General features: G+C 73.3%; 46 protein-coding genes (1 of these 46 running past the window's edge). 29 read left to right on the top strand and 17 right to left on the bottom strand.

Annotated features, from left to right (window positions below; all coding sequences use genetic code 11):
• Positions 1–159: 159 nt before the first annotated feature.
• Positions 160–660 (bottom strand): transcriptional regulator BldD, encoded by a 501-nt coding sequence (gene bldD / locus ACZ6KO_RS22655; RefSeq protein ID WP_093801867.1) that lies wholly within the window; start codon positions 658–660, stop codon positions 160–162.
• A gap of 233 nt (positions 661–893) precedes the next feature.
• Here bldD and pyrR point away from each other — a divergent pair, with 233 nt between their 5' ends.
• The 14 genes from pyrR (at position 894) to ACZ6KO_RS22585 (ending at position 17583) form a co-directional block, all read left to right on the top strand.
• Positions 894–1484: a bifunctional pyr operon transcriptional regulator/uracil phosphoribosyltransferase PyrR gene (pyrR, locus tag ACZ6KO_RS22650; RefSeq protein ID WP_469305821.1), complete on the top strand. Its 591-nt coding sequence runs from the start codon at positions 894–896 to the stop codon at positions 1482–1484.
• A gap of 141 nt (positions 1485–1625) precedes the next feature.
• Positions 1626–2615: an aspartate carbamoyltransferase catalytic subunit gene (locus ACZ6KO_RS22645; protein ID WP_469305820.1), complete on the top strand. Its 990-nt coding sequence runs from the start codon at positions 1626–1628 to the stop codon at positions 2613–2615.
• A 2-nt stretch (positions 2616–2617) separates the two neighbouring features.
• On the top strand, positions 2618–3904 hold the full coding sequence (locus tag ACZ6KO_RS22640; RefSeq protein WP_469305819.1) for a dihydroorotase: 1287 nt from the start codon (positions 2618–2620) through the stop codon (positions 3902–3904).
• Positions 3901–4488 (top strand): PH-like domain-containing protein, encoded by a 588-nt coding sequence (locus ACZ6KO_RS22635; protein WP_469305818.1) that lies wholly within the window; start codon positions 3901–3903, stop codon positions 4486–4488. Before ACZ6KO_RS22640 ends, ACZ6KO_RS22635 begins: the two co-directional genes overlap by 4 nt.
• Positions 4485–5633 carry a glutamine-hydrolyzing carbamoyl-phosphate synthase small subunit gene (carA, locus tag ACZ6KO_RS22630; protein WP_401449335.1) on the top strand — a complete coding sequence of 383 codons (1149 nt, stop codon included), beginning with the start codon at positions 4485–4487 and terminating at the stop codon, positions 5631–5633. The genes ACZ6KO_RS22635 and carA overlap by 4 nt, the downstream gene beginning before the upstream one ends.
• Positions 5626–8934 carry a carbamoyl-phosphate synthase large subunit gene (gene carB, locus ACZ6KO_RS22625; protein WP_469305817.1) on the top strand — a complete coding sequence of 1103 codons (3309 nt, stop codon included), beginning with the start codon at positions 5626–5628 and terminating at the stop codon, positions 8932–8934. The genes carA and carB overlap by 8 nt, the downstream gene beginning before the upstream one ends.
• Positions 8935–9013: 79 nt before the next feature.
• On the top strand, positions 9014–10123 hold the full coding sequence (locus ACZ6KO_RS22620; RefSeq protein WP_469305816.1) for a quinone-dependent dihydroorotate dehydrogenase: 1110 nt from the start codon (positions 9014–9016) through the stop codon (positions 10121–10123).
• Positions 10120–10959 (top strand): orotidine-5'-phosphate decarboxylase, encoded by an 840-nt coding sequence (gene pyrF / locus ACZ6KO_RS22615; protein WP_469305815.1) that lies wholly within the window; start codon positions 10120–10122, stop codon positions 10957–10959. Before ACZ6KO_RS22620 ends, pyrF begins: the two co-directional genes overlap by 4 nt.
• Positions 10960–11318: 359 nt before the next feature.
• The gene (locus tag ACZ6KO_RS22610; RefSeq protein ID WP_366002949.1) at positions 11319–11642 is read left to right on the top strand and encodes an integration host factor; all 324 of its coding nucleotides are present in this window, start codon (positions 11319–11321) and stop codon (positions 11640–11642) included.
• 61 nt (positions 11643–11703) lie between these two features.
• Positions 11704–12267 (top strand): guanylate kinase, encoded by a 564-nt coding sequence (gene gmk / locus ACZ6KO_RS22605; RefSeq protein WP_469305814.1) that lies wholly within the window; start codon positions 11704–11706, stop codon positions 12265–12267.
• A 28-nt stretch (positions 12268–12295) separates the two neighbouring features.
• Entirely contained in the window at positions 12296–12568 is a 273-nt protein-coding gene (rpoZ, locus tag ACZ6KO_RS22600; RefSeq protein WP_004948662.1) for a DNA-directed RNA polymerase subunit omega, read from the top strand.
• A gap of 119 nt (positions 12569–12687) precedes the next feature.
• Positions 12688–13905 carry a bifunctional phosphopantothenoylcysteine decarboxylase/phosphopantothenate--cysteine ligase CoaBC gene (coaBC, locus tag ACZ6KO_RS22595; protein ID WP_469305813.1) on the top strand — a complete coding sequence of 406 codons (1218 nt, stop codon included), beginning with the start codon at positions 12688–12690 and terminating at the stop codon, positions 13903–13905.
• A 196-nt stretch (positions 13906–14101) separates the two neighbouring features.
• Positions 14102–15310 (top strand): methionine adenosyltransferase, encoded by a 1209-nt coding sequence (metK, locus tag ACZ6KO_RS22590; protein WP_469305812.1) that lies wholly within the window; start codon positions 14102–14104, stop codon positions 15308–15310.
• A gap of 140 nt (positions 15311–15450) precedes the next feature.
• Positions 15451–17583 (top strand): primosomal protein N', encoded by a 2133-nt coding sequence (locus ACZ6KO_RS22585; RefSeq protein WP_469305811.1) that lies wholly within the window; start codon positions 15451–15453, stop codon positions 17581–17583.
• Between the two features lie 118 nt (positions 17584–17701).
• Here the strand turns inward: ACZ6KO_RS22585 and ACZ6KO_RS22580 are convergent, their stop codons facing one another.
• Entirely contained in the window at positions 17702–18205 is a 504-nt protein-coding gene (locus ACZ6KO_RS22580) for a hypothetical protein (protein ID WP_469305810.1), read from the bottom strand.
• A 228-nt stretch (positions 18206–18433) separates the two neighbouring features.
• Here ACZ6KO_RS22580 and fmt point away from each other — a divergent pair, with 228 nt between their 5' ends.
• On the top strand, positions 18434–19378 hold the full coding sequence (gene fmt / locus ACZ6KO_RS22575) for a methionyl-tRNA formyltransferase (protein WP_469305809.1): 945 nt from the start codon (positions 18434–18436) through the stop codon (positions 19376–19378).
• 106 nt (positions 19379–19484) lie between these two features.
• Positions 19485–20933, top strand: a complete 1449-nt coding sequence (locus tag ACZ6KO_RS22570) for an RsmB/NOP family class I SAM-dependent RNA methyltransferase (protein WP_469305808.1) — start codon at positions 19485–19487, stop codon at positions 20931–20933.
• Between the two features lie 80 nt (positions 20934–21013).
• Here the strand turns inward: ACZ6KO_RS22570 and ACZ6KO_RS22565 are convergent, their stop codons facing one another.
• Together ACZ6KO_RS22565 and ACZ6KO_RS22560 are read right to left on the bottom strand one after the other, a co-directional pair.
• Positions 21014–21478, bottom strand: a complete 465-nt coding sequence (locus ACZ6KO_RS22565) for a hypothetical protein (RefSeq protein WP_469305807.1) — start codon at positions 21476–21478, stop codon at positions 21014–21016.
• A gap of 4 nt (positions 21479–21482) precedes the next feature.
• Positions 21483–24353, bottom strand: a complete 2871-nt coding sequence (locus ACZ6KO_RS22560; RefSeq protein ID WP_469305806.1) for a phosphotransferase — start codon at positions 24351–24353, stop codon at positions 21483–21485.
• Between the two features lie 306 nt (positions 24354–24659).
• Here ACZ6KO_RS22560 and rpe point away from each other — a divergent pair, with 306 nt between their 5' ends.
• From rpe to ACZ6KO_RS22540, 4 genes are all read left to right on the top strand, one after another.
• The gene (gene rpe, locus ACZ6KO_RS22555) at positions 24660–25346 is read left to right on the top strand and encodes a ribulose-phosphate 3-epimerase (protein WP_469305805.1); all 687 of its coding nucleotides are present in this window, start codon (positions 24660–24662) and stop codon (positions 25344–25346) included.
• Between the two features lie 143 nt (positions 25347–25489).
• On the top strand, positions 25490–26503 hold the full coding sequence (locus tag ACZ6KO_RS22550) for a sugar-binding transcriptional regulator (RefSeq protein ID WP_401449624.1): 1014 nt from the start codon (positions 25490–25492) through the stop codon (positions 26501–26503).
• A 92-nt stretch (positions 26504–26595) separates the two neighbouring features.
• Positions 26596–27057 carry a guanyl-specific ribonuclease gene (locus ACZ6KO_RS22545; RefSeq protein ID WP_469305804.1) on the top strand — a complete coding sequence of 154 codons (462 nt, stop codon included), beginning with the start codon at positions 26596–26598 and terminating at the stop codon, positions 27055–27057.
• Positions 27054–27446 carry a barstar family protein gene (locus tag ACZ6KO_RS22540; RefSeq protein ID WP_469305803.1) on the top strand — a complete coding sequence of 131 codons (393 nt, stop codon included), beginning with the start codon at positions 27054–27056 and terminating at the stop codon, positions 27444–27446. The genes ACZ6KO_RS22545 and ACZ6KO_RS22540 overlap by 4 nt, the downstream gene beginning before the upstream one ends.
• Before the next feature lie 85 nt (positions 27447–27531).
• Here ACZ6KO_RS22540 and ACZ6KO_RS22535 read toward each other — a convergent pair whose 3' ends face one another.
• The 3 genes from ACZ6KO_RS22535 to ACZ6KO_RS22525 form a co-directional block, all read right to left on the bottom strand.
• Positions 27532–28008 (bottom strand): group II truncated hemoglobin, encoded by a 477-nt coding sequence (locus ACZ6KO_RS22535; RefSeq protein WP_469305802.1) that lies wholly within the window; start codon positions 28006–28008, stop codon positions 27532–27534.
• A 2-nt stretch (positions 28009–28010) separates the two neighbouring features.
• Positions 28011–28343, bottom strand: a complete 333-nt coding sequence (locus ACZ6KO_RS22530; RefSeq protein ID WP_469305801.1) for a putative quinol monooxygenase — start codon at positions 28341–28343, stop codon at positions 28011–28013.
• Positions 28344–28423: 80 nt separating this feature from the next.
• Complete coding sequence (locus ACZ6KO_RS22525; protein ID WP_469305800.1) at positions 28424–29017, bottom strand: hypothetical protein; 594 nt, start codon at positions 29015–29017, stop codon at positions 28424–28426.
• Positions 29018–29198: 181 nt separating this feature from the next.
• Between ACZ6KO_RS22525 and ACZ6KO_RS22520 the strand changes: the two genes are divergently transcribed.
• From ACZ6KO_RS22520 to ACZ6KO_RS22505, 4 genes are all read left to right on the top strand, one after another.
• Positions 29199–29423 (top strand): hypothetical protein, encoded by a 225-nt coding sequence (locus ACZ6KO_RS22520; RefSeq protein WP_469305799.1) that lies wholly within the window; start codon positions 29199–29201, stop codon positions 29421–29423.
• Positions 29424–29826: 403 nt separating this feature from the next.
• A complete protein-coding gene (locus tag ACZ6KO_RS22515; protein ID WP_469305798.1) occupies positions 29827–31104 on the top strand; it encodes an IS701 family transposase in 1278 nt (425 codons plus the stop codon).
• 201 nt (positions 31105–31305) lie between these two features.
• The gene (locus tag ACZ6KO_RS22510; RefSeq protein WP_469305797.1) at positions 31306–32748 is read left to right on the top strand and encodes a GuaB1 family IMP dehydrogenase-related protein; all 1443 of its coding nucleotides are present in this window, start codon (positions 31306–31308) and stop codon (positions 32746–32748) included.
• Positions 32749–33371: 623 nt separating this feature from the next.
• A complete protein-coding gene (locus tag ACZ6KO_RS22505; RefSeq protein WP_469305796.1) occupies positions 33372–33971 on the top strand; it encodes a sigma-70 family RNA polymerase sigma factor in 600 nt (199 codons plus the stop codon).
• Here the strand turns inward: ACZ6KO_RS22505 and ACZ6KO_RS22500 are convergent.
• The 7 genes from ACZ6KO_RS22500 to ACZ6KO_RS22470 form a co-directional block, all read right to left on the bottom strand.
• The gene (locus ACZ6KO_RS22500; RefSeq protein WP_469305795.1) at positions 33884–37783 is read right to left on the bottom strand and encodes a helix-turn-helix transcriptional regulator; all 3900 of its coding nucleotides are present in this window, start codon (positions 37781–37783) and stop codon (positions 33884–33886) included. The two genes, ACZ6KO_RS22505 and ACZ6KO_RS22500, sit on opposite strands and share 88 nt — an antisense overlap.
• Before the next feature lie 78 nt (positions 37784–37861).
• A complete protein-coding gene (locus ACZ6KO_RS22495) occupies positions 37862–39088 on the bottom strand; it encodes a histidine kinase (RefSeq protein WP_469305794.1) in 1227 nt (408 codons plus the stop codon).
• On the bottom strand, positions 39085–40824 hold the full coding sequence (locus tag ACZ6KO_RS22490; protein WP_469305793.1) for a sodium/solute symporter: 1740 nt from the start codon (positions 40822–40824) through the stop codon (positions 39085–39087). The genes ACZ6KO_RS22495 and ACZ6KO_RS22490 overlap by 4 nt, the downstream gene beginning before the upstream one ends.
• Before the next feature lie 658 nt (positions 40825–41482).
• Positions 41483–41758 carry a hypothetical protein gene (locus ACZ6KO_RS22485; protein ID WP_469305792.1) on the bottom strand — a complete coding sequence of 92 codons (276 nt, stop codon included), beginning with the start codon at positions 41756–41758 and terminating at the stop codon, positions 41483–41485.
• A 557-nt stretch (positions 41759–42315) separates the two neighbouring features.
• Positions 42316–43143: a LytR/AlgR family response regulator transcription factor gene (locus tag ACZ6KO_RS22480; protein ID WP_469305791.1), complete on the bottom strand. Its 828-nt coding sequence runs from the start codon at positions 43141–43143 to the stop codon at positions 42316–42318.
• A gap of 161 nt (positions 43144–43304) precedes the next feature.
• Positions 43305–44243, bottom strand: a complete 939-nt coding sequence (locus ACZ6KO_RS22475; RefSeq protein ID WP_469305790.1) for an SCO0930 family lipoprotein — start codon at positions 44241–44243, stop codon at positions 43305–43307.
• A gap of 115 nt (positions 44244–44358) precedes the next feature.
• Positions 44359–45369, bottom strand: a complete 1011-nt coding sequence (locus tag ACZ6KO_RS22470) for a GDSL-type esterase/lipase family protein (protein WP_469305789.1) — start codon at positions 45367–45369, stop codon at positions 44359–44361.
• 383 nt (positions 45370–45752) lie between these two features.
• On the opposite strand from ACZ6KO_RS22470, the gene ACZ6KO_RS22465 reads away from it, so the two are divergent.
• The 5 genes from ACZ6KO_RS22465 to ACZ6KO_RS22445 all read left to right on the top strand — a co-directional run bounded on the left by ACZ6KO_RS22465 (position 45753) and on the right by ACZ6KO_RS22445 (position 51351).
• The gene (locus ACZ6KO_RS22465; protein WP_469305788.1) at positions 45753–47225 is read left to right on the top strand and encodes an amino acid permease; all 1473 of its coding nucleotides are present in this window, start codon (positions 45753–45755) and stop codon (positions 47223–47225) included.
• A gap of 10 nt (positions 47226–47235) precedes the next feature.
• The gene (locus ACZ6KO_RS22460) at positions 47236–47691 is read left to right on the top strand and encodes an Lrp/AsnC family transcriptional regulator (protein WP_007262967.1); all 456 of its coding nucleotides are present in this window, start codon (positions 47236–47238) and stop codon (positions 47689–47691) included.
• A gap of 183 nt (positions 47692–47874) precedes the next feature.
• Entirely contained in the window at positions 47875–48618 is a 744-nt protein-coding gene (locus tag ACZ6KO_RS22455) for an SAM-dependent methyltransferase (protein WP_469305787.1), read from the top strand.
• A 143-nt stretch (positions 48619–48761) separates the two neighbouring features.
• A complete protein-coding gene (locus tag ACZ6KO_RS22450; RefSeq protein WP_469305786.1) occupies positions 48762–49562 on the top strand; it encodes a carbon-nitrogen hydrolase family protein in 801 nt (266 codons plus the stop codon).
• A gap of 91 nt (positions 49563–49653) precedes the next feature.
• A complete protein-coding gene (locus tag ACZ6KO_RS22445; RefSeq protein ID WP_469305785.1) occupies positions 49654–51351 on the top strand; it encodes a flavin monoamine oxidase family protein in 1698 nt (565 codons plus the stop codon).
• A 108-nt stretch (positions 51352–51459) separates the two neighbouring features.
• Here ACZ6KO_RS22445 and ACZ6KO_RS22440 read toward each other — a convergent pair whose 3' ends face one another.
• From ACZ6KO_RS22440 to ACZ6KO_RS22430, 3 genes are all read right to left on the bottom strand, one after another.
• Positions 51460–52113: a DUF5995 family protein gene (locus ACZ6KO_RS22440; RefSeq protein WP_469305784.1), complete on the bottom strand. Its 654-nt coding sequence runs from the start codon at positions 52111–52113 to the stop codon at positions 51460–51462.
• Positions 52114–52188: 75 nt separating this feature from the next.
• Positions 52189–53688 carry a uracil-xanthine permease family protein gene (locus ACZ6KO_RS22435; RefSeq protein ID WP_469305783.1) on the bottom strand — a complete coding sequence of 500 codons (1500 nt, stop codon included), beginning with the start codon at positions 53686–53688 and terminating at the stop codon, positions 52189–52191.
• Between the two features lie 69 nt (positions 53689–53757).
• Positions 53758–54134: the 3' end of an MFS transporter gene (locus ACZ6KO_RS22430; protein WP_469305782.1), read on the bottom strand. It continues 877 nt past the right edge of the window; 377 of the gene's 1254 nt are visible here — the last part of the coding sequence; the start codon falls outside the window, past its right edge; it ends in the stop codon at positions 53758–53760.

Here is a 54134-nt window from a genome sequence, read left to right as displayed (position 1 = left end):
GATGCGCGGGCGCGGCGCCCCCCCCGCGCGGGGCCCCCCTCGCGGGTTGCTGGGGCCGGGGGGGGGGGTGGGGGCCGGGGGCCCCCCCCCCCCGGGGGGGGCGGGCCCCCCCCCGGGCCCGGGCCCCCGCCGGTAACGTTTCTGCTGGAGCCGGTCGGCTCAGGCGTCCTCGTGCGCCACCGCGCGACGCGCGTCGGCGTCCAGCACGCCCCAGCTGATCAGCTGCTCGGTGAGGACCGAGGGGGACTGGTCGTAGATGACGGCCAGGGTGCGCAGGTCGTCCTGGCGGATCGACAGCACCTTGCCGTTGTAGTCGCCACGCTGGCTCTGGATGGTGGCCGCGTAGCGCTGGAGCGGGCCGGCCTTCTCGGCGGGCACGTGGGCCAGGCGCTCGAGGTCCAGGCGCAGCTTCGGCGGCGGCTCGGCGGCCCCGCCCGGAGTCGTGCCCGGCAGGAGCTCCTGGACCGGCACCCCGTAGAAGTCCGCCAGCTCGGCGAGGCGCTGGACGGTCACGGCGCGGTCCCCGCGCTCGTAGGAACCGACCACCACGGCCTTCCAACGGCCCTGGGACTTCTCCTCGACACCGTGGAGGGAAAGGCCCTGCTGGGTGCGGATGGCGCGGAGCTTGGCCCCGAGCTGTTTGGCGTATTCGCTGGACATAAGGCTCCCGGACGCAGTGACGACGTGCGGCTCCGCCGCGCGGCTGGTAACTCACTGTGAGGTTACGCAGCGTTACTTGGATGCGTCAAGCCGAATGGTCTTCGTCAGCCCCCCGCGAGGGGTCGGGCGGGGGAGCGGTGTGCGCTCGCCCGGGCGGTCCTGGTAACGTTGCAGCCGTACATCAGACGTCCTTTAAGGTCCGTCCCGTGAGGCGGAGAAGGAGGTCCTTTTTCATGGACTCGCAGGCCGTAAACCTTCGAAGCGGCGATGGCGCCCGCCCCGTACTGGAGGCGCAGGACATCGCGCGGGTGCTGACCCGCATCGCTCACGAGATCGTCGAGCGCGCCAAGGGCGCGGACGACGTGGTTCTCCTCGGCATCCCGACGCGTGGCGTCTTCCTCGCCCGTCGGCTGGCCGCCAAGCTCCAGGAGATCACCGGGACCAAGATCCCGGTCGGCTCCCTCGACATCACCATGTACCGCGACGACCTGCGGATGAAGCCCGCCCGCGCGATCGGGCGCACCGAGATCCCCGGCGACGACCTCGACGGCCGCCTGGTCGTCCTCGTCGACGACGTGCTCTTCTCCGGCCGCACCATCCGCGCCGCCCTGGACGCCCTCGGCGACCTCGGCCGCCCCCGCGCCGTCCAGCTCGCGGTCCTCGTCGACCGGGGCCACCGCGAGCTGCCCATCCGCGCCGACTACGTCGGCAAGAACCTCCCCACGTCGCTGCGGGAGACCGTCAAGGTCCAGCTCCAGGAGGAGGACGGCCGCGACGCCGTGCTGCTCGGCCAGCGGACCGACGGGGCGGCCGGCGGCCAGTAGGCCATTCGGGTGAGGGGCCGGTGTACGCCGGGCCCGCGCCGAAGCCTGCCCGCCCGCCCGGACCGCCCCCTGCCGCACCCCCCTGCCGCACCTCTCCGCCGCACCCCCTCCGCCGCTCTCCACGACTTACGGAGCACCCAGATGAAGCGCCACCTCATCTCGGCCGCCGACCTCTCGCGCGACGACGCCGTCCTCATCCTCGACACCGCCGAGGAGATGGCCCGGGTCGCCGACCGGCCGATCAAGAAGCTGCCCACCCTGCGCGGCCGCACGATCTGCAACCTCTTCTTCGAGGACTCCACCCGTACCCGGATCTCCTTCGAGGCCGCCGAGAAGCGCCTGTCGGCCGACGTCATCAACTTCGCCGCCAAGGGCTCCAGCGTCTCCAAGGGCGAGTCCCTCAAGGACACCGCCCAGACCCTGGAGGCGATGGGCGTCGACGCCGTCGTCATCCGCCACCACGCCTCCGGCGCGCCCTACCGGCTCGCCACCTCCGGCTGGATCGACGCCCCCGTGATCAACGCGGGCGACGGCACCCACGAGCACCCCACCCAGGCGCTGCTCGACGCCTTCACCATGCGCCGCCGCCTGGTCGGCCGGGACGCGGGCCTGGGCAAGGGCCTCGACGGCCGCCGCATCACCATCGTCGGCGACGTCCTGCACAGCCGGGTGGCCCGCTCCAACGTCCACCTGCTGCACACGCTCGGCGCCGAGGTCACCCTGGTGGCCCCGCCCACCCTGGTGCCCGTCGGCGTGGAGAACTGGCCCTGCGAGATCTCGTACAGCCTCGACGACGTGCTGCCGAAGTCCGACGCGGTGATGATGCTGCGTGTGCAGCGCGAACGTATGAACGCCGCGTTCTTCCCGACCGAGCGCGAGTACTCGCGGCGGTACGGGCTGGATGCCAGCCGGATGGCCCGCATGCCCGAGGACGCCATCGTGATGCACCCCGGACCGATGGTCCGCGGCATGGAGATCACCGCCGAGGTCGCCGACTCCGACCGCTGCACGGTCGTCGAGCAGGTCGCCAACGGCGTCTCCATCCGGATGGCCGTCCTGTACCTGCTGCTCGGCGGTTCCGAGCCCGCCGTCACCACCACCAGCACGCCCCGCACCGAGGAGAGCAAGTAACCATGAGCAAGATCCTTATCCGTGGCGCGCAGGTCCTCGGCGGCGAGGCGCAGGACGTCCTGATCGACGGCGAGACCATCGCCGCCGTCGGCAGCGGCATCGACGCCGGTGACGCGACCGTGATCGAGGCCGCCGGCCAGGTCCTCCTCCCCGGCCTGGTCGACCTCCACACCCACCTGCGCGAGCCGGGCCGCGAGGACTCCGAGACGGTCCTGACCGGCACCCGCGCCGCGGCCTCCGGCGGCTACACCGCGGTGTTCGCCATGGCGAACACCTTCCCCGTCGCCGACACCGCCGGCGTCGTGGAGCAGGTGTGGCGCCTGGGCAAGGAATCCGGCTACTGCGACGTCCAGCCCATCGGCGCCGTCACCGTCGGCCTGGAGGGCAAGAAGCTCTCCGAGCTGGGCGCCATGCACGAATCCGCCGCCCGCGTCACCGTCTTCTCCGACGACGGCAAGTGCGTCGACGACGCCGTGATCATGCGCCGGGCCCTGGAGTACGTGAAGGCCTTCGGCGGCGTCGTCGCCCAGCACGCCCAGGAGCCGCGCCTGACCGAGGGCGCCCAGATGAACGAGGGCGTCGTCTCCGCGGAGCTGGGCCTGGGCGGCTGGCCGGCCGTCGCCGAGGAGTCGGTCATCGCCCGCGACGTGCTGCTCGCCGAGCACGTCGGCTCCCGCGTGCACATCTGCCACCTCTCCACCGCCGGCTCGGTCGAGATCGTCCGCTGGGCCAAGTCCCGCGGCATCGACGTCACCGCCGAGGTCACCCCGCACCATCTGCTGCTCACCGACGAGCTGGTCCGCTCGTACAACCCGGTCTACAAGGTCAACCCGCCGCTGCGCACCGAGGCCGACGTCCTGGCCCTGCGCGAGGCCCTGGCCGACGGCACGATCGACATCGTCGCCACCGACCACGCCCCGCACCCGCACGAGGACAAGGACTGCGAGTGGGCCGCCGCCGCCATGGGCATGGTCGGCCTGGAGACCGCGCTCTCCGTCGTCCAGCAGACGATGGTGGAGACCGGCCTGCTCGACTGGGCGGGGGTCGCCGAGCGCATGTCCTTCGCCCCGGCGCGCATCGGCAGCCTCCCGCACCACGGACGTCCCGTCTCGGTGGGTGAACCCGCGAACCTGACGCTGGTCGATACCTCGTACCGTGGTGTCGTGGACCCCGCACACTTCGCTTCCCGCAGCCGCAACACGCCCTACGAGGGCCGTGAGCTGCCGGGCCGCGTCACTCACACCTTCCTGCGGGGCCGGGCAACGGTCGTGGACGGGAAGCTGGCGTGACACCTGCAGTAATCCAACTGGCCGCGGAGGCCGCCGAACGACGGTCGGCGGAGGTGACCGACTGGGGCCCGCGCATCGCGTGGGTGATCGGTCTGGTCGTCTTCATCGCGTTCGTCTACTGGCTGATGCGGCAGGGCTGGAAATGGCGCGGCGCTCTGCAGGACGACCTGCCCGAGCTGCCCGCCGCCCCCGGCGGTCTCCCCGCGCACCGGCTGGCCCTGACCGGCCGGTACCACGGGTCCACCACCGCCGGGCAGTGGCTCGACCGGATCGTCGCCCACGGCCTGGGCGTGCGCAGCAGGGTCGAGCTGACCCTCACCGACGCGGGCCTGGACGTGGTCCGTCCGGGGGCCACCGATTTCTTCGTACCGGTCGCGCAGCTGCGCGGCGCCCGCCTCGACAAGGGAATCGCGGGCAAGGTACTCACCGAGGGCGGTCTGCTCGTCGTCACCTGGGCGCACGGCGACAAGCTGATCGACTCCGGATTCCGCTCCGACCGCGCGGCCGAGCACGCCGCCTGGGTCGAGGCCATCAACTCCATGATCCAGTTCATCACCACCACGACGGAAGGCGCCGAACGATGACGACCTCCACCAGGGGAGCGAAAGCTCCCGCCGTACTCGTCCTGGAGGACGGGCGGGTCTTCCGCGGCCGTGCCTACGGTGCCGTGGGGGAGACCTTCGGCGAGGCCGTGTTCTCCACCGGCATGACCGGCTACCAGGAGACCCTCACCGACCCGTCGTACCACCGGCAGGTCGTCGTGATGACCGCCCCGCACGTGGGCAACACCGGCGTCAACGACGAGGACCCCGAGTCCTCGCGCATCTGGGTCTCCGGCTACGTCGTCCGCGACCCCGCCCGCATCCCCTCCAACTGGCGCTCCCGCCGCTCGCTGGACGAGGAGCTCCAGCGGCAGGACGTCGTCGGCATCTCCGGCGTCGACACCCGCGCCCTGACCCGCCACCTGCGCGAGCGCGGCGCCATGCGCGTCGGCATCTTCTCGGGCGAGGCACTCGCGGGCGGCGCGACCGACGCGCAGCTGCTGGCGAAGGTCCAGGCGCAGCCCCAGATGAAGGGCGCGAACCTCTCCGCCGAGGTCGCCACCAAGGAGGCGTACGTCGTCCCCGCGATCGGCGAGAAGCGCTTCACCGTGGCCGCGGTCGACCTGGGCATCAAGGGTATGACCCCGCACCGGATGGCCGAGCGCGGCATCGAGGTCCACGTGCTGCCCGCCACCGCCACCGTCGAGGACCTCTACGCGGTCTCCCCGGACGGCGTGTTCTTTTCCAACGGCCCCGGCGACCCGGCCACCGCCGACCACGCGGTCTCCGTGATGCAGGGCGTCCTGGAGCGCAAGACCCCGCTCTTCGGCATCTGCTTCGGCAACCAGATCCTCGGCCGCGCGCTCGGCTTCGGCACCTACAAGCTGAAGTACGGCCACCGCGGCATCAACCAGCCGGTCCAGGACCGCACCACCGGCAAGGTCGAGGTCACCGCGCACAACCACGGCTTCGCCGTCGACGCGCCCCTCGACAAGGTCTCCGAGACCCCCTTCGGCCGCGCCGAGGTCTCCCACGTCTGCCTCAACGACAACGTGGTGGAGGGCCTCCAGCTGCTCGACCAGCCGGCCTTCTCCGTCCAGTACCACCCCGAGGCGGCCGCGGGCCCGCACGACGCCGCGTACCTCTTCGACCGCTTCGTTTCTCTGATGGAGGCCGAGCGTGCCTAAGCGCACCGATATCCAGTCCGTCCTGGTCATCGGCTCCGGCCCGATCGTCATCGGCCAGGCCGCCGAGTTCGACTACTCCGGCACCCAGGCCTGCCGCATCCTCAAGGCCGAGGGCCTGCGGGTCATCCTGGTCAACTCCAACCCCGCGACGATCATGACCGACCCGGAGATCGCCGACGCCACGTACGTCGAGCCGATCACCCCCGAGTTCGTCGAGAAGATCATCGCCAAGGAGCGTCCCGACGCCCTCCTGCCCACCCTCGGCGGCCAGACCGCGCTGAACACCGCCATCTCCATGCACGAGCAGGGGGTGCTGGAGAAGTACGGCGTGGAGCTCATCGGCGCCAACGTCGAGGCCATCCACAAGGGCGAGGACCGCGACCTCTTCAAGGGCGTCGTCGAGGCCGTCAAGGCCAAGATCGGCTACGGCGAGTCCGCCCGCTCGGTCATCTGCCACTCCATGGACGACGTCCTCGCCGGCGTCGACACCCTCGGCGGCTACCCGGTCGTCGTCCGCCCCTCCTTCACCATGGGCGGCGCCGGCTCCGGCTTCGCCCACGACGAGGAGGAGCTGCGCCGCATCGCCGGCCAGGGCCTGACGCTCTCCCCGACCACCGAGGTGCTCCTGGAGGAGTCCATCCTCGGCTGGAAGGAGTACGAGCTGGAGCTGATGCGCGACAAGGCCGACAACGTCGTGGTCGTCTGCTCCATCGAGAACTTCGACCCGATGGGCGTGCACACCGGTGACTCGATCACCGTCGCCCCGGCGATGACGCTGACCGACCGCGAGTACCAGCGGCTGCGCGACATCGGCATCGCGATCATCCGCGAGGTCGGCGTCGACACCGGCGGCTGCAACATCCAGTTCGCGATCGACCCGGTCGACGGCCGCGTCATCGTCATCGAGATGAACCCGCGCGTCTCGCGCTCCTCGGCGCTCGCGTCGAAGGCCACCGGCTTCCCGATCGCCAAGATCGCCGCCAAGCTGGCCATCGGCTACACGCTGGACGAGGTCCCCAACGACATCACCGAGAAGACGCCGGCCTCCTTCGAGCCGACCCTCGACTACGTCGTCGTCAAGGCCCCGCGCTTCGCGTTCGAGAAGTTCCCGGCCGCCGACGCCACCCTCACCACCACCATGAAGTCGGTGGGCGAGGCCATGGCCATCGGCCGCAACTTCACCGAGGCCCTGCAGAAGGCGCTGCGCTCCCTGGAGAAGAAGGGCTCCCAGTTCACCTTCGTCGGCGAGAGCGGCGACAAGGACGAGCTGCTGCGCCTGGCCGTACGCCCCACCGACGGCCGCATCAACACCGTGATGCAGGCCATCCGCGCCGGCGCCACCCAGGAGGAGGTCTTCGAGTCCACGAAGATCGACCCCTGGTTCGTCGACCAGCTCTTCCTGATCAAGGAGATCGCCGACGAGCTCGCCGCCGCCGAGAAGCTCGACCCCGAGCTGCTCGCCGAGGCCAAGCGGCACGGCTTCTCCGACGCCCAGATCGCCGAGATCCGCGGCCTGCGCGAGGACGTCGTCCGCGAGGTCCGGCACGCCCTGGGGGTCCGCCCGGTCTACAAGACGGTCGACACCTGCGCCGCCGAGTTCGCCGCCAAGACCCCGTACTTCTACTCGTCCTACGACGAGGAGAGCGAGGTCGCGCCCCGCGAGAAGCCCGCGGTGATCATCCTGGGCTCCGGCCCGAACCGCATCGGCCAGGGCATCGAGTTCGACTACTCCTGCGTCCACGCCTCCTTCGCGCTGCACGACGCCGGCTACGAGACCGTGATGGTCAACTGCAACCCCGAGACCGTCTCGACCGACTACGACACCTCCGACCGCCTGTACTTCGAGCCGCTGACGCTGGAGGACGTGCTGGAGATCGTCCACGCCGAGTCCCTCGCGGGCCCGATCGCGGGCGTCGTCGTCCAGCTCGGCGGCCAGACCCCGCTGGGCCTGGCCCAGGCGCTCAAGAACAACGGCGTGCCGGTCGTGGGCACCTCGCCCGAGGCCATCCACGCCGCCGAGGACCGCGGCGCCTTCGGCCAGGTCCTCGCCGACGCCGGCCTGCCGGCCCCCAAGCACGGCACGGCCACCACGTTCGCGGGTGCCAAGGCCATCGCCGACGAGATCGGCTACCCGGTCCTGGTCCGCCCCAGCTACGTGCTCGGCGGCCGCGGCATGGAGATCGTCTACGACGAGGCCCGGCTGGAGTCGTACATCGCCGAGTCCACCGAGATCTCCCCGACCCGCCCCGTGCTGGTCGACCGCTTCCTCGACGACGCCATCGAGATCGACGTCGACGCCCTCTACGACGGCACCGAGCTCTACCTCGGCGGCGTCATGGAGCACATCGAGGAGGCCGGCATCCACTCCGGCGACTCCGCCTGCGCGCTGCCCCCGATCACCCTCGGCGGCTTCGACATCAAGCGGCTGCGGGCCTCCACCGAGGCCATCGCCAAGGGCGTCGGCGTGCGCGGCCTGATCAACATCCAGTTCGCGATGGCCGGCGACATCCTCTACGTCCTGGAGGCCAACCCGCGCGCCTCCCGGACCGTCCCCTTCACCTCGAAGGCGACCGCCGTCCCGCTGGCGAAGGCCGCCGCCCGCATCTCGCTCGGCGCCACCATCGCCGAGCTGCGCGAGGAGGGCCTGCTGCCGAAGACCGGCGACGGCGGCACCCTGCCGCTCGACGCGCCGATCTCGGTCAAGGAGGCCGTGATGCCGTGGAGCCGCTTCCGCGACATCCACGGCCGCGGCGTGGACACCGTCCTCGGCCCGGAGATGCGCTCCACCGGCGAGGTCATGGGCATCGACTCGGTCTTCGGCACGGCGTACGCCAAGTCGCAGGCGGGCGCGTACGGCCCGCTGCCGACCAAGGGCCGGGCGTTCATCTCCGTCGCCAACCGGGACAAGCGCTCGATGATCTTCCCGGCCCGCGAGCTGGTCGCCCACGGCTTCGAGCTGCTGGCCACCTCCGGCACCGCCGAGGTGCTGCGCCGCAACGGCATCAACGCCACCGTGGTGCGCAAGCTCAGCGAGGGCGAGGGCCCGAACGGTGAGAAGACGATCGTCCAGCTCATCCACGACGGCCAGGTCGACCTGATCGTCAACACCCCGTACGGCACCGGCGGCCGCCTCGACGGCTACGAGATCCGTACGGCGGCGGTGGCGCGCGGCGTCCCGTGCCTGACCACGGTCCAGGCGCTCGCCGCGGCCGTCCAGGGCATCGACGCACTCAACCACGGCGACGTGGGCGTCCGTTCGCTCCAGGAGCACGCGGAGCACCTGACCGCGGCCCGCGACTAGCAGCCCGTCCGAGCAGGGGGACACCGGTTTCACGACGGGTGTCCCCCTTCTCATGAGCGCACAAGGGATATTCCGGACGATGTACAAGCTCTTCTTCCACCTGGTCTTCAAGCGGATGGACCCGGAGGCGGCCCACCACCTGGCCTTCCGCTGGATCCGCCTGGCCGCCCGCACACCGGTCCTGCGCACCTTCGTGGCCGCGGTCCTCGCCCCGCGCCACAAGGAGCTGCGCACGGAGGCGCTGGGCCTGCGCATGCACGGCCCCTTCGGCCTCGCCGCCGGCTTCGACAAGAACGCCGTCGCCATCGACGGCATGTCCATGCTCGGCTTCGACCACGTCGAGATCGGCACCGTCACCGGCCAGGCCCAGCCCGGCAACCCCAGGAAGCGCCTCTTCCGGCTCGTCCCGGACCGGGCGCTGATCAACCGCATGGGCTTCAACAACGAGGGCTCCGCCGCCGTCGCGGAGCGCCTGGCCGCCCGCCGCCCGGTCTTCAGGACCGTCGTCGGCGTCAACATCGGCAAGACCAAGGTGGTCCCGGAGGCCGAGGCCGCGGGCGACTACGTGCTCTCCACCGAGCGCCTCGCGCCGTACGCCGACTACCTGGTCGTCAACGTCTCCTCGCCCAACACCCCGGGCCTGCGCAACCTCCAGGCGACCGAGTCCCTGCGCCCGCTGCTGACCGCCGTGCGCGAGGCCGCCGACCGCACGGTCACCGACCGCCGGGTCCCGCTGCTGGTCAAGATCGCCCCCGACCTCGCGGACGAGGACGTCGACGCGGTCGCCGACCTCGCCCTGGAACTGGGCCTGGACGGCATCATCGCCACCAACACCACCATCGCCCGCGAGGGCCTGGGCCTGACGTCCGACCCGTCCCTGGTCCAGGAGACCGGCGGGCTCTCCGGAGCCCCGGTCAAGGAGCGCTCCCTGGCGGTCCTGCGCCGCCTGTACGCCCGCGTGGGCGACCGGATGGTGCTGATCGGCGTCGGCGGCATCGAGAACGCCGAGGACGCCTGGCAGCGCATCCTGGCCGGCGCCACCCTCATCCAGGGCTACAGCGCCTTCATCTACGAGGGCCCGTGCTATGCGCGGGCGATTCACAAGGGCCTCGCCGCGCGCCTGGCCGCGAGCCCGTACGCCACGCTGGCCGAAGCGGTCGGCGCCGAGACCCGAAAGGCCGCGAAGTGACGACCCTGGAACCGTTCGGCAGCCGCCTGCGCTCCGCCATGGACTCCCGAGGCCCGCTCTGCGTCGGGATCGACCCGCACGCGGCCCTGCTCGCCTCCTGGGGCCTGAACGACGACGTCGCGGGCCTGGAGACGTTCTCGCGCACCGTGGTCGAGGCGCTGGCCGACTCCGTCGCGGTCTTCAAGCCGCAGGCCGCCTTCTTCGAGCGCTTCGGCTCCCGGGGCATCGCGGTCCTGGAGCGGACGGTGGCCGACGCCCGCGCCGCCGGCACGCTCGTGGTCATGGACGCCAAGCGCGGCGACATCGGCTCCACCATGGCCGCGTACGCCGAGACCTTCCTGCGCCCGGACGCGCCGCTGTTCTCCGACGCGCTCACCGTCTCGCCCTACCTCGGTTACGGCTCGCTGCGGCCGGCCGTCGACCTGGCGCGCGCCTCCGGGGCGGGCCTGTTCGTGCTCGCGCTGACCTCCAACCCGGAGGGCGCCGAGGTCCAGCGGGCCGTACGCGACGACGGCCGGACGATCGGCGCGACGATGCTGGCCCACCTGGCGGCGGAGAACGCCGGCGACACGCCGATGGGCTCCTTCGGCGCGGTCGTGGGCGCCACTCTGGGCGATCTGTCCTCCTTCGACCTGGACATCAACGGGCCGCTGCTGGCCCCCGGCATCGGGGCGCAGGGGGCGGCCGCCGCCGACCTGCCGAAGGTCTTCGGCGCGGCGGTGCGCAACGTGGTCCCGAACGTCTCGCGCGGCGTGCTGCGGCACGGTCCGGACGTCGCCGCCCTGCGCGCGAGCGCCGCGGCCTTCGCCGAGGAGATCCGCGCGGCGGTCGCCTGACGGCGGTCGCCTGACGACGTCGTCTGACGGCCGCCGACCGGCCGCGGGCCGCTCGCGGCGCACGGATTTCCGTACCGCCGGAGCGTCCGCGGCACCCGCGGACCGAACGGGCTGGCGAAAATCGGAGGGTCGAGACCGGACAAAACCCGGGTACTTTGTCCGTGATGTACGGTTCAGTGGAGGCTGACCAGGACTTTTCGTCCGTTCTCGCTGACTGGAGCGGCCATGGCCGCTAGTCTCCGACCAGAGCGAACGAGCAGAACTGCTGCACAACCGCTGTTCGCGCGCTCACCAGGTGTGGCGCCATGGGTTGCCCACCGGTCCGTATCCGACAGTTCGACATCCGAGGTGACGTAGGCGTGGCTCTTCCGCCCCTTACCCCTGAACAGCGCGCAGCCGCGCTCGAAAAGGCCGCCGCGGCTCGCCGGGAGCGGGCCGAGGTGAAGAATCGACTCAAGCACTCCGGTGCCTCCCTGCACGACGTCATCGAGCAGGGCCAGAAGAACGAGGTCATCGGCAAGATGAAGGTCTCCGCTCTCCTGGAGTCCCTGCCGGGCGTGGGCAAGGTCCGCGCCAAGCAGATCATGGAGCGCCTCGGCATCTCCGAGTCCCGGCGTGTCAGGGGTCTCGGCTCCAACCAGATCGCTTCCCTGGAGCGCGAGTTCGGCGGCAAGGCCGCCTGAGGCGTCGCCCGAAGTTCGTCCGGCGTTCTCAGGCAGTCCCTGGAACCTGGATAATCGCTTCATGGCAGCAGAGGTTCGTCCGCGGCTGACCGTGCTCTCCGGCCCCTCCGGGGTCGGCAAGAGCACGGTCGTCGCGCATATGCGCAAGGCCCACCCCGAGGTATGGCTCTCGGTGTCGGCCACCACCCGTAAACCGCGACCCGGTGAGCGGCACGGTGTCCACTACTTCTTCGTCACCGACGACGAATTCGACAAGCTGATCGCCAACGGCGAGCTGCTGGAGTGGGCGGAGTTCGCGGGCAACCGTTACGGCACCCCCCGTGCGGCCGTCCACGAGCGTCTCGACAGCGGCGAGCCCGTGCTGCTGGAGATCGACCTCCAGGGCGCCCGGCAGGTCCGGGAGTCCATGCCGGAGGCCCTCCTGGTCTTCCTCGCCCCGCCGAGCTGGGAGGAGCTGGTCCGCCGGCTCACCGGCCGGGGCACGGAGTCCCCGGAGGTCATCGAGCGCCGACTGGGCGCCGCCAAGGTCGAGCTCGCTGCCGAATCGGAGTTCGACACCACCCTGGTCAACACCTCCGTCGAGGACGTGGCGCGTGAGCTGCTAGCCTTGATGGAAGTTGTTTGATCTTTTACCCATCTTCGGAAGGTAGAGCGTGTCCTCTTCCATCACCGCGCCCGAGGGCATCATCAACCCGCCGATCGACGAGCTGCTCGAGGCCACGGACTCGAAGTACAGCCTCGTGATCTACGCGGCCAAGCGCGCGCGTCAGATCAACGCGTACTACTCGCAGCTCGGTGAGGGCCTGCTCGAGTACGTCGGCCCGCTGGTGGACACCCACGTCCACGAGAAGCCGCTTTCGATCGCACTGCGCGAGATCAACGCGGGTCTGCTGACCTCCGAGGCCATCGAGGCCCCGGCCCAGTAAGGCACGACATCCTTCATCACAGGCCCGGCAGCACCGCTGCCGGGCCTGTGGTGTGTCATAGGTACTTCACAGGTACGCACACGTACGACGACAACCGACGAGCGGGAGCGGGAGACGCAGTGGACAAGCCGAAGGTCGTGCTGGGGGTCAGCGGTGGCATCGCCGCCTACAAGGCGTGCGAGCTGCTGCGCCGGCTGACCGAGTCCGGTCACGACGTACGGGTGGTGCCGACCGACTCCTCGCTGCACTTCGTCGGGGAGGCCACGTGGGCCGCGCTCTCCGGCAACCCCGCCTCGACCGAGGTCTGGGAGAGCGTCCACGAGGTCCCGCACGTGCGGATCGGCCAGGGCGCCGACCTCGTCGTCGTCGCCCCCGCGACCGCCGACCTGCTGGCCAGGGCGGCCCACGGCCTCGCCGACGACCTGCTGACCAACACCCTGCTCACGGCCCGCTGCCCGGTGGTCTTCGCGCCCGCCATGCACACCGAGATGTGGGAGCACCCGGCCACCCAGGAGAACGTCGCCACGCTGCGCCGCCGCGGCGCCGTCGTCATCGAGCCCGCCGTCGGCCGGCTGACCGGCAAGGACACCGGCAAGGGCCGGCTGCCCGAGCCGGAGGAGATCTACGAGGTCTGCCGCCACGTCCTGCGCCGGGGTCACGCCGCCCGGCCCGACCTGGCCGGACACCACGTCGTCGTCAGCGCGGGCGGCACCCGCGAGCCGCTGGACCCGGTGCGGTTCCTGGGCAACCGTTCCTCCGGCAAGCAGGGGTACGCCCTGGCCCGTACCGCGGCCGCGCGCGGCGCCCGGGTCACCCTGGTCGCGGCCAACACCGCGCTGCCCGACCCCGCCGGGGTGGACGTCGTCCGCGTGGGCACGGCCGTCCAGCTGCGGGAGGCCGTGCTGAAGGCCGCCGCGGACGCCGACGCGGTGGTCATGGCGGCGGCCGTGGCGGACTTCCGGCCCGCCGAGTACGCCGAGGGGAAGATCAAGAAGAAGGACGGGCAGGAGCCGGCACCCGTCGCCCTCGTACGCAATCCGGACATCCTCGCCGAGATCTCGGCCGACCGGCCCCGGACCGGCCAGGTCGTGGTCGGGTTCGCCGCCGAGACCGACGACGTCCTGGCCAACGGCCGGGCCAAGCTGGCGCGCAAGGGCTGTGACCTGCTCGTCGTCAATGAGGTCGGCGAGCTGAAGACCTTCGGATCGGAGGAGAACGAGGCTGTGATCCTCACCTCCGACGGAGCCGAAACGCCCGTACCCCATGGCCCGAAGGAAGCCCTGGCCGATGCGATCTGGGACCAGGTCGCGCCCCGGCTGGCGGCGCGACGCGCCTGAGGAAACGGCTCTTTCCGGCGGACCCCGTGTGCGTCAGAATGGAGTGCCGCAGGTCACAAGGCTCCCAGAAGGCGAGACGGGTGGTCCCGTGGCCGGTCCTGACCGATAAACTGCATTCGGAATGTGACCGGGCGCAGCCCCCGGTACTGTTCCGCCAAATGATCAGCCAGCAGCCGCTGCAACCCCAGGGAGCGATGTGTCCCGCCGCCTGTTCACCTCGGAGTCCGTCACCGAGGGCCACCCCGACAAGATCGCTGACCAGATCAGCGACACGATCCTCGACGCCCTGCTGCGCGAGGACCCGACCTCCCGCGTCGCCGTCGAGACCCTGATCACCACCGGTCTCGTGCACATCGCGGGCGAGGTGACCACGAAGGCCTACGCGCCGATCGCGCAGCTCGTCCGCGAGAAGATCCTGGAGATCGGCTACGACTCCTCGAAGAAGGGCTTCGACGGCGCCTCCTGCGGCGTCTCGACGTCCATCGGCGCGCAGTCGCCCGACATCGCCCAGGGTGTCGACACGGCGTACGAGACCCGCGTCGAGGGCGACGAGGACGAGCTCGACCGTCAGGGTGCCGGTGACCAGGGCCTGATGTTCGGGTACGCCACCGACGAGACCCCGAACTTCATGCCGCTCCCGATCGAGCTGGCGCACCGTCTGTCGCGCCGGCTCTCCGAGGTGCGCAAGAACGGGACCATCCCGTACCTGCGCCCCGACGGCAAGACCCAGGTCACCATCGAGTACGACGGTGACAAGCCGGTCCGCCTCGACACGGTCGTCGTCTCCTCGCAGCACGCCTCGGACATCGACCTCGACTCGCTGCTCGCGCCCGACATCCGCGAGTTCGTCGTCGAGCACGTCCTCAAGCAGCTCGTCGAGGACGGCATCAAGCTGGACACCGACGGCTACCGCCTGCTGGTCAACCCGACCGGCCGCTTCGAGATCGGCGGCCCGATGGGCGACGCCGGCCTCACCGGTCGCAAGATCATCATCGACACCTACGGCGGCATGGCCCGGCACGGCGGCGGCGCCTTCTCCGGCAAGGACCCGTCCAAGGTCGACCGCTCGGCCGCCTACGCCATGCGCTGGGTCGCCAAGAACGTCGTGGCCGCCGGTCTCGCCGGCCGCTGCGAGGTCCAGGTCGCCTACGCGATCGGCAAGGCCGAGCCGGTGGGCCTGTTCGTCGAGACCTTCGGCACCGCCAAGGTGGACGTCGCCAAGATCGAGCACGCCATCGCCGAGGTCTTCGACCTCCGCCCGGCCGCGATCATCCGCGACCTCGACCTGCTGCGCCCGATCTACGCCCAGACCGCCGCGTACGGCCACTTCGGCCGTGAGCTGCCGGACTTCACCTGGGAGCGCACCGACCGCGTGGACGCGCTGCGCGCGGCCGCCGGCCTCTAAGCATTACCGCGCCCGCCCCGGCGCACCCGTACGGCCCCGGACCTGCTGGTCCGGGGCCGTACGGCGTTCCCGGCCCCGGCCCCGCCGCCGGGCGGCCGGGAGGGGACCGGCTGTCGGTGCCGTTTGGTAAGAATGCAGCTGTGAGCAGTGCGAACGATTCCGAACAGCGGGCCGGGGACGAGGGTCCGGGCGGTCCGCCGGAGCAGCTCGCGCTCATGCGGGAGATGGTCGCCGAGGCCAAGGCCAGGGCGCCCAGGGCCAAGCCGCGCACCTGGCGCGGGGCCGCGCTCGCCAAGGAGCTGCCGGTCGCGCGGATCCTGGTCAACAAGGGCGTGCTCCACCTGGACCAGCTGTGGGACTACGCCGTCCCCGAGGAGCTCTCCGAGGCCGCCCGGCCCGGCGTCCGGGTCCGGGTCCGGTTCGGCGCCGGGGCCCACCAGGTGCACGGCGGCCGCCGCGAGGGCGGCGGGCTGATCGACGGGTTCGTCGTCGAGCGCCGCGCCGACACCGACTACAACGGCCCGCTGGCCGCCCTCGCCCACGTCGTCTCGCCCGAGGTCGTCCTCACCCCCGGGATGCTGGCCCTGGCCCGGGCCGTCGCCGACCGCTACGCCGGCTCCCTGGCCGACGTCCTCCAGCTGGCCCTGCCCCCGCGCAACGCCCGCGCCGAGGCCAAGCCCTCCCCGGAGCCGCTGCCCGCGCCCGCCGTGCCCGGACCGGGTGGCTGGTCGCGCTATCCGGCCGGGCCCGCCTTCCTGCGGGCCCTGGCCACCGGCGCCGCCCCGCGCGCGGTGTGGACCGCCCTGCCGGGACCCGGCTGGGCCGACGAACTGGCCCGTGCCATGGCGGCCACCCTCGCCTCCGGGCGCGGCGCCCTGGCCGTGCTGCCCGACGGCCGCACCGCCGCCCGGGTCGACGCCGCCCTGACCGCGCTGGCCGGCGAGGGCCGGCACGCCCTGCTGACGGCCGAGTCCGGACCCGAGAAGCGCTACCGGCAGTGGCTCGCGGTCCACCGCGGCTCGGTCGGAGCCGTCATCGGCACCCGTGCGGCGATGTTCGCCCCCGTGCGGAACCTCGGCCTGGTCGCCGTCTGGGACGACGGGGACTCCAGCCACAGCGACGACAACGCGCCCTTCCCGCACGTGCGCGAGGTGCTGGAGCTGCGGGCGGTCAGCGAGGGCTGCGCCTTCCTGGCCGGCGGCACCAGCTGCACGGTGGAGGCCGCCCAGCTGGTCGAGTCCGGCTGGGCCCGGCCCGTCACCGCCGACCGCGAGACCGTACGGGCGGCCGCCCCGCGCATCCGCACCGTCGGCGACGAGCTGCTGGCCCGGGACGGGGCCGCCCGCGCCGCCCGGCTGCCGAGCCTGGCCTGGGAGACCGTACGCGAAGGACTCAAGGACGGACCGGTGCTGGTCCAGGTGCCCCGGCGCGGGTACGCGCCCCGGCTGGCCTGCGAGCGCTGCCGCACCCCCGCCCGCTGCCGGACCTGCGCCGGCCCGCTGGAGGCACCCGACGAGCGGGACCTGCGGTGCGGGTGGTGCGGGAGCGGCGAGCCGTCCTGGCACTGCGAGGAGTGCGGCTCCTTCCGGCTGCGCGCCCAGGTCGTCGGAGCCCGCCGTACCGCCGAGGAACTGGGCCGGGCCTTCCCGGCGGTGCCGGTGCGCACCTCGGGCCGTGACCACGTCCTCGACACCGTCCCGGACCGGCCCGCCCTGATCGTGTGCACCCCCGGCGCCGAACCGGTCGCCGAGGGCGCGGGCTACGCGGCCGGGCTGCTGCTCGACGGCTGGGCGATGCTCGGCCGCCCCGATCTGCGGGCCGGCGAGGACGCGCTGCGCCGCTGGATCGCCGCGGCCTCCTTGGTGCGCGGCGACGGGCAGGTCGTGGTGGTCGCCGAGCCGACGCTGCGGCCGGTGCAGGCCCTGGTGCGCTGGGACCCGGTCGGGCACGCGGTGCGCGAGCTCGCCGAGCGCGCGCAGCTCGGCTTCCCGCCGGTCTCGCGGATGGCGTCGGTCGCCGGCCGGCCCGAGGCGCTCGCCTCGTTCCTGGCCGCCGTCGAACTGCCGCCGGACGCCGAGGTGCTGGGCCCCGTGCCGGTGCCGGGCCGGCGCGGCGAGCCCTCCCCGGGCGAGCGGGCCCTGGTCCGGGTCCCGCCGGGCAGCGGCGCCGCGCTGGCGGCCGCCCTCAAGTCCGCCCAGGCCGCCCGCCTGGCCCGCGGGGTCCCGGCCGCCGAGGCGGTCCGGGTCCGTATCGATCCGCTGGAGATCGGCTGACGGCACGGGCGGCGCACGGGCCGACGCCCGGGCTGGAAGTACCGCGACGGCATGAAGGAGCCGCCCGGTGCCGGGGGAGGGCGCCGGGCGGCGTGGGAGCAGCGGTGGCCGGAGCGGGTCAGCCGTTGCGGGGCCCGGGGAAGACCGCCGGGCGGGACGTGGCCTCCTCGCGCAGCGGCTGCGGCGGCATCGCGCGGGCGGCCGGCACCGTGGACATCGGCAGCGGGCGGGTCGGGGTGCCCTCGGCCAGCGGTTCCGTGCTCTCCGCGGCCTGCGCGCGGCGCGCGCCGTACCGGCGGTGCACGGCCTGCTTGGTGACCCCGAGCGCGGAGCCGACGGCGTCCCACGAGAAGCCGAGCGAGCGGTCGAAGTCCACCGCGGCGGTGACCAGGGTCTCGACGCTGTCCCGCAGCTCCTGGGCGAGGCGGACGGTGGGGGCGGGCGCGCGGCCGTAGACGACGAACCCCGTGGAGGGACCGGAGCGGCGCGGACGGTACACGTTGCCGAGCTGGGCGGTGAGCGTACGCAGAGCATCCACCTGTCGGCGGACCCGCTCGATGTCCCGCACCAGGAGGTGCAGGCTGGCCCGCGCTTGGGCGTCGTGGGTGGCGTGGTCGGCCATGAAGAAGCCTCTCGAACCGGTGCTGAAGAGCGGATCGGGCCGCACACACCGTTCAATCGCGGCCCGTTTCGGTCAATCTCTCTTGACCAACGCTCCATGCGGCAAGGAAGTCACGCACCGGGGGCGTGTCGGCATATGCGAGAGGCGCGCATACGTGCGTACGCCCCCTGCGCGGCCGCCCCATAGACTGGTGCGCTGCTGACCGCCGAGATAGCGAGGTAGACCCCAGTGAAGCTCGTCTTCGCCGGCACCCCCGAGGTCGCCGTGCCCGCCCTGGACGCCCTCATCGCCTCCGGGCGGCACGAGGTCGCCGCCGTCGTCACCCGGCCCGACGCCCCCGCCGGCCGCGGCCGGCGGCTGGTCGCCAGCCCGGTCGCCGAGCGCGCCCTGGAGGCTGGCATCGAGGTCCTCAGGCCCGCCCGGCCGCGCGACCCCGAATTCCAGGAGCGGCTGCGCGAGATCGCCCCGGACTGCTGCCCGGTCGTCGCCTACGGCGCCCTGATCCCCAAGAGCGCCCTGGACATCCCGCGCCTGGGCTGGGTCAACCTGCACTTCTCGCTGCTGCCCGCCTGGCGCGGCGCCGCGCCCGTGCAGCACTCGATCATGGCGGGCGACGCCGTGACCGGCGCGTCCACCTTCCTCATCGAGGAGGGCCTGGACTCCGGGCCCGTCTACGGGGTGCTGACGGAGGACGTCCGCCCCACCGACACCAGCGGCGACCTGCTGACCCGGCTCGCCTTCGCGGGCGCCGGGCTGCTGTCCGCCACCATGGACGGCATCGAGGACGGCACGCTGCGCGCCGTCGAGCAGCCCGCCGACGGCGTCTCGCTCGCCCCGAAGATCACCGTCGAGGACGCCCGGGTGGACTGGACCGCTCCGGCGCTGCGCGCCGACCGGGTCGTACGCGGCTGCACCCCGGCGCCCGGCGCCTGGACCGTCTTCCGCGGCGAGCGCCTGAAGCTGATCTCCGTGGGCCTGGTGCCCGACCGCACGGACCTGGCGCCCGGCGAGCTGGCCCCGGCCAAGAACCACGTCCACGTCGGCACCGGCTCGCACGCCGTCGAGCTGCTGTGGGTGCAGCCGCAGGGCAAGAAGCCGATGGCCGGGGCGGACTGGGCGCGCGGGGTCCGGATCGCTCCCGGTGAGCGGCTGGGCGGGACGGACGTAGGCTGACCGTAGCGGTATCCCCGCCCACCCGACCGCACCCCACCTCCCGTACGTCCCTCGCATTCCAGCGCACTCGGGCTTGAGCAGCCCATACTCCCGGAGCACCTTTCACGTGAGCGAACAGCCCCGTCGCAGCGGCCCGCCGAAGCAGGCCAAGCCGCACCGCAGGCCCAAGAAGGACCCCGTACGGATCCTCGCCTTCGAGGTCCTGCGGGCCGTGGACGAGCGTGACGCGTACGCGAACCTGGTCCTCCCGCCGCTGCTGCGCAAGGCCCGCCAGGACGAGAACTTCCAGGCGCGCGACGCCGCACTGGCGACCGAGCTCGTGTACGGGACGCTGCGCCGCCAGGGCACCTACGACGCGATCATCGCCGCCTGCATCGACCGGCCGCTGCGCGAGGTGGACCCGCCGGTGCTGGACGTGCTCTCGCTGGGCGCGCACCAGCTGCTGGGCACCCGGATCCCGCCGCACGCGGCCGTGTCGGCGAGCGTCGAGCTCGCCCGGGTGGTGCTCGGCGACGGGCGCGCGAAGTTCGTCAACGCCGTCCTGCGCAAGATCGCGGCTCAGGACCTGGACGCCTGGGTGGCGCAGGTCGCGCCGCCGTACGAGGACGACGCCGAGGACCACCTCGCGGTCGTCCACTCGCATCCGCGGTGGGTCGTCTCCGCGCTGTGGGATTCCCTGGGCGGCGGCCGGGCCGGCATCGAGGACCTGCTGGAGGCCGACAACGAGCGGCCGGAGGTCACGCTGGTGGCCCGCCCCGGCCGGTCCACCCCGCAGGAGCTGCTGGCCGCCGTCGGCGAGGAGTCGGGCCTGACCGGCCGCTGGTCGCCGTACGCCGTCCGGCTCGCCGAGGGCGGTGAGCCGGGCGCCCTGGAGGCGGTCCGCGAGGGCCGCGCGGGCGTCCAGGACGAGGGCAGCCAGCTGGTCGCCATCGCCCTGGCGAACGTACCGGTGGAGGGCCGCGACGCGCGCTGGCTGGACGGGTGCGCGGGGCCGGGCGGCAAGGCGGCCCTGCTGGGCGCGCTGGCCGCCGAGCGGGGCGCGTTCCTGCTCGCCTCGGAGAAGCAGCCGCACCGGGCCCGCCTCGTCGGGCGGGCGCTGGCCGGCAACCCCGGCCCGTACCAGGTCATCACGGCGGACGGCACCCGTCCGCCGTGGCTGCCGGGCTCCTTCGACCGGGTCCTGATGGACGTGCCGTGCACGGGCCTTGGCGCCCTGCGCCGGCGCCCCGAGGCCCGCTGGCGCCGCCGGCCCGAGGACCTGGACGGCTTCTCGCCGCTCCAGCGCGCCCTGCTGCGCGAGGCGCTGTCCGCGGTGCGCGTGGGCGGCGTGGTCGGCTACGCGACCTGTTCCCCGCACCTGGCGGAGACCCGGGTCGTCGTCGAGGACGTCCTCAAGGGCCGCGGCGGCCAGGAGCCGGTGGCCGCCGAACTCGTCGACGCCCGGCCGTACCTGCCCGGGGTCCCGGCGCTGGGCGACGGCCCGGACATCCAGCTGTGGCCGCACCTGCACGGCACGGACGCGATGTACCTGGCGCTGCTGCGCCGTACCGCCTGAGCACCGCCTGAGCACCGCCCGGACACGACCGTGGCGCGGTCCCGCCAACCGGCGGGACCGCGCCACGGTCGCGGGCGGGGTCAGAGGTTGGTCTGGCCGCGCCGCAGCGGGAGCAGCCGTTCCTGCTCCCCGTTGCCGTCGTGCCAGCTGAGGCGGACCGTGAACCGGCGCGCGCCGCGGTGGGCGGAGGCGACGGGGAGCCACGGGACCGGGTAGCGGCCGTCCTTGTCGAGGCGCGCGATCGGGAACTCCTCGGGCGGGCTGTCCGCGAGCTCCACGACGCTCCCGCCCTCGGTGTCCTCGACCACGATCCCGACCCGCTCGGCGGGCGCCGGGCCGTGGTTCCAGATCACCAGGTGGTAGCCGGCCTGGCGGATCGAGCCGTCCGGCAGTTTGATCTTGGCGAAGTCGGAGGTGCGGTGGAAGTACGCGGTCACCTGCGCCCCCAGGACCTCCCGTTTGCGGTTGCGGTGCTGGACGTAGGCGGTGATCCCCGACAGGACGAGCGCGGCGAGCGCGATCACCGTGCCTATCCACGCGTTCATACGGTCATGAGCCTTCCGTGACGAGGGCGCTCCAACGGTGCCAGAGGGCGGACGTCACCACCGTACTCAGCGTGAGCGCGAACTGGCGCTGGGATACCTCCATCGTCGAGTAGCGCACCATCGGGATCAGCGCGCCGGCGAGCGCCAGGTGGTACTCCGCCACGTCGATCGGCCAGTGGCCCTGCCCGCAGCCGACCGCCACCTCCCGGATCTTGCGGGTGGCGTCGAGGACGAGCCGCTCGTTCTTGCTCAGCTCCCCCTCCTTGGGCACCTGCGGCAGCAGGTCCGGGGCCTCGGGCGGCGCGGGCTCGGTCCGCGCGAGGGGCTCGGCGACCCAGGACGCGACCCGGGCCGCGGCGGCCGCGTCCCAGGTGAACACCTGGCACAGCAGGCTCGCCTCCAGCCGGGCGAAGTCCTTGCACACGTGGCCGTAGTGCGCGCTCTCGAAGTCGATGAGCACCGGCTTGGGCAGTTCGCCGCCCAGGGTGCACAGCACGTTGTCCAGGTGCAGGTCACCGTGGGACAGCGCCAGGGTGGTGTCGAAGTCGAGCAGGCCGATCCGGAAGGAGTTGATGATGTCCTCGAAGGCGCCGCCGCCGCGCTCGGCCAGTTCGGAGGCGAACCACAGCGGATTGACCGTCTCGACCCCGGGCAGGCACCGCATGGCCTCCTTCAGGCCGGGCGCCGACGGGGCCCAGGTGGCCTTCCGCTCGCCGGAGCCGAGCGCCATGCCGAGCGCGGCGCGTACGTCGTCGTTGGCCAGCGCGGCCAGTTCCGTCTCGGCCCAGCTGGACGGCGACTGCTTGTTCGGCGCGGGGGCCGGGCGGAAGACGGGGTACTCGGCGCGCAGGTCGATGCGGTCGCGGCGGCTGTGGGCGAGCCAGGGCCGCATGTTGGTCAGCAGCAGCCGGTCGATGACCTTGACGGCGCGTTCGGGGGAGGCGGTCCGGATCCAGCCGCTGAGCGTGTGCGGTACCTCGCCCTCCTCGAACGCGTACGCCGTCTCGATGGCGCGCATCGGTTCGCCGTTGTCGCCGAGGTACATCTCCATCGCGTGCGATTCGCACTTGCTGGGACGGTTGTTCGGGTGGAGCCGCTCCGCGTACTCCGTGAAGTTGCGCACCTCCCGCAGGACCTTGTCGCGCTGGTCGACCTTGAGGACGGACTGCGGGCCGTAGCGGTTGGTGAGCAGGTACGTGGGCATCCGGCGGCCCTCGAAGAGCTTGCCGTGCACGGTGACGACCTGGCCGGGGGACAGGCCCTGGGCGACCGCCGCCTGCAGGACGGGGGAGGGGATCCGCAGCCGGCCGGCGCTGTCGCTGGTGATGGCGGTGGAGCGGAAGTCGGCCGTCTTCTCGTACGCCCAGGGGTTGTTCGCGATACGGACCTTGCCGGCCGCTGCCATCAGCGCGCTCACGTCGCGCGTCCAGGCCTCCCGGTCGGTGTCCCTGAGCGGGTCGGTGGAGCGGTCGAAGATCGTGTCGATGAGCCAGTGCGCGCAGGTCTCGTCCCAGCCGGCGACGGAGGCCAGCGCGAAGCAGGCGCCGTTGCGCGCGCCGGCGCTCTGCCAGTGCCGCAGCAGGATCTCGGGCCAGGTGTGGCGCGGGGCGGGGGAGAGCCGGCCGTCGTAGCCGCGGACGTTCACGCGCGGATCGCGGTCGCTGTCCTGGGGCAGGACCGGGTTGGGGCCGGACTGGCTCAGCCAGGTACCGACGGATTCGAGGGCGAACTCCCGCAGCTTGGCGTACTGGTCGAGGAAGACCGGCGGGACCTCGTGGGCGACGCGGACCTGGATCTCCACGCAGTCGAGGATGAGGTCGCGGGCCGAGTCCAGGTACTTCAGGTCGCTGTTGATGAAGGAGCGCAGGTAGCCGACGAGGTCGTTGAGGACCTGGGGCCGGTTGGTGGGGAAGCCGTTGGGCATCCGCCACATCCAGTGGTTGGCGGTGGCCGAGACCAGCCAGCGCCGGCGGCGCTCCTCCAGGGCCTTCATCCGGCCGGCGGCGCCCCGCATGTCCTGGGCGAAGTTGTGCAGCTCCTGGCGCTCGGAGGGCAGCCCCCGCGGCAGCAGCTCCGCCACCGCCCGCACGTCCTCGCGGTAGAGCTTGCCCAGTTCCCGGCCGAAGCCGCCGTGCTTGCCGCTGACCTCGTTGAAGTAGGTGAAGAGGGCCTTGCTGCGCTCCTCCATCGGTGCCCGTTCGGAGGTCCAGCGCGCCGACAGCCGGCGCACCAGGTCCTCGGTGGACTCCGGGGCGCTGTCGTCCGGAGCGGCGACGGGGACGCGGATGACGAGCTCGGCGACCTCCTCGCTCCCGTCGGCGCCGAGCGGGCCGGCTGAGCCGGGGCCCGTGGTGTCGGGGCCGGCGGGGGCGAGGCCGGGGGCGTCGAGGCCGGTGGGCCCGGTGGGCCCGGCCGCGCCGGCGGGTGCGTCCACCGGGTCGTCCAGGACGAGGATCTCGGTGAGGTCCCAGATGGGACCCACCAACTGCGGGGGCAGCTCCCGCAAGAAGGTGCCTCCGTTGGTGAGCAGGTGGTACTGGCCGAACTTCAGGGCCTTCTCGAACTTCTCGTGGTCCTGGACGGTGGCGCCGTCGCCGGCGCCGGACAGGATCAGCTGCGCGACCTGGAGCACCAGGACGGCCTCCTTCACCCGGTCCGTCGCCGCCAGCTCCACCGCCATGCCGTTGAGGCCGACGCCCAGCAGGTAGCGGCCGTGTTCGTCGTGGCCGTCCTTCAGGTGGATCTCGTAGGCGCGGGCCAGATTCCGGGCGGCCTGCCGGACGCCCGCCGAACAGGACTGCGCGCTCGGGTACCTCGCCCCCTCGGGGAACGGGAACATCGCGCGGGACCAGGCGAGATGTAAAGAAATGTCCAACTCGCCGTACCTCCATGACCGTTGTGACGTGGATCTCAGGAGGGGCAACGCTAGTGCCGGACCGGTCGCGGAGTGACGGGTTCACGCCATGAGCCCCCCGGCGCACCAGGCGCACGGGTCGTATCGCGGGGGCGCGCAGGGGGCGTACGGCCGCAGTCGCGCACCCGGCCGCCCCGCCGGGATCCATGCATTAGCGCGACTGAATGGTCGACGTTGCTCGATTCATCATTGCTACGATGTCACCGTTCGGTTCCGGACACCCGGGGTCTGGTCGGGAACCGGCTCGGGGCATGGCACGCTTGGGGCATGGCCGTTCAGATCAATCCCAGCATCCTGTCCGCGGATTTCGCGCGACTCGCCGACGAGGCGAAGGCAGTCGAGGGCGCCGACTGGCTGCACGTCGACGTCATGGACAACCACTTCGTCCCGAACCTCACGCTCGGCATGCCGATCGTGGAGTCGCTCAGCCGCGCCACGGACATCCCGCTGGACCTGCATCTGATGATCGCGGACCCGGACCGCTGGGCCCCGCAGTACGTGGAGGCGGGCGCCGGCTCGGTCACCTTCCACGCCGAGGCCGCGGGCGCGCCCGTACGGCTGGCGCGCGAGATCCGCGCCATGGGGGCCCGGGCGTCCATGGCCCTCAAGCCCGCCACGCCGATCGAGCAGTACGAGGACATCCTCCCCGAGCTCGACATGCTGCTCATCATGACCGTGGAACCCGGCTTCGGCGGCCAGCCGTTCCTGGACGTGATGCTGCCCAAGATCCGCCGCACCCGCGAGCTGATCTCCAAGCACGGACTGGAGCTGTGGCTCCAGGTCGACGGCGGGGTCTCGGCCTCGACGATCGAGCGCTGCGCCGAGGCCGGTGCCGACGTCTTCGTCGCCGGCAGCGCGGTCTACGGGGCGGTCGACCCGGCCGCCGCGGTGCGCACGCTGCGCGAGCAGGCGGGCGCGGCGATCGCCGCCGCACCGTGGGCCTGCGACCACTGAGGCGCAGGAGGCGCCCTTGCGCGAAACCTCGGTGAACAGCTCGGAGAACGGACCTGTCCGGGCTGATCAACGGCCGCCGGATCTGACAGGATGAACGGCGAGTCGAGAGTGTGAACAGCAGTGAGGAGAACGCGGTGTCTGCAATGTCGGCGGGACGGTCAGCCCTGCGGATGGGACCCGCGGAGCTGGTGCAGGCGGCGGCCATGGCCCGCCGCTTCTACCTCGAGGGCAAGTCCAAGATCCAGATCGCCGAGGAGTTCGGCGTGAGCCGCTTCAAGGTGGCCCGGGTCCTGGAGACCGCGCTCGAGCGGGATCTCGTACGCATCGAGATCCGGGTGCCGGCCGAGCTCGACGCGGAGCGTTCCGACGCGCTGCGCGCCCGGTACGGGCTGCGCCACGCGGTCGTCGTGGAGTCCCCGGCCGACGCGACCGATGACGCGCCGGACCCGGAGAACCTCGGCGCGGTCGCCGCGGACCTGCTGGGCGAGCTGGTCAACGAGGGCGATGTGCTGGGCCTGGCGTGGGGCCGGTCGACCATCCACATGGCCGCCGCCCTGCACCGGCTGCCGCCGTGCACGGTGGTCCAGCTGACCGGCGTCTACGACGCGGGGACGGCGGAGCGCGGGTCGGTGGAGGCCGTACGCCGCGCCGCGCAGGTCTCGGGCGGCGACGCGCACCCGATCTACGCCCCGATGCTGCTGCCGGACCCGGCGACGGCCGCGGCGCTGCGCAGCCAGACGGGGATCGCGCGGGCCTTCGAGTACTTCGACAAGGTCACCGTCGCGGCGGTCTCGATCGGCTCCTGGGAACCGGGCATCTCCACCGTGCACGACATGCTGACCGACGAGGAGCGCGGCCACTACGCCTCGCTGGGCGTCGCCGCCGAGATGTCCGCGCACCTCTTCGACGCGCAGGGCCGCCGGGTCGGCCGGGACCTCGGCGAGCGCTGCATCACGGTCGAGGCGGACCGGCTGCGCCGGATCCCCGAGGTCGTGGCGATCGCGGGCGGGCTGCGCAAGGCGTCGGCGATCGGCGCGGTGCTGCGGTCGGGCCTGGTGACGAGCCTGGTGACGGACACCGCGGCGGCGGACTACCTGCTGACCGAGTCCGAGCCGGGCCTGCGGCCGGCGCTGGAGCGGGCCGACCCCGACGAGTAGCCGCCGGCGCGCCGGACCGCGCGCCCGGTTTGTATGGTCTGTCCGGGTAAGGGTGATTCGCGTACCGGGTTGATGTTTGGCACGATCGGCGCATGATCGTGCGGAGCGTGCCCCGGTTCGTGTCGCGTGTGCTGGGCGCGCTGTTCCTGTGTGCCGCCCTGGTGGGCGTCGCGGGGTGCGGCGCCGGCGGCGGGCAGCCGGCCGCCACGGTCCCGACAACCGCCGCGACCGCCGCTGCCTCCGCACCCGCCGCCGCCACGCCCGGCTGGGCCGCGGGGATGGCCACCGTGCGGGAGGCGCAGCTGCCGCCGCAGGCCCGGGACACGCTGGCGCTCATCGACAAGGGCGGGCCGTACCCGTACCGGCAGGACGGGACGGTGTTCGGCAACTTCGAGAAGGCGCTGCCGCGGCAGCAGCGCGGCTACTACCACGAGTTCACCGTGAAGACCCCGGGATCGCGCGACCGGGGGGCGCGGCGGATCGTGACCGGGTCGGGCGGGGAGTTCTACTACACGGACGACCACTACAAGACCTTCGAGGCGGTTCTGCGATGACCCTGGACCCGCAGCCGCTCGCCCCGGCCCTGGCGGCCGCCGAGGAGGCGGGCTGGACGACGGTGCGGCTGGACCTGGACGGCGTACGGAGCAAGGCGGAGCTGATGACGCGGTGCGCGGCGGCGCTGCGGCTGCCGCCGTGGTTCGGGCGGAACTGGGACGCGCTGGCGGACTGCCTGATCGACCTGTCCTGGCTGCCGGCGGCCCAGGGCCGGCTGATCGCGGTGACCGCGTGGCGCGGATACGCGCGGGCGCGGCCGGCGGACTGGGAGACCTTCGAGGAGATCCTTGAGGAGGCGGTGGAGTTCTGGCGCGAGCAGGAGGACGGCGGCCCGCTGGAGGTGCTGCTCGCCGACCCCCCGCGCCGCCGCCCGGACACCACCCCGTAGGCGTCGTACGGCGCCGCGGCGCACGTGGGCGCGCCGGCGCCGGACGGGCCGCGCGGGCGGCCCGTCCGGCGGGGCGGGCGGGGTGTCAGTCCGCCTTCGGGATCCAGGGCGGGGTCTGGCCCCAGGACCACACGGGGACATCGGCCGCGCCGACCGGCGGCGGATCCTCGCCCGAGTAGATCAGGGCCATGCGGGTGCCCCACTCGATGTAGTAGACGAAGACGGCGCGGAACTCCGGGTCCGTCGGGAGCCCGACCTCGTCCGCCGTGTCGAGCAGCAGGTCCACCCAGCGGCGGCGCTGCTCCTCGGTGATGCGGCGGCCCAGGTGCTGGCTGGCCATGTGCCGGTGGCCGCCGTGGTGGGCCGTGTAATCGGCCGGGCCGCCGAAGACCTCGCCGAGCCAGGCGGCCACGTGCCGGGGGTGTCCCGGGTCCATGCCCGCGAAGACCGGGGCCAGGACCGGGTCCGCCAGCGCGTGGCCGTAGAAGGCGTCGGTGAGGCGGTTCAGCGCCTCCGCGCCGCCCATCCACGCGTAGATGGTGGGAGTGGTGCCGTCGTTCATGATCAGCGGGAAGCCTTTCCGGTGCCGGCGATGCCGGTACCGAGGTAGTGCTGCATCTCCTCGATGGCCGTCACGTACGGACGGATCGCGCTGAAGAACGCCGGGAAGTGCTCGCCCTTGCGGAAGCCCTGCAGGTGGTCCTCGATCGAGGTCCAGCGGATCCGCAGGACGTAGCGCTCGCGCTCCTCCTCGCAGCGGGTCAGCTCGTAGTCGAGGCACTCCGGCGAGGCCGCGAGGGACTCGGCGGCCCGCCGGTACGCCTCCTCGAAGGCCTGCTGGTCGTCTAACGCGATCCGGTAGCGGATGTACTCGACGGTCGTCGCGCTGGTGGTCATGGTCTTTGTACCTTTCCCTGGAGACGGGGCGTTCGCGGCTACCCTTTCCGCGCACCGCCCGTGGACGCACCCGAATTCCCTTACTCTGCCCCGGACTTCGTGGAGTCGGGGCCGGGTTCCGGCGACGGGCCCGGATCCGTCGGCTCGGCGCCAGCGCTGGTGCCGGTGCCGGTGCCGGTGCCGGTGCCGGTGCCGGTGTCGGCCAGGTCCGGGCCCTGGGCGCGCACCTGCTGGACCTGTTCCAGTGAGGAGCGCAGGTCGGCCAGCCAGGTGTCGGCGTTCTGCGACACCAGGCGGACGCACCAGGCCAGGGCGTCGGCCCGGCTGCGCGCGACGCCGCCCGCGACCAGGGTGTCGAGGACCTGGCGCTCGGACTGGCGCAGCCGGGTCATGACCGGCACGGCGAGGTGCGTGAAGAGGGTGCGCCCGCCCTCGTTCTGCACGCCCCACGCGACCTTGCGGCGGTAGAGGCCCTCGGCCTCGCGCGCCACCTCGATGCGCTGCTCGCGGGTGCGTTCCCGGAACTCCTCGGCGGACTCGGCCGCGGGGATCCGGCCGACGACGGTGATCTCCTCGCGGTCGACCACCACCTCGACCAGTTCCTCGTAGACGTCCACCGGCAGGCGTTCGGCGAACCAGCCGCGGAGCTGCTCACGCTGTTCGGCTGTAATCATGTAATCAACGTTGCATCCGTGCACCCCTTGATCGCAAGGGGTGCACCGCCCCTGCTCACCGAGGGCGGTCACGTCGCCACGGCCGCCGCGCGCGGCGGGTCCCCGCATCTCCCCGCTCGTCGCGGCCGCCCGGGATTGCGCCAATCTCGACCGGGCGCCCGAGCAGCGCTCCGCCAGGGTCGTGGAGATCGCCGACACCTACGGCATCGCCGAGCTGCACCCGGTGTTCGTCCGCCGGATGGCCGCCCTCGCCGCGCTCGTCGAGCTCCAGGAGTACATCGAGACCGAGGACACGACCTTCTACCGGGCCGTCATGAACCTGGGCGGCCGGCCGGAGCACGCGTTCGGGACACGCGTCGTCCGCGATGGCCGGATCTGGCGCCGGACCGCGGGATTCGGCGGCTGACGGCCCGTATCTGGGTAGCGTGTGCGGGGAGGGCGGGCAGAGCCCGCGCCCTCCCCGCCGCGCCGGAACCGGCGCGTCCGGCCCTCAGTCGAACACTGGGCGGTAACCCCGAGGCGAAGGGGAGGTCATGGGATCGGAAACCGGCCGGACAGAGGCTTTCGGCGACGGCGTCTTCGCCATCGTGATCACCTTTCTCGTGCCGGAGATCAAGACTCGTCGCACACTTCCTGATCGCCCTCTCCTACGCCTACGCCTACGCCGCGAACCGGATACCGATCCCCCTCGTGATGGAGGAAGAGGGCTCGAGACCGCCGGCGACCTCAGGAAGCAGCCGCCGGGACCTACGGCCGTTCCGGCCGCTCAAGCAGGGTATGGGATCTAGCTGGTCGCGGGGGAGGCGCAGATGACTCGCGTAGTCCTGCCGGAGGAATCCGCCAAGGAAATCTCCGAATTGATCGACGTACTGATGTCCCTGTTCTTCGAGTCCTTACCCCGGCGGGACCAGCGAAACTGGGCCCGCGTATACCTCAACGGCCTCGTGCACACCGCGGGGAAGAAGACCATCCGCAACATCGCCGGAACCGGGGCCAGTTCCGTCGAGCAGAGCCTCCAGCAGTTCATCAGCAAATCCCCCTGGGACTGGACCCCCGTCCGCCGCTCCCTCGCCCAGCACCTCGAACGCACCGCCCAGCGCCCCCTGGCCTGGGTCGTCCAGCCCATGGTCATCGAGAAGGCCGGCGACCGCTCCGTCGGCGTCGGCCGCCAGTTCGTACCCCAGCTCGGCCGCACCGCCAACTGCCAGCAGGCCGGCGGGATCTGGCTCGCCTCCAGCGAGGCCAGCTTCCCCGTCGAATGGACGCTGACCCTCCCCGGGCCCTGGACCAGCGAACTCCTGCGCCGCCGGCGGGCCGGCATCCCCGACACCGTCCGCTCCCTGACCCCCGCCCAGGACGCCGTGCACGCCGTCCTGCGGATGGCCGCCGGCTGGCGGCTCCAGCGCCGGCCCGTGGTGATGGAGGCCGGCAACACCGACCTCCCCGCCTGCGTCGAATCCCTCTCCCTCCAGGAGATCCCCTTCGTCCTCAAGGTCGACGGCTCCCTGCCCGTCGCCTTCGGCGGGGCCGGCCGCCACAAGCCCGGCCCCCACACCGCGCCCGCCCGCGAACTGATCGACTCGCTGCGCTCCCAGCGCCGCGCCGTCGAATGGACCCGGCACGGGCGCGGCGAGGACGCCGTCACCCTGCTGACCGCCGCCCCCATCCTCGCCACCCCCTGCGAGGAGCGCCCCGACCGGGCCCCGCTCACCCCGCTGCTCCTGGTCGGCGCCTGGACGGAGGCCGCCGTGCTGCCCTCCGAGTTCTGGGTCACCAACATCGGCGACCGGCCGCTCGCCCAGCTCTTCCTGCTCGCCAAGCTCACCGACCGGGTCGCGCTGGACTTCACCGAAGTGTGCGAACCGGCCGGCATCCGCGACTTCGAGGGCCGTTCCTTCCGCGGCTGGCACCACCACGTCACCCTCGCCAGCGTCGCCCACGCCGCCACCCTGCTCGGCGCCCGCGGCCGCGGCGTACCCCACCCGTACGGAGCGGCCGCCCGGCCCACCCCCGCCCGGCCCGCCCCCGTCCTGCCGCCCCGGCCGCTCGTACCCGGCCAGAGCACCCGCCGCGCCGCCATCCGCTGATCCTCGACATCGCGCCGGCCGCAGGGCCGTCCGGCGTACGCGACGTCGACCAAGGTCATGGAGGAAAGGACCATCCGGGCCGATCTGTCCTGGACGATCGTCCCGGGCTGTGTAAACGCCCGGGCATGGGAGAATGAAGTACGTGCGTTTTCCTCGGCTGCCCTGTCCGAGGGTCACCATCGATCGACTGGGATTTAGCACGTGCGTTTCCTCAATGACCTGAAGCCGCCGTACGACCTGACGTACGACGACGTATTCATGGTGCCGAGCCGCTCGGCGGTGGGTTCCCGCCAGGGCGTCGACCTCTCCTCCCCCGACGGGACGGGGACCACCATCCCGCTCGTCGTCGCGAACATGACCGCGATCGCGGGCCGCCGGATGGCCGAGACAGTCGCCCGCCGCGGCGGCATCGTCGTCATCCCGCAGGACATCCCGATCGAGGTCGTCACCGACGTCATCGCCTGGGTGAAGTCCCGCCACCGCGTGCTCGACACGCCGATCACGCTGGCGCCCACCCAGACCGTCGCCGACGCGCTGTCCCTGCTGCCCAAGCGGGCCCACGGCGCCGGCGTCGTCGTCGACGCCGACAACCGCCCGATCGGCGTGATCACCGACCACGACCTGACCGGTGTCGACCGCTTCACCCAGCTCTCCGAGGTCATGTCGAAGGAGCTGCTGCTCATCGACGCCGACATCGACCCGCGCGAGGCCTTCATCCAGCTCGACGCCGGCCACCGCAAGCTGGCCCCGGCCGTCGACAAGGACGGCAGGCTCGTCGGCATCCTGACCCGCAAGGGCGCGCTGCGCGCGACCCTGTACAGCCCGGCGGTCGACGCGGACGGCAAGCTGCGCATCGCCGCCGCCGTCGGCATCAACGGCGACTTCGTGGGCAAGGCCAAGCAGCTGCTCGACGCGGGCGTGGACACGCTCGTCATCGACACCGCGCACGGCCACCAGGAGTCGATGATCAGCGCGATCAAGGCCGTGCGGGCACTCGACCCGAAGGTCCCGCTCGTGGCGGGCAACATCGTCGCCGCCGAGGGCGTCAAGGACCTCATCGACGCCGGCGCGGACATCATCAAGGTCGGTGTGGGCCCCGGCGCCATGTGCACCACCCGCATGATGACCGGCGTGGGCCGCCCGCAGTTCTCCGCGGTGCTGGAGTGCGCGGCCGAGGCCAAGAAGTACGGCAAGCACGTCTGGGCCGACGGCGGTGTCCGCCACCCGCGCGACGTTGCGATGGCGCTGGCCGCCGGCGCGTCGAACGTGATGATCGGCTCCTGGTTCGCCGGGACCTACGAGTCCCCGGGCGACCTCCAGCAGACCGCCGACGGCCGTCTGTACAAGGAGTCCTTCGGCATGGCCTCGGCGCGTGCCGTGCGCAACCGCACGTCGGACGAGTCGGCGTACGACCGCGCCCGCAAGGCGCTGTTCGAGGAGGGCATCTCCACCTCGCGCATGTTCCTGGACCCGCAGCGTCCGGGCGTCGAGGACCTGATCGACTCGATCATCGCCGGTGTCCGTTCCTCCTGCACCTATGCCGGTGCGGGCTCGCTGGCCGAGTTCGAGGAGCGGGCCGTCGTCGGCATCCAGAGCGCGGCGGGCTACGCCGAGGGCAAGCCGCTGCACGCCAGCTGGTCCTGACCCCGTCCGGCCCGCCGTCCGAGCGAGCCGACCCCGCACCGAAGCGGCCCGGGCCATACGGCCCGGGCCGCTTCCCGCACCTGCGGCTCCGCCCGCGGCGCGCTGGCCGGCGCTGCGCCCGGTATCCCATGGCCCGGGCCGTTTCCCGCGCCGGCGGCCCGGCCCGCGGCACCCTCGCCAGCGTTGCGCCCGGCGGCCCCGGTGCCTCGCGGCCCGGGCTGCTTCCTGCACCTGCGGCTCGGCCCGTGGCGCGCTGGCTGGCGTCGTGCCCGGCGGCCCCGGTGCCTCGCGGCCCGGGGAGGGGCTCCACCCGTCGGGCCGGGCAGCCCCGGCCCCGCCGGCGTTCGCGGCGCGGGAGCGGGGCACAGCCCGCGCGGCCCCCGGCGCCGGTTGGGCCGTGGCTCCGGTCGGCCCAGCCGTGGCCGTGGCCGTGGTCGCCCGGTCGGCCCGGTCCCGTCGGGAGGCTGCGGCGGGCGGCCGACGGCGACCGTCCGACCGTTCGTCGTACCGTTCGGCCGCCGGTCGCCGACGGCCAGTTATCCGCCTGCTGGCGGATAACTCCGCGCGTTCCCTCGGCCACGCTCTGGTCAACGGCACCCCACGGCCAGCGAAGGAGCGATCCGGTGACCACCACCCTGACGCGCCGCACCGACGAGCGGGCCCTCGCCCGGCTCCAGAGGGAACACGGCAAGGCCCTCTACGGCTTCCTGCTCGGCCTCACCTACGGCGACCGCCAGCGCGCCGAGGACCTCGTCCAGGAGACCCTCGTACGGGCCTGGAAGCATCCCGAGGCCCTGGAGAGCGATCACGCCTCCATGCGCCCCTGGTTATGGACCGTGGGCCGGCGCCTGGCCATCGACGCCCGACGGGCCCGCCTGGTCCGTCCCGCCGAGGTCACCCCCGAGGCCCTGGAACAGGCGCCGCCCGCCGAGGACGGCATGGACCAGGCGGTCGCCGCCCTCGACGTCCGCGAGGCCCTGCGCTCGCTCAGCCGTGAACACCGCGCCGTCCTCGTCGAGATCTACTTCCGCGGTGCCTCCGTCGGTGAGGCGGCCCGCACGCTCGGCATACCGCCGGGCACGGTCAAGTCCCGTACGTACTACGCCCTGCGCGCGCTGCGGGGCCGTATGCACGGCTACGGCCACGGCGGCCCCGCGCCGGGCTCCGCGCCGGGCTCCGTGGCGGTCCGGGCCCGCGTCCCCGCCCCGCCGCGGGCCGCCTGAGCGGCCACCTGCGCGCGCGAGCGGACCTGCAACTTGCCCAGGATGTGCGACACATGGGTCTGTACCGTCCGCCGCGACAGGAACAGGGCCGTGGCGATCTCCGGGTTCGTACGGCCCTCGGCGACCAGCAGCGCCACCTTCAGTTCGGCCGGAGTGAGCGCGTCCCAGCCGTTGGCGACCCGGCGCCGGGCGCTGCGGCTGCCCCGCCGCACCCCCAGCCGCCGCAGCCGCGCCTCCGCCCGCACGATGTCCCAGGACGCGCCCCGCTCCCCGTACCCGGCCACCGCGCGCGCCAGCGCTCCCCGGGCCCCGGCCAGGTCGCCCCGCCAGGCCAGGGCGACCGCCAGGTCCTCCAGGAGCTGCCCGTGCCGCAGCGGACGCGCCCCACCCTCGGCGCGCGCCACCGCCCGCGCCAGCAGGGCCGGGTCCTGCGTGAACAGGCCGCGCGAACGCAGCGCCGCCGTGGCCGGATCCGGGCACTCCGGGCAGTCCGCGGCCGCGGCGTGGCACGCGGCCACCGCGGCCCGCGCCGCCTGCGTGTCCCCGGCCTCCAGCGCCAGCCGGACGATCTCCGACAGCAGCCAGTGCCGGTCGGCGGCGGCCGCCTCCGCGTGGGCGCCCGTGAGTGACGGCAGCAGCTCCCGCAGGGCCTGCCCCGGATCGCCGTCCCGCTCGGCCAGCTGCGCGCGGGCCAGCAGGACGTACGCGGAGTACCGGCAGGCGTTGGGCACCGCGAAGGGGTCCGCGGGCAGCTGGGCCAGCTCCGCCCCGGCCGCCGCCCGCTCGTCGCGGTGGCCCAGGATCAGCGCGCGCACCCCGTGCGCCACCACCGGCAGCCAGGGCTCCGACGTGGGTCCGGCCGCGGCGCGGGCGCCCGCCTCCAGCGCCGTGTCCCACTGGCCGTAGCGGTAGTGGAACTCCGCGATCCGCGCCTCGGTACCGGCGATCCGGCCCGTGGAACGGATCCGCCGGGCCAGCTCACCGGCCTCCTCCAGGGCCGCGGCCACGCCCTGCGGCTCGTCGAGCCTGGTGTGGCCCTCGGCCTGGTTGGACAGCAGCAGCAGCCGGATGTCGTTGGCCCTCGGGCTCTGCCGGGCGCAGTCGACGCCCTCGGTGATGTGCCGCAGCGACGCGGTCTGGCGGCCCAGGTGGAACAGCGCGTAGGCCATGGCGTGGTGGGCCTCCGCCCCGCACACCGGATCGCCCAGCGCCGTCGCGTCCGCGACCACCGTGCGCGCCAGGGCGTACGCCTGCGGCGCACGGCGCAGATCGGCCAGGGCCAGCACCCGGCAGGCCTCCAGACGTATCCGCAGGGCCGGGTCGGGGAACTCCTCCGCGAGGGCCTGCTCGGACACCGTCAGCGACTGCGCCATGTCACCTTGCACCATCAGCGCGGAGACCAGCTTGAAGGCCAGTCCCGCCCGCCTGCCCGGATCCTGTGCCCGCTCGCGCAGGCCCGCCAGCAGCGCCACCGACTCGGGCCGCCGCAGCATCAGCGCCGCCTCGGCGAGGTGCTCCTCCAGCAGGGCCGGGCCACCCTGGGCGACGGCCCGCTCCAGCAGCTCGGCGGCCGGGCCCGGCGCGTCCGCGATCAGTTCCGGCGCGGACCGGGCCAGCCAGCGCACCGCCCACGGCTCCAACGGCCCGGCGCCCAGCAGCTGTTCCGCGGTCCGGGCCGGCCGCCCGTCCGCCTCGGCCAGGGCCCGCGCGGCCTCCTGGTGCAGCGCCGCCCGCAGCGCGCCGGGCACCTGCGCGTACAGGGCGTGCCGCAGCGCCGGGTGGCGGAAGCGCAGCACGCTGCCGTCGTCGTGCAGCAGCCCGGCGGCCAGGGGCTCCTCCAGTTCGGCCCACAACTCCCGGGCCGGCCGCGCCCGTACGACGACCAGCTCGCCCACCGTGAACTCCTCGCCCAGCAGAGCGGCGTGCCGCAGCGCCCCGTACGCGTCGGGGGAGAGGAACCCCAGCGCCCGCGTCAGCGAAGGGGGCGGCCCGGGCAACTCCGCAACCCCCACGGCAAGCTCGACGAACCCCCGGCCCACGAACCCGTCCGCGCCAGCCGCCCCGACGGCCCCGACCGCCCCGCGCCCTGCCGCCCCGGCGGTCCCTGCCGTTCCGGCTGTCCCGTGCTCCGCTGTCGCGGCGGTCCCGGCCGTTGCGGCCGTCCCGCGCCCGGCCGTTCCGGCTGTCCCGCGCACTGCCGTCGCGGCGGTCCCGGCTGTCCCCGCCGTCCCGGCCGCCCGGGGCGCTACCCCTGGAGCCCCGGCCGAGGCCGGTCGTCCCCGCGCGCCGGGCGCTGCGCCCCGGGCCGGTGCGGCCGCCGCGCTCGCGGCCGACCTACGTTCCGCCGCCGCGTCTCCGGCCCGCGTGTCGGCCGCCGTGCCCCCGGTCGGCCCGGCGGCCGCCATGCCTCCGGCAGGGCCGGTGGCAGCCTCGCTGCTTCCCGGCGCCGCGTCTGCGGTCCGTGTGCCGGGCGCTGTGTCCCGGGACCGTGCGTATGCCGTCGTGCCTCCGGCAGGCCCGGTGGCAGCCGCGCTGCTGCCCGATGCCCCGTCTTCGGCTCGCGTGCCAGCCCTCGTGCTTCCTGCACGCGGGTCGGCCGTCGTGCCTCCGGCGGGTCCGGCGGCGTCCGTCCTGCCTCCCGACGCCGCGTCTGCGGTCCGTGTGCCGGGCGTTGTGTCCCGGGCCCACGCGTATGCCGTCGTGCCTCCGGCCGGTCCGGCGGCAGCCGCCCTGCCTCCCGACGCCGCACCTCCGGCCCGGGCCCCTGCCGCCGTGCCCCCGGCCAGCCCGGCGCCGGGCGGGGTGGTGAGGGCGCCCGGGGGCAGGGTCAGGGCACCGTTCGCCGCCCAGTGCAGGGCCAGTTCGCGTAGGTAGCGCGGGTTGCCGCCGGCCTGGGCGGCCGCCTCGCGCAGGCGGGGGCCGGGTTCGGCCCCCAGGATCTGGCGCAGCATCTCCGCCGTCTGCTCCGGGTCCAGCGGCTCCAGGGCGAACGTCCGGCCGCCGAGTTCACCGAGCGCGTGGCACAGCCGCCCCACATCCGGGCGGCGGCTGTCCGCCCGCCGCGCCGCGGCCAGCAGCAGCGGCAGCCGCCCGGTCGCGCGCGCGAGCCGTTGCCAGAGCAGCAGCGTGGCCCGGTCGGCCAGGTGCAGGTCGTCCAGGATCAGCACCAGCGGCCGCTCGGCGCACCACTGCTCGACCTCGGTGACCAGGTGGTCCATGGCCGCCAGCAGCCCGCCCGGCCCGCCGCCGTCACCACCGTCACCGTCACCGTCACCGTCACCGTCGCTGTCACCGGTGCTGGTCCCGTCACCGCGGCCCGTCCAGGCCTCGGCAGCCGCACCGGCACCGGCACCGGCAGCGGCCGCACCCGCACCGGTAGCCGCACCCGCCTCGGCCGCCGTACCGGCAACGGCCCCGGCCGCCGTATCGGCCCCGGCCGCCGTACCGGCAACGGCCCCGGCAGCCGTATCGGCCCCGGCCGCCGTACCGGCAACGGCCCCGGCAGCCGTGCGGGCCCCGGCCAGGGCCAGCAGGGCCGTCGCCGCCCGCCGCCGCGCCGGCGGGCCGATCCCGTCCGGGTACAGGCAGTCCAGCGCGGCCCGTAGCGGCAGGCGCGTCGACAGGCCGTCCGCCGACCCCTGCCGCACCCGGCACCCCAGTGCGGCCGCCTCCGCCGCCAGCGCCCGCAGCACGGTCGACTTCCCGGCGCCCGGCTCCCCCTCGACGAGCAGACAGCCACCGCCGTCCCCGCTCGCCGTACCGCGCACCGTCTCGCGGAACGCGTCATGAAGCTGTTCACGCCCGACCCCCACGTCGGCGATCCCCTCAGCCAGCTGCCCACCGGGCAGTCCGATGGTTTCCCGCCCACACGGCCGGGCGGCCGCCGTGGTTCACTTCCCGGCCGCCGGACCCGACGAGTACACACCCGCGCGGTACTTGGGGATCCGCATGGTGATCTTCATCCCCGCACCGACCCCGGTCTCGATCACCAGCCCGTAGGCGTCGCCGTACACCTGCCGCATCCGCTCGTCGACGTTCGGCAGCCCGATCCCCGACGACGACCCCGTCCGTTCCCCGGCCAGGATCCGCCGCAGCAGCGCCGGGTCCATCCCGACCCCGTTGTCCTCGATGGTCAGCGCGGCCTCGGAGCCCGCGTCCCGCGCCGCGATCGTGATCCGGCACTCCTGCGTGGAGTCCTCCAGCCCGTGCTTGACCGCGTTCTCCACCAGCGGCTGGAGGCACAGGAACGGCAGCGCCACCGGCAGCACCTCCGGCGCCACCTGGAGGGTCACCTTCAGCCGGTCCCCGAACCGCGCCCCGGCCAGCGCCAGGTACTGCTCGACCGAGCGCAACTCCTCGGCCAGCGTGGTGAAGTCACCGTGCCGGCGGAAGGAGTAGCGCGTGAAGTCCGCGAACTCCAGCAGCAGGTCCCGGGCCCGCTCCGGGTCCGTCCGTACGAACGAGGCGATCGCGGCGAGCGAGTTGAAGATGAAGTGCGGGGAGATCTGCGCCCGCAGCGCCTTGATCTCCGCCTCCATCAGCCGGGTCCGCGAGCGGTCCAGCTCCGACAGCTCCAGCTGGACGGACACCCACCGCGCGACCTCCGTCGCCGCCCGCACCAGCACCGCCGACTCCCGCGAGCCGTACGCGACGAGCGCCCCCAGCACCCCGTCCTCGCCCGTCAGTGGGGCGATCACCGCCCACTTCAGCGGGCAGTCCGGCCGCTGGCACTCCGTGCGTACGCTCTGGCTGCGCCCGGACCCCAGCATGTCGGTCACCCGCGCCATCGCCCGCCGCACGTGGTGGTCGGCGCCCGGTCCGTCCCAGGCCAGCACCGACTCCCGGTCGGTCACGCACAGCGCCTCGGTGCCCAGCAGCGACCGCAGCCGCTTCGCCGCCTTGCGCGCGGCGTCCTCCGTCAGCCCGGCGCGCAGCGGGGGCGCGGCCAGCGAGGCGGTGTGCAGGGTGTGGAAGGTGGCCCGCTCCACGGGCGTGCCCAGGTCCAGGGCGCCGGTGCGTTCGCCGCGGTGCGCGTGCCGGCGGCCCAGCGCGAACCCGGCGAGCAGCGCCATCAGCACCGCCACCACCGCGGCCGCGGTCAGCCCCGGCCCGCTCATCGCCCGCCCCCGGACGCGGTCGCCGGGTGCGCCGTCAGGTCCTCCGGCAGGTGCAGCCGGGTCAGCGTCGCCGCCGTGCCGGGCGGTATCCGCGAGCGGGTCGCCAGCGACACCAGCACCATGGTCAGGAAGCCCAGCGGCACCGACCAGGCCGCCGGCCACGCCAGCAGCGTGTTCACCCAGCCCGCCGGCGCCAGCCCGCCCCGGGTCGCCAGCACCGCGCTCAGCGCCGCCCCGCCGCCCGTGACCAGCCCGGCCACCGCGCCGGGCGGGGTCAGCCCGCGCCACCAGATGCCGAGCACCAGCAGCGGACAGAACGACGACGCCGACACCGCGAAGGCCAGCCCCACCGCGTCCGCGACCGGCACCGCGGTCGTCGCGATGCTGCCGGCGAGCGGCACCAGCATCGCCAGCAGCGCGGCGAACCGGAACGTCCGTACCCCGCGCGTCGGCAGCACGTCCTGGTGCAGCACCCCGGCCACCGCCATGGTCAGCCCGGACGCCGTCGACAGGAACGCGGCGAACGCCCCGCCCGCCAGCAGCGCGCCCAGCAGATCGCCGGCCGCCCCGCCGACCATCCGCTCCGGCAGGACCAGCGCGGCGGCGTCCGCGTCGCCGGTCAGCGCCAGCTCCGGTGTGTAGATCCGGCCGAGTACGCCGTACACCGGCGGCAGCAGGTAGAACGAGCCGACCAGCCCGAGCACGACGAGGGTGGTACGGCGCGCCGCCCGGCCGTTGGGGCTCGTGTAGAAGCGGACCGCCACGTGCGGCAGCCCCATCGTTCCCAGGAAGGTGGCCAGGATGAGGCCGTACGTCGCGTACAGCCGGTAGCCGCCCTGGTCGCCGGAGAGCGGCTGCGACCAGCTGGACACACCCATGCCGGCGCCCGGCCGGGTCTGCGGGACCGGCGTGCCGGGCAGGAACTCCAGCCGGGCGTGCGCCTGGACGCCGTGCTGCCCGGTGGCGAGGGTGACCACCTCGTCGTCGTACGCCCGTCCGTCGACGCGGCCGGTCACGGTCAGCGTGAGCGGGGCGTCGAGGGAGATCCGTACGTCGTCGGCGAGCGTGACCGTGGTGTGCTCGCGGAAGACGGCGCCGGCGTCGAAGGTGGCGCGGGGCGCGCCGTCGCCGGCCCAGGCGGCGAGCAGGAAGAACGCGGGGACGAGCAGTGCGGTGAGCTTGAGCCAGTACTGGAAGGCCTGGACGAAGGTGATGCTGCGCATGCCGCCGGCGGCGACGGCGCCGGTGACGACGAGGGCGACGACCACGCCGCCGACCCACTCGGGCGCGCCGGTGAGGATCTGCAGGGTCAGCCCGGCGCCCTGGAGTTGCGGCAGCAGGTACAGCCAGCCGACGCCGACGACGAACAGCACGGCGATCCGGCGCACGGCCTGCGACTCCAGGCGGGCCTCGGCGAAGTCGGGCAGCGTGTACGCCCCCGAGCGGCGCAGGGGCGCGGCGACGAGGACGAGGAGCACGAGGTATCCGGCGGTGTACCCGACCGGGTACCAGAGCATCTCGGGCCCCTGGAGCATCACCAGCCCCGCGATCCCGAGGAAGGAGGCGGCGGAGAGGTACTCCCCGCTGATCGCGGCGGCGTTGAGGCGGGGGCCGACGGTGCGGGAGGCGACGTAGAAGTCGGAGGTGGTCCGGGAGATGCGCAGCCCGAGCGCGCCGACGAGGACGGTGGCCAGGACGACGACGGTGACCGCGGTCAGCGCGTACGTCTGGTTCACAGGGCGTGTCCTTCGGGGCGGGGGAGGGTGACGGGAGTCTACGCAGCGCCCCCCGCCCCACAACAGGCACGTTTCGGCGAACCCGTGCCCAACCCCGGGGCCCCCGCGCCTTGATCGCAGGCGGGCCGGTTCGGGGCCCCGGCGGCCCCGGAGGCCGCCCGGTGGCCCCGGCTCGCGGGGTTCCGCCCCCGTGCCTCGATCGTCGGCGGGCTGGTTCAGGTGCCCGGCGGCGGCGAAGGGTCGCCCGGTGGGCCCAGCTCGCGGGTTCCGCCCCCGGGCCCTTTCCTGGACTCGGTTCCGGGGGTACCTCCCGCGCCTCGACCGCCTGTGGGGCCGGTTCGGGTGCGCGGTGGCGGCGCCGGAGGGTCGCTCGGTGGGCCCGGCTGGCGGGGCTCCGCCCCCGCGCTTTCCCGGACTCGGTTCCGGGGGTACCTCCAGCGCCTCACATGCCGGAGGGGCTTGAAGGCTCGCGCGGCGTTCGAGTGCACGGGCGCGGAGCGCCGTCGAGGGGTCCGGGGGCGGAGCACCCGCCCGGCCCCGCCGGCGTTCGGGGTATGCGGGGTCCCCGGACTCCGTTCGGGGGAGGGTCCGGGGCGGGGCCCCGGTTCCGGGAAGGGGCGGGGTGGGGGAAGAGGCCCCGCGCAGCGGGACGCCGGCGTCACACCACCGGGTCGCGATGTTCCGTGCAGTCGCGCAGCGCGATCTCCAGCTCCACGTACGACTCCTCGGCCCGCCGGAACGCCAGCGTCAGCGATGCCGCGGCCCTCGGCGGCAGATGCCTCCGCGACGCCGTGCCCACCTCGTCCAGCACATCGGCCCACCGCGCGGCGGCGCTCCGCAGCCGGGCCAGCAGGACCTCGGCCTCGGCCGGGCCGGCCGGCCGGGTCCGGGGCAGTCCGCTCAGCGCGTCGAGCAGCGCCTGGATTTCGGACATCTCGCTCCTCCCGCCCGGAAGATCCACGATACGGCCGCCCCGCCTCGCCGACAGACGTCCGCGACGGCCGGTGCGGCCGGTGGCGGGGTTGGAGCGACGAACGGTCCGCCGGACGGTCCTGCGGCCCACGGCCGCCGCCAGCCCCGCCAGGCCCGCTGGGCCCGGAACGCCCGCCAGGCCCGTCGGGCCCGGAACGCCCGCCGGGCCCGGGAGGCCCGGAGCTCCCGCCAGGCCCGTCGGGCTCGGGCACGCCCGCAGCGCCCGGGTGGCCCGGCAGGACGGGCATGCCCGTCGGGTCCGGGTGGCCCGCTGGGCTCGGGTGGCCCGGCAGGACGGGCATGCCCGTCGGGCCCAGAACGCCCGCCGGGCCAGGGTGGCCTGGAACACCCGGCGTGCTCGCCCGGCCCGTCGGGCTCGGGCACGCCCGTCGGGCCCGGAACGCCCGCCAGGCCCCTCGGGCCCGGGAGGCCGTACCGGGCCTGGGTGGCTCGCCGCGCCCGCCCGGCCCGGGAGGGCCCGTAGCTTGCCGCGCCCGGCGGGCGGCGGCCGGTGTGGGGTCAGCCCGTGGCCTGGCGCATCAGCAGGTCACGCAGCTCCCGCGCATGCCGCCGGCTGACCTGAAGCTCCGCCGACCCCACCCGCACGCTCGTCGTCCCGGCGTCCAGCCGCAGTTCGTCGATCCGGCCCAGCGCCACCAGGTGCCGGCGGTGGATCCGTACGAAACCGCGCGCCGCCCACCGTTCCTCCAGCGTCGACAGCGGGATCCGTACCAGGTGGCTGCCCTCGTCCGTGTACAGCCGGGCGTAGTCGCCCTGGGCCTCGACGTACGCGATGTCGGCGATCGCCACGAACCGGGTCACACCGCCGAGTTCGACCGCGATCTGATCCGGTGTCCGGTCCGTGTACGTCACCACCGGGGGCACCGCCTGCCGCAACGGCGGCGCCACGGGCGGCAGCGGGCCCGCGGTCCGCGCCGGATCCTCCGCCGCCGGCTGCCCCAGCTGCGCGCAGACCCGGCGCACCGCCTCCGCCAGCCGCTCCGGCCGTACCGGCTTCAGCACGTAGTCCACCGCCTTGAGGTCGAAGGCCTGGACCGCGAATCCCTCGTGCGCGGTGACGAACACGATCAGCGGCGGCCGTGCGAAGCCCGCCAGCAGCCGGGCGATGTCCAGCCCGGTCAGTCCGGCCATGTGGATGTCGAGGAAGACGACGTCGATCCCGTCGGCCCCCTCCGGGCCGGTCTCCAGCGCCCGCGTCACCCGCCGCAGCGCCTCCGTGGCGTCCGAGGCACCCTCCGCGCTGCGCACCCGGGGGTCGGAGCGCAGCAGGTACAGGAGCTCCTCCAGGAGCGGTTTCTCGTCGTCCACGGCCAGTACGCGCAGCATGGGACGGAGTCTAGGCGTCCGCCGGGACCCCGCCCAGGGTCGCTTTCACGCCGGGCGGAGGGCCGCCCACAGCACGGCCAACGCCGCCGTCCGCCGGGATTGCGCGGCCCCCTGGGGGAGGGGTGAAGGGGGCCGCGCGGTCATGAGGGGCGTCGTACCGGCTACTGGGCGGTGATCAGCTTGCCCTCGGGCGACACCGCGTACCACGTGCCGCCCACGCCCTGCCCGTTGATGTCGCCCGGCTTCTTGTCGTTGGCGAACGTGTAGACCGGCCAGCAGTCGATGGTCTGCTGCTTCTTGCCGTCCGGACGGTCCAGCACCAGGTAGTTCTTCTGCGTGATGCCCTTGGTGTTCGCCTTGTCCACCGGCTCCACCACCGGCCACTTCACCAGGCAGTCGCCCACGCACTTGGACACCATCGGCCACGCGGTGTCCGGCTTGAACCGGTAGACCGTCATGCCGTTCTTGTCCACGACGTGCTCGCCCAGCTTCGGGTCCTTGCGCACCGACAGCCCCGGCTGCCCGGCCGGCGCCTCGCCGCCGGCGCCACCGGCCGCCGCCTTCTCCGCCTTCTTGCCGTCGGGCGCGAGCGCGAACCAGGTCCCGCCGACGCCCTGCCCCTTGGTCTCGCCCGGCGCGGTGTCCTTCGCGAAGCGGTACGCCGGCCAGCCGGCCACCGTCAGCTGCTTGCTGCCGTCGGTGCGCACCACCTCGCCCAGCAGCGAGGCGTCCATGCCCGCGGCCGCCTGCACGTCGCCCGCCGGGACCGGCGGCCAGGCCTTGGCGCAGTCGCCGTCGCAGTTGGACTTCGGCGGCTTCGCCGTGTCCTTGTCGAAGCGGTAGAGCGTGAAACCGGCGCCGTCGGTCAGGACCTGCCCCAGCGTCTCGTTCTGCGCGATCTTGAGCTCGCCGCCCGCCTTCGCGGCCCCGGCGTCGCCGGAGCCGTACCCGTCGGCCGCGGGAGCCTCCGCGGGAGCGGCGGCTCCGGCGCCGACCGCCCTGGCACCGTCACCCGCCCCGTCCTTCGTGCCGCACGCCGTCGCCGTCAGGACGACGGCGATCGCGACGGCCGCGAGGGAAGTTCCGCGCATCTTGCTCATGTTGATCTCCCACGTGTGATCCGTGTCGCCGCGCCGTCAGGGGGCGGGCAACTGTGCGGATGACACGCCCTGTTGGACGGGATCTGTTCAACGCCGCCGGTGTGGGGTGGTTCACTCACCCGCCGGTGAACCCGGCCCGCCGCAGCGCCGTGGCCACAGACAGGCCCAGGATCTCGTGCCCCGCGTCGTTGGGGTGCAGCCCGTCCGCGAGGTGCTCCGGTCCCAGCAGGTCCCGGCCCGGCAGCAGCGCCAGCCGGCCGTCCCCGGCCGCGACCCGGTCCGTCACCGCCCGCTCCATCGCGTCGCGCAGCGCCCCGAGCGTGGCCCCCAGCTTGTTGGGGGTGCGCTCGGCATCGGGGCGCAGCACGGGGGAGAGCAGCAGCAGCGGGGTGCGCGGATGCCCCTGGCGGACCAGCTCGACGAACGCGCGGGTGGTCTCGTACAGCAGCGGCGCCGAATACGGCACCCGCGACCAGCAGTTGGTGCCGAACGCCAGCGTGAGGACATCGGCCGGCAGCCCCGCGAGCTGCTCGGCGACGGCCAGTTCGCCGCGCGCGGCCCCCGCGTAGCCGAGGTTGACGGTGTCCCAGCCCAGCGCCCGGCCGGCGACCGCGGGCCAGCCGTGGGCGGGCCGGGTCGACCACCAGCCCTCGGTGATGGAGTCGCCGTGCACCACCCAGCGCGGGGCGGCCGGGGCGGGCGCGACCGGGCCGCCCATCCCGCGCACCCCGAGGATGAGCGGGGACTGGGTCTCGGGCGGATGGACGGTGTACGGGCCGCGGCCGGGCGGCAGCGCGATGCGGACGACGGCCTCCGCGGCCGGCTCGGTGATCACCTCCGTGACCAGCCCGGCCCGGTCCCACAGCGCGAAGGCGTGCGCGAGGTCGCGCAGCGCGTCGGTGGGACCGGGCACCGTCGCCCGGTAGCGGATCTCCACCGCGTACGCCGGCGGGGGAGCGGTGAACTCCAGCCGCACCCCGATCGGCAGGGTGGCCCGCTCCCCGGTGTCCCAGGGCAGCCGCATGGTGTCGGCCGGGTCGGCCCGTACCGCGCGGCCCTTGTCCAGCCAGGCCACCCCGCGCAGGAACGGTCCCGGATCCAGCCAGCGTTCGTCGCCCTCGCTCACGTGTCGCCTCCGATCGACCGTGTTCCACCCCTACCGCGCTACCCCGCGCGGCCCGGTTCCACCGGGTCCGTGGCAGGGGCACGCTGCGACAGATCTGACGAAGTGTCAAGAACGGTGGCGCAGGGTGACCGCGCAGCGATCGATCAACCCCGCGCAACAAACGGCCATCACGGACAGATCCGTGCAACGATCGTGCGCGAATATGCAAGGATGGTGCATTACGGGCGGGAACCCCTAGCCCCTAGGCTCACTCGCTGTACGTGGAGTGGCGAGACCGTCTGCTCGGCGGTCTCCCCTGCACAGGCCTGCACAGGCCCGCTCCTGCTCGGAACCGCTGCGGTCGATGCCTTACCCCCGATCCGCAGTGTCAAAGGAGTCCCCTCGTGCTGGACCACGGCCAGGCGCCACCGCTCACCTCGCGGCCTGCCCACCCGCTGCTTCGCCGCAAGCCCGTCGAGCGCCTCGTCGACGAGGCAGGCCAGGGCGAGGGCGGTGCGCTCAAGCGCTCCCTCACCATGTGGCAGCTGACCATGATCAGCATCGGCGCGACGCTGGGCACCGGCATCTTCGTCGTCCTCGGCTCGGCCACCCCGGTCGCCGGCCCGGCCGTCTGGATCGCCTTCATCGTGGCCGGTCTGACCGCCCTGTTCTCGGCCCTGTCCTACGCCGAGCTGGCCGGCTCGATCCCGGTCTCCGGCTCCTCGTACTCCTACGCCTACGCCACCATGGGCGAGCTCGTCGCCTGGATCTGCGGCTGGTGCCTGGTCCTGGAGTACGGCGTCTCCGTAGCCGCCGTCGCCGTCGGCTGGGGCCAGTACCTCAACGAGCTGCTCGACGGCACCATCGGGATCACCATCCCCGAGACCTTCTCCGCCCCGCTGGGCGAGGGCGGCTACATCAACATGCCCGCCCTGGTCGTGGTCCTGCTCTGCATGGTCTTCCTGCTGCGCGGTGCCAAGGAGAGCGCCCGGATCAACTCGATCATGGTCGGCGTCAAGATCGTGACGCTGGTCCTGTTCTGCGTCATCGGCTTCATGGGCATCAAGGCCGGCAACTACACCCCGCTGGCCCCGCTCGGCATCACCGCCATCGGCACCGCCGCCTCGATGCTGTTCTTCTCGTACATCGGCTTCGACGCCGCCTCCACCGCCGGTGAGGAGGCCAAGAACCCCAAGCGGGACCTGCCCCGCGCGATCATGCTGTCGCTGCTGATCGTCACCGCCCTGTACTGCCTGGTCGCGTTCGTCGCCGTCGGCGCCATGCCGTGGCAGGACTTCGAGGGCACCGAGGCCGCCCTCGCCCAGATCATGGAGAACGTCACCGGGCACGCCTTCTGGAGCATCGTCCTGGCCGCCGGTGCCGTCGTCGCCATCGCCAGCGTCGTCTTCGCCGTCCTCTACGGCCAGACCCGCATCCTGTTCGCGATGTCCCGCGACGGCCTGGTCCCCAAGGCGTTCGCCAAGGTGGACGAGAAGACCGGCACCCCGCGGATCAACACGGTCATCGTCTGCCTCTTCTGCGCCGTGCTCGCCGCCTTCATCCCGCTGGGCGAGCTCGCCAACGCCACCAGCATCGGCACGCTCTTCGCGTTCGCCCTGGTCAACGCGGCCGTCGTGATCCTGCGCTACACCCGCCCGGACATGAACCGCACCTTCAAGGTCTTCCTCTTCCCGGTCACCCCGATCCTCGGGTTCGTCTGCTGCGCCTACCTCATGTGGGAGCTGCCGTGGATCACCTGGGCGTACTTCGGTGGCTGGATGGTCGCCGGACTCGTGATCTACTTCTTCTACGGAATGCGCCGCTCCAGCCTGGGTCTGTCCGCGCTGGCGGTGGCGGAGGAACTGACAGATAAGTGATCCACGCCCCGTGCGACTGAACGATCTCGACGAACGCATCGTGCACGCCCTCGCCGAGGACGCCCGCCGCTCCTACGCGGACATCGGCTCCGAGGTCGGGCTCTCCGCCCCGGCGGTCAAGCGCCGGGTGGACCGGCTGCGCGCCGAAGGCGCGATCACCGGCTTCACGGTCCGGGTGGACCCGGCCGCCATGGGCTGGGAGACCGAGGGCTTCATCGAGATCTACTGTCGGCACAACACCTCGCCGGACGACATCCGGCGAGGACTGGAGCGATACCCCGAGGTGGTGTCCGCGTCGACCGTCACCGGCGACGCGGACGCCCTCGTCCAGGTCTTCGCCTCCGACATGCGCCACTTCGAGAGGGTGCTGGAACGCATCGCCGGCGAACCCTTCGTCGAGCGCACCAAGTCGGTCCTGGTCCTCTCCCCGCTCCTGCGCCGCTTCACCTCGGGCGCCCCGGCCTGACGCACGGCACGCCCCTCCCGGGTCGAGGCGCACCGCGTCCCCGGCCCGGGGCACGGTGCGTCCCTCCGGGCCCGAGGCCCGGCGCCTCCCCCCGGTCCGAGGCGCGCTGCGTCCCTCCGGTCGGGCGGCGTCCGGAAAAAAACCGGGTGCGCGTGGCCGGCGCGGATGGCAGCGTCACCGGCCGTGAACCGTGAAACGATCTCCCGCCTCGCCCACACCCACCACCCCATCGCAGCCCCGGTCGGCGACGCCGCCGTCGACGCGCTGCTGCGCCGCGCCCTCCCGCCCGCCGACCGCGACGCCCGTGTCCTCGACCTCGGCTGCGGCGCCGCCGAGTGGCTCCTGCGGGCCCTCGCCGTGCACCCCGGGGCCCGGGCCGACGGCGTCGACACCTCCGGCGCCGCCCTCGACGCCGCCCGCACCGCGGCCCGCGAGCGGGGCGTCGAGGACCGCCTCGCCCTGCACCACACCCCCGCGGCCGACCACGATCCCGGCCACCGCTACGACCTCGTCCTCAGCGTCGGCGCCACGCACGCCTTCGGCGGCCTCCTGGAGACCCTCGACGCCGCCCACCGCCACCTCGCCCCCGGTGGCACCGTCCTCGTCGGCGACGGCTACTGGGAACGGCCGCCCTCCCCGGCCGCCGTCGAGATGCTCGGCGCCGGCGCGGACCTGCCCACCACCCTCGACCTGGTCACCCGCGCCGGCTGGACCCCGGTGTACGGTCACGTCAGCACCCGCGAGGAGCTCGACGACTACGAGTGGTCCTGGACCGGCTCGCTCGCCGGCTGGGCCCTGGACCACCCCGGCGACCCCGACAGCGCCGACGCCCTCGCCGTGGCGACCGCGCACCGAAACGACTGGCTGACGACGTACCGCCCCACCTGGGGTTTCGTCACCCTGGTGCTGCGCCGGACGGCCGGCTGATCACCCCGCACGCAACGAATCGCCGTTGAGCCGCCAGAACGCGCAACGAATCGTTCAGTACCGCGCAACATCGGCGCCTTGTTGCGGCCGGACGGCGAACCGTACCGTCTAAGGACCGCACCCCACCTGCCTCAGAGGTAACCATGCCCCCGCTGCGCACCGCACTCCTCCAGAGCTCCGGACGGCTCGGCGATGTCGCCGAGAACCTGAAGGCGCTCGACGAGGCCGCAGAGCGCGCCGCGCAGCGCGGGGCGGGCCTCCTCGTGACCTCGGAGATGTTCCTCACCGGCTACGCGCTGGAGATCGAGGACGTCGCCCGCCTCGCCGAGCAGGCCGACGGCATGTCCGCCCGCGCCATCGGCGACATCGCCCGCCGCCACGGCCTCGCGGTCCTCTACGGCTACCCCGAGCGCGACGGCGAGAGCGTCTACAACTCCGCCCAGCTCATCGGCCCCGACGGCACGGCGCTGGCGAACTACCGCAAGACCCACCTCTTCGGCTGCTTCGAGCAGGACGCCTTCACCCCCGGCGACACCCCCGTCGTCCAGGCGGACCTGAACGGCCTGCGCATCGGCCTCATGATCTGCTACGACGTCGAGTTCCCCGAGAACGTCCGCGCGCACGCCCTGGCCGGCACCGACCTCCTCCTGGTCCCCACCGCCCAGATGCACCCGTTCCAGTTCGTCGCCGAGCAGCTCGTTCCCGTCCGGGCCTTCGAGAACCAGATGTACATCGCGTACGTCAACCGCACCGGCCCCGAGGGCGAGTTCGAGTTCGTCGGCCTCTCCTGCCTCGCCAGCCCCGACGGCACCACCCGGACCCGCGCCGGCCGCGGCGAGGAGCTGGTCCTCGGCGAGGTGGACCCGCAGCTGCTCGCGGCCTCCCGCGAGAACAACCCCTACCTGCGCGACCGGCGCCCCGGCCTGTACGCCTCCCTGATCTGACCCCGGCGCACCGCGTCACCCCCGCCGCACCGCGCCGGCCCCGCCCGCTTTCCCCTGCCTTCCCCCGCATTACGTGCAAGGAGTCCGCCCCATGACGTCCACGGTGCCCACCACCGCCGTCCCGCACAGCGACGGCCAGCCGCCGATCACCATGTTCGGCCCGGACTTCCCGTACGCCTACGACGACTTCCTCGCCCACCCCGCGGGCCTGGGCCAGGTCCCGGCGACCGAGCACGGCACCGAGGTCGCCGTCATCGGTGGCGGTCTCTCCGGCATCATCTCCGCGTACGAGCTGATGAAGATGGGCCTCAAGCCCGTCGTCTACGAGGCCGACCAGATCGGTGGCCGGCTGCGCACCGTCGGCTTCGAGGGCGCGGGCACCGAGGAGCTGACCGCGGAGATGGGCGCGATGCGCTTCCCGCCGTCCTCCACGGCGCTCCAGCACTACATCGACCTGGTCGGCCTGGTCACGGAGCCCTTCCCGAACCCGCTCGCCGAGTCCACCCCCTCGACGGTGGTCGACCTCAAGGGCGAGACCCACTACGCCGAGACCATCGCCGACCTCCCGCAGATCTACCGCGACGTCGCCGACGCGTGGAACGCCTGCCTGGACGAGGGCGCCGACTTCTCGGACATGAACACCGCGATGCGCGAGCGGGACGTCCCGCGCATCCGCGAGATCTGGGCGAAGCTCGTCGAGAAGCTCGACGACGAGACCTTCTACGGCTTCCTGTGCAAGTCCGAGGCCTTCCAGTCCTTCCGCAAGCGCGAGATATTCGGCCAGGTCGGCTTCGGCACCGGCGGCTGGGACACCGACTTCCCGAACTCCATCCTGGAGATCCTGCGCGTCGTCTACACCGAGGCCGACGACCACCACCGCGGCATCGTCGGCGGCTCCCAGCAGCTGCCGCTGCGCCTGTGGGAGCGCGAGCCCGAGAAGATCGTGCACTGGGCCCAGGGCACCTCGCTGTCCTCCCTGCACGAGGGCGCCCCGCGCCCGGCCGTGACCCGCCTGCACCGCACTGCCGGCAACCGCATCACGGTCACCGACGCCTCCGGCGACATCCGCACCTACCGCGCCGCGATCTTCACGGCCCAGTCCTGGATGCTGCTGTCCAAGATCGCGTGCGACGACTCGCTGTTCCCGATCGACCACTGGACGGCGATCGAGCGCACCCACTACATGGAGTCGTCCAAGCTCTTCGTGCCCGTGGACCGGCCGTTCTGGCTGGACAAGGACGAGCAGACCGGCCGCGACGTCATGTCGATGACGCTGACGGACCGTATGACCCGCGGGACGTACCTGCTGGACAACGGCCCGGACAAGCCGGCCGTGATCTGCCTGTCGTACACCTGGTGCGACGACAGCCTGAAGTGGCTGCCGCTGTCCGCGAGCGAGCGGATGGAGGTCATGCTGAAGTCCCTGGGCGAGATCTACCCCAAGGTCGACATCCGCAGCCACATCATCGGCAACCCGGTCACCGTGTCCTGGGAGAACGAGCCCTACTTCATGGGCGCGTTCAAGGCCAACCTCCCCGGCCACTACCGCTACCAGCGCCGCCTGTTCACCCACTTCATGCAGGACCGGCTGCCCGAGGACAAGCGCGGCATCTTCCTCGCGGGCGACGACATCTCCTGGACCGCGGGCTGGGCCGAAGGCGCCGTCCAGACCGCCCTGAACGCGGTCTGGGGCGTCATGCACCACCTCGGTGGCTCCACCGACTCCACTAACCCGGGCCCGGGCGACGTCTACGACGAGATCGCCCCGGTCGAGCTCCCGGAGGACTGACCTCCCCCGGAGCCCCCGTGACGACGGGCCGTCCCCGCGCGAACATCGCGGCGGGCGGCCCGTTTCCACGTCCCGGGGCCGGTACGCCGGGCAGTCGGCCGCCCCGCGTCAGCCCGTCGGGGTCAGCAGGCAGCGGCTGACCAGGCCGACACCCGCGTCCAGGGAATCCGTGAACTCCTCCGCCAGTTCGGGCAGTTCACGCAGGGTCCACAGCAGACGCGCGCCCGCCCAGGCGCCCGAGCGGGCCCGCTCCAGACTCCACGAGCCCACCAGGTGCGTCAGCGGATCGGCGATCTGCAACAGGTCCGGGCCCGGCATGAGGTCCTCGCGGATGGCCTCCTCCAGAGAGACCAGGGTGTCGCCGACCCGGTCGAAGTCGCCCTCCAGGGCGCCCGGCGCGCAGTCGAGCGAGCGGCAGGCCGCCACCACCGCCAGCGCCAGGTCATGGCCGATGTGGGCGTTGATCCCCGCCAGCGCGTGCTGGAGCGGATGCACGCCCGGGTGGCGCCGGTACTGGAACAGCGGACGCCAGCACGCCGGCGTCCGCCGCCCCCCGTCCGCCGCCTCCACCGCCGCCAGGTACCGCTCGGCGAACCGTACGCTCAGCACCGCCGCCCGGCGCGGCACGGGGAACTCGCCGTGCTCGATCCGGGCGTGCAGCGTCTGCGTCACCGCCAGGTACACCCGGTTGAAGACCGCCACCCCGTCGTGCGCGGGCAGCCGTTCGTCCAGCGCGCGCATCCGCGCGAGCACCGCTTCCATGGGGGCAGGTTCCCAGGCCGCGGCGCCACCGCGGGGAACTTGGCCGCGTGCTTCGCCGGTTCGGGCGAAAGCCGCTCAGGGACGCGTGTCGCGGCCGCCGTCGCCGGGGCCCTCGGGGGAGCCGGCCGGGCCGCCCGGAGCGTCGCCCCGAGCGCCGCCCCGAGCGTCGCCCCGCGCACCGTCCTCCGCCTGCGCCGCCGCCTCCTCCTCGTCGTACGCCGAGGTGCCCGCGTCGAGCAGCGGCTCCTGCCCCTTGAGGTGTGCCGGGGCGAAGAGCCGCAGCGCGTGGTAGCCCGTGATCACCACGATCGTGCCGAGCGCGATCCCGCCCAGCTCGAAGCTGTCGGTGATCTTCAGGCTGACGCCGCCGACGCCGATGATGATGCCCGCCGCCGCCGGCACCAGGTTCAGCGGATTGCGCAGGTCCACGTGCCCGTTGATCCAGATCTGCGCGCCGAGCAGGCCGATCATGCCGTACAGGATCACGGTGATGCCGCCCAGCACCCCGCCGGGGATCGCCGCGACGACCGCGCCGAACTTCGGGCACAGACCGAAGAGCAGCGCGAAGCAGGCCGCCGCCCAGTACGCGGCGGTCGAGTAGACCCGGGTCGCCGCCATCACGCCGATGTTCTCGGAGTACGTGGTGTTCGGCGGGCCGCCCACCGCCGTCGACAGCATCGAGGCCGCGCCGTCCGCCGCGATCGCCGTACCCAGCTTGTCGTCCAGCGGGTCACCGGTCATCTCGCCGACCGCCTTGACGTGCCCGGCGTTCTCCGCGATCAGGGCGATCACCACGGGCAGCGCCACCAGGATCGCCGACCACTCGAAGGCCGGCGCGTGGAAGGACGGCAGCCCGATCCAGTCCGCCTTTCCGACGGCCGACAGGTCCAGCCGCCAATGGTCGACCGCCGCCTCGCCGCCGACCGTGGAGTGGATCTTGCCGAAGACCCGGTCGAGCAGGAACGACAGCCCGTAGCCGAAGACCAGACCGAGGAAGATCGCGATCCGCGACCAGAAACCCCGCAGGCACACCACCGCCGCACCCGTGAACAGCATGGTCAGCAGCGCCGTCCACTGGTCCTGCGGCCAGTACGTCGACGCCGTCACCGGCGCCAGGTTGAAGCCGATCAGCATCACCACCGCACCGGTGACCACCGGCGGCATCGTGGCATGGATGACCCGCGCGCCGAACCGCTGCACCGCGAGCCCCGCCAGGAACAGCGCCGCGCCGACCACGAACACCGCGCCCGTGACCTGCGCGCTGTCCCCGCCGGCCGCCCGGATCGCGGCGGCCACGCCGACGAAGGAGAGCGAACAGCCCAGGTAGGACGGCACCTGCCCGCGCGTCGCGAGCAGGAAGATCATCGTCGCGATGCCGGACATCATGATGGCCAGGTTCGGATCCAGGCCCATCAGGACCGGTGCGACGAAACTCGCGCCGAACATCGCCACCACGTGCTGGGCGCCGAGCCCGGCGGTACGCGGCCACGACAGCCGCTCGTCCGGCCGCACCACCGCCCCGGGGGCGGGGGTCCGCCCGTCTCCGTGCAGGGTCCAGCGCACGCCGAGGCCCATGTTCTACTCCGTTTCGCCGGCGGGTGAGTGGGGGACGATCATCCCGGCCGCGGAACGGCCAGCGTTATATTACGGCTGGATTGCGGCGGGTTCGTCCCGGTTGGCGGTTCCGGCGCTCCCGGCGCCGTCCTCGTCCTTCGTGTCGGTCACCCGCCCGGGCCGCAGCACCGCCGCGCCCACCACCAGGCCGAACGCCAGCAGCGTGACCAGCCCGAAGGACACCACCAGCGAGGTCGCGTCCGCCACCGCGCCGATCGCCGACGGCGCGATCAGCCCCGAGGTGTACGTGATCGTCGCGACGCCCGCGATGGCCTGCGCCGGGGACGGCCCGCTGCGCGCGGCCGCCGCGAACGCGAGCGGCACCACCACCGCCACGCCCAGCCCGATCAGCGCGAAGCCGGCGAGCACGCCCGCGGGCTGCCGCACCAGCACCACCAGCAGCCCGC

This window comes from Streptomyces sp. NPDC042102 (genome assembly GCF_055582305.1).
The sequence above is the reverse complement of the archived record's forward strand: the minus strand, read 5'-3'. Positions and strand labels throughout refer to the sequence as shown.

Bases quoted from the DNA above. Each gene is read 5' to 3' on its own strand.
- bldD (WP_093801867.1), bottom strand. From the start codon at position 660: ATGTCCAGCGAATACGCCAAACAGCTCGGGGCCAAGCTCCGCGCCATC.
- pyrR (WP_469305821.1), top strand. From the start codon at position 894: ATGGACTCGCAGGCCGTAAACCTTCGAAGCGGCGATGGCGCCCGCCCC.
- ACZ6KO_RS22645 (WP_469305820.1), top strand. From the start codon at position 1,626: ATGAAGCGCCACCTCATCTCGGCCGCCGACCTCTCGCGCGACGACGCC.
- ACZ6KO_RS22640 (WP_469305819.1), top strand. From the start codon at position 2,618: ATGAGCAAGATCCTTATCCGTGGCGCGCAGGTCCTCGGCGGCGAGGCG.
- carA (WP_401449335.1), top strand. From the start codon at position 4,485: ATGACGACCTCCACCAGGGGAGCGAAAGCTCCCGCCGTACTCGTCCTG.
- ACZ6KO_RS22620 (WP_469305816.1), top strand. From the start codon at position 9,014: ATGTACAAGCTCTTCTTCCACCTGGTCTTCAAGCGGATGGACCCGGAG.
- gmk (WP_469305814.1), top strand. From the start codon at position 11,704: ATGGCAGCAGAGGTTCGTCCGCGGCTGACCGTGCTCTCCGGCCCCTCC.
- ACZ6KO_RS22580 (WP_469305810.1), bottom strand. From the start codon at position 18,205: ATGGCCGACCACGCCACCCACGACGCCCAAGCGCGGGCCAGCCTGCAC.
- ACZ6KO_RS22565 (WP_469305807.1), bottom strand. From the start codon at position 21,478: ATGAACGCGTGGATAGGCACGGTGATCGCGCTCGCCGCGCTCGTCCTG.
- rpe (WP_469305805.1), top strand. From the start codon at position 24,660: ATGGCCGTTCAGATCAATCCCAGCATCCTGTCCGCGGATTTCGCGCGA.
- ACZ6KO_RS22550 (WP_401449624.1), top strand. From the start codon at position 25,490: ATGTCGGCGGGACGGTCAGCCCTGCGGATGGGACCCGCGGAGCTGGTG.
- ACZ6KO_RS22545 (WP_469305804.1), top strand. From the start codon at position 26,596: ATGATCGTGCGGAGCGTGCCCCGGTTCGTGTCGCGTGTGCTGGGCGCG.
- ACZ6KO_RS22540 (WP_469305803.1), top strand. From the start codon at position 27,054: ATGACCCTGGACCCGCAGCCGCTCGCCCCGGCCCTGGCGGCCGCCGAG.
- ACZ6KO_RS22535 (WP_469305802.1), bottom strand. From the start codon at position 28,008: ATGAACGACGGCACCACTCCCACCATCTACGCGTGGATGGGCGGCGCG.
- ACZ6KO_RS22530 (WP_469305801.1), bottom strand. From the start codon at position 28,343: ATGACCACCAGCGCGACGACCGTCGAGTACATCCGCTACCGGATCGCG.
- ACZ6KO_RS22525 (WP_469305800.1), bottom strand. From the start codon at position 29,017: ATGATTACAGCCGAACAGCGTGAGCAGCTCCGCGGCTGGTTCGCCGAA.
- ACZ6KO_RS22515 (WP_469305798.1), top strand. From the start codon at position 29,827: ATGACTCGCGTAGTCCTGCCGGAGGAATCCGCCAAGGAAATCTCCGAA.
- ACZ6KO_RS22495 (WP_469305794.1), bottom strand. From the start codon at position 39,088: ATGAGCGGGCCGGGGCTGACCGCGGCCGCGGTGGTGGCGGTGCTGATG.
- ACZ6KO_RS22485 (WP_469305792.1), bottom strand. From the start codon at position 41,758: ATGTCCGAAATCCAGGCGCTGCTCGACGCGCTGAGCGGACTGCCCCGG.
- ACZ6KO_RS22480 (WP_469305791.1), bottom strand. From the start codon at position 43,143: ATGCTGCGCGTACTGGCCGTGGACGACGAGAAACCGCTCCTGGAGGAG.
- ACZ6KO_RS22475 (WP_469305790.1), bottom strand. From the start codon at position 44,243: ATGAGCAAGATGCGCGGAACTTCCCTCGCGGCCGTCGCGATCGCCGTC.
- ACZ6KO_RS22450 (WP_469305786.1), top strand. From the start codon at position 48,762: ATGCCCCCGCTGCGCACCGCACTCCTCCAGAGCTCCGGACGGCTCGGC.
- ACZ6KO_RS22445 (WP_469305785.1), top strand. From the start codon at position 49,654: ATGACGTCCACGGTGCCCACCACCGCCGTCCCGCACAGCGACGGCCAG.
- ACZ6KO_RS22440 (WP_469305784.1), bottom strand. From the start codon at position 52,113: ATGGAAGCGGTGCTCGCGCGGATGCGCGCGCTGGACGAACGGCTGCCC.
- ACZ6KO_RS22435 (WP_469305783.1), bottom strand. From the start codon at position 53,688: ATGGGCCTCGGCGTGCGCTGGACCCTGCACGGAGACGGGCGGACCCCC.